The organism is Kitasatospora sp. NPDC056800 (assembly GCF_042789775.1).
GTDB lineage: Bacteria > Actinomycetota > Actinomycetes > Streptomycetales > Streptomycetaceae > Kitasatospora.
Genome location: NZ_JBHUAL010000017.1, coordinates 1 through 55,846, shown reverse-complemented (window position 1 = coordinate 55,846; position 55,846 = coordinate 1). Strand labels below are relative to the sequence as shown.

The following is a 55,846-nucleotide window of genomic DNA, read 5'->3' as shown; positions in this document are numbered from 1 at the left end:
GATCGATCTGCGGCCGGGCCTCGCGCTCTACCTGTTCGGCACGCCCGGGCAGGACCGGTTCTGGTTCGTCTGGGACGAGTTGGCCCGCGGCGCGCTCGGCGCCCTGGTGCTCGCGGACACCCGGCGGCTGGCCGACTGCTTCCCGTCGGTGGACTTCTTCGAGCAGCGCGGCATCCCGTTCCTGGTCGCGGTGAACTGCTTCGAGGGCACCGAGCGGTTCTCTCCGGACGAGGTCCGCGAGGCACTCGACCTCGACCCGGACATCCCGGTGGTGCTCTGCGACGCGCGGCTGCGGCAGGACGGCAAGGACCTGCTCGTCGCGCTGGTCGAGCACGCCGCCGCCGGCCGGCACCGCCGCGCCCCGGTCGGCGCCTGAGGGCGGCTCGGCCCCGGCCGGACCCGGCTCGGTCCGGTCGGAGCAGGTCCGGCTCCGGCCGGGGTCGGCCCGCGCTCCGGCTCGACAACGGGTGAAGGACGGCTGGGCGACCGCCGTACGACGGGCGTGCGAAGAGTCGGCAGGTCAGCGCGCCGACCTGCCCCTTCCGCCCGCCGTCTCATTCCACCGTCCGCATCGTGGACGATCACTGCGCCGAAGGTTGCCTAGACCGGCCCGGCCGTGGAAGGCTCTGTGGACGAAGGCCGCCCGGCCATGCCGTCGGGGGCGCCGGAAACGCCCCGTTCGTACGGGCGTTGCAACCGGCGGACGGCCTTCGACGAACCGGCGAGGCATCGTCGGCGGGCACCGTCAACGGTGCGCCGCCGTGTGGAGAACGAGGGGGAGGGCAGCAGGATGACCGTCGGCCGACGACGCATCACCACCGCCGTGCCCGGCTCCCCGCTGCCCGGTGCCCCCATGCCCGGCGTCGCCGTGACCGGTGCCGCCGATCCGGCGCTCACCGTCCGCCGCTACATCGACCACGCGCTGATCTGCAGCGCGTGTTGTCGCTGACCGGCCTGACCTTCCCGACCTTCCCGGTACGTCCCCGGCGCTGACGGCCCACCCGGCCCTCTCGGTCCACCGTCCGACGCACCGCCGAAACCCGTCGACCAGGCCGTAGCGGACCGCCCGTCCGGCGTGCCCGCGGCCGACCAACCGGACCCGCCCAGCGGAGAGACCACCAGTGAACATCGTCTGCCCCAGCACCACCCCCGGCATCGTCGGCCGTACCCGAACGGCCGGGTCGGCCCCCGCGATGCGCGCGGGTGGACGGACCGGACGGTGGAACCGGTGCGGGAGCCGCGCCGTGGACAGCCGGCGGGGTCGCCTCGACCTCGAGCCGTTCTGGCCGTCCCGGCAGCCGCACCTGTTCGATCAAACGTGTCCCGGCTCGCCCAGCGCGTCCCGGCCCTCCGCCCGCTGATCCGGTTCGTTCCGGTCCAGCCCAGGCAGTACGCCCGGTCGACGCGCAGACGACTCCACCCCGTCCGTCACGCGCGAAATGAGCGGCACACCATGTCTTCTTCCTCCACGGCCACCCTGCCCCTGCCCACCGCGACCCCGCACCTGCGCGCGGTCCGCTCCGTCCCGCCGGTCTCCTCCGTCCCCGCCACCGCGCCGGTCGGTCCCGGCGCGTCCGGGGCCGCGGGACCGTCCGTCCCCCCGGCGTCGCTGTCCGACCGATGGCCCGGGGTGGCGGCCCGTCCGCCCTATGCCGGACCGACCCACGCCGGAACGGCCCATGTCGGACCGACCCGTCCGGCGACCGTCCCGGCACCCGCAGCCGCGCAGCCGGGAGTGACCGTCCCGCAGGTGCCCCAGGCGCTGCTCGCCGCGCTGCCGGAGGGGGCGGCCGTCGTCGCCACCCTGCCGCAGGGCGCGCTGCCGCAGGGTCTGCTCGCCCAGTACGGAATCCAGTTCGGCGGCGTGAACGGCGGCGCGATGGTCGGGTACCTGGTGCTGGTGCCGACCGAGGGCCCGGCGGCGCAGGTCGTCGGCCTGCCGGGGGCTCCGGCCGGTGTCGGGGCCGCGGCCCAGCTCCCCGGGGCCCACCCGGCCCACGGGGCGCAGCCGACGACCGGCGGGCCCGCCGGCCAGACCGTGGCGGGGGTCCGTCCGGTCCGCCCGGCCGGGCGCGGCATCGCCGTCGACACCGAGCGGCGCAACGCCTACGTCGACGGGCGGCTGCTCGACCTCACCTACCTGGAGTTCGAGCTGCTGGCGCACCTCACCGAGCACCCGCAGCGGGTGCACACCCGGGACCACCTGGTCTCCGCGGTCTGGGGCTACGGCCATGTCGGGGACGGGCGGACGGTCGACGTGCACGTCGCCCGGCTGCGCCGCAAGCTCGGACCGGCCTACCGGGACACCATCGTGACGGTCCGCCGGGTCGGCTACAAGTACACCCCGGCCGCGGTCTGACGGCTGGTTCCGGCCTGACGGCGAATCTGACAGCCGATCTGACGGCCGGTCCGGCGTCCGATCTGGCAGCCGGTCGCCAACGGCCTCTTGCCGCCGGTCGGTTGACCATCGGCCGGTCGAAGCAGCGGACCGCTCGTCCTGGACACGGACGGGCGGCCCGCTGCTTCGTCGCGTTCCGGCGGCGCGGAAGGAGCGCCGGGAGCGTCAGCCGCGCTGGTCCGGCGGGAGCAGGAGGACGGCGAGGGCGTCGGCGCAGCCGCGGGCGTGGCCGAGGAACCAGTCCAGCCGGTCGTCGGTGAGGTGCGCGGGCGTCGAACGGACCGCCAGCGCGAACCGCGCCTGCCCGGCGCCGTCCAGGACGGGCACGGCCACCGTCCGCACCCCGGCGGTCGACTCGCCGTCGTTGAGCGCGTACCCGGCCGTCCGGACCTTCGCCAACTCCTCCTCCAGGAGCGCCGGTTCGGTGATCGTGCGGTCGGTGAAGGAGGCCAGCGGGCCGAGTGTCGAGGGCGTCGTCTCGCCCGGGCGGGGCCAGGCCAGCAGGACCTTGCCGAGCGCCGTGGAGTGCAGTGGGCGGCGCAGGCCCAGTCCGGTGTCCGGGCGGACCGATCCGCCGACCAGGATCACCGCGTGCGCGCCGCTGCGGATCGCCAGGTCGGCGGTGGCCTTGGTGCGCCGGGACAGCAGCTCCAGCTCGGGCCCGGCGAGGTGCAACCCGCGCTGGTGGAAGGTGAGCTGGCCGAGTTCGGCGACGGCCGGACCGAGCCGGTAGCGGGCGGTCTGCTCGTCCTGCTCCAGGAACCCGGCGCTGACCAGCGTGCGGGCCAGCCGGTGCGCGGTGGAGACCGACAGGCCCATCCGGCGGGCCAGGTCCGAGGCGCTCAGGTCGGGGCCGTTGTCATGGAAGCAGTGCAGCAGTCCGAGCGCGCGCTGGACGGCCTGCGCACCGGCCGGCGGACTCTGGACGGCGGTGGCGGCCCCGGGCATGGCACCTCGCGTTTCGGTTCGGAACTCCGGCCCGGCGGCCGGAGGCGGTCTCAGCGTAGGGCAGCCGGTGCTGCGGGAATGTGTCGACGACGTTGCAATGGAATGGCGTTGATGAACAACCGATCCCATCATGTGGCAAAGACTTGCCTCGGGCTCGTCCGCCGTGGAACGCTCCTGGCATCGCGCCGGACGGCCACTCGGTCCAGGCGGCGCCTGCCCCGACTCTGCGGAAGGAGAAGCACCGTGACGTCCCACCGGTGTCTCCCCTCCCGTGCGTGTTGTCGCTGACCGACGCCTCCTGCGCCACCTGCCTTCCTCCCTGCATCGTGGCGTACAACTTCCTTGCGCACCAGGCTTCCTGTGCCTTCGTGCGGTAATCGATCCCGAGCTCCTCCGGCTGTCGTCGGAGCCCCCGTAGAGGACCAACTCCGTTGTCCAGTCGCATCCAGAACGCCTCCCCGCTTCCCGACACCCTCTGGTTCACCCGCTGCCCGGTGCCCACCGCGACCGGGATCGCCGCCGACCAGGGGTGGCTCGCCCGGGAGTTCGCCGCCGACGGCATCGCCGTCCGCTCCTTGCAGGACGCTCCGCCGGAGGTGGCGGCGGACCACCACTACACCCACGCGCTGACCGGACTGTTCCGGGAGGGCGGCAACGTCCCCGCACTGTGGGCCCGTTCGCGCGGCGAGGCGACCAGGCTGATCGGCCTCACCTGGATCGAGGAGCGCCAGGTGGTGCTGGTGCGGGCCGGCAGCGGCGTGACCGAACCGGCGCAGCTGCGCGGACTGCGGCTGGCGGTGCCGCATCATGACATCGGCATCGACTTCTGGCGGGCGATGGCGCTGGCCGGCCTCCGCGGCGCCCTCGGGCTCGCGGGCCTCACCCTGGCGGACGCCGAGCTGGTGGACGTCCCCGGCGTCCCGGGTGGCGGGCAGTGGTCCGCGGAGCTGGCCGCCCTGCGGGACGGGGTGGTGGACGCGGTGTACGTGAAGGGGGCGCTCGCCGTCGAGGCGGCCCGCCGGATCGGTGCGGAGGTGGCCGTGGAGCTGGACGCGGCGCCGGACCGCCGGGCCCGGGTCAACAACGGCACCCCGCGGCCGATCACCGTCCACCAGCGGCTGCTGGACGAGCAGCCCGAGCTGGTCGCCCGGTTCCTCGCGGTGCTGCTGGAGGCCGCCGACTGGGCGGCGGAGCACCCGGAGGAGGTGGTCCGGATCCTGCGGGCCGAGACCGGTGCCGGGGCCGAGGGCGTCGCCGGGGCCTATGCGCCGGGCAGTCACCGCACCCTGCACCTGGACCTGTCGGCGGAGCGGCTGGAGCTGCTGGCGCTGCAGGAACGGTTCCTCAGGGAGCAGGGCTTCCTCGCCGCGCCGGTGGACGTCCGGGCGTGGGCCGACCCGGAGCCGCTCCGTGCGGCCCGCGAGCTGCTGCGTGTGCGGCGTGCGGGTGAGGGTGCGGGTGTCGCTGCCGGCACCGACACGAGCGGCGCCGCAGGTTCGGGTGCGGGCGCCGACAGCGCTCGGATCACAGACTTCAGGTAACAGCGTTCAGCTAACAGATTTCAAAAGTTGTCAGCTGTCGGCTGTCATCTGTCACTCACATGGAGACCCCCGTGAAGACCCCCCGCCTCGCCCTCGCCGCCACCGCGCTGCTCGCCTCCACCGCCCTGGCCGCCTGCGGCTCGTCCGCCGACGGGGCCAAGGCCTCCGCCGAAGGCGGGGCCGGTGGCAAGGCCGACGTGGTGCTCCGCCTGCCCGACCCCGGCAACAACGGCTTCCTCGCCCGCGGCAAGAAGGACGGTTCGCTGGACCGGGCCCTGGCGGCCGTCCACGCCAAGGTCGCCTGGACCGGCAGCGCCGGCCCCTTCGCCCCCGCCGCCCAGGCCCTCTCCGCCGACCAGCTGGACGTCGCCCAGGGCTCGATCACCTCGGCCGTCGCCGCGCTCGCCCAGAAGCCCGGCTTCAAGCTGTTCGCCCAGACCGCGCCCGACGGCGTCGGCGAGGGGATCCTGGTGAAGAACGACTCGCCCGTCAAGTCCGTCCAGGACCTGGTCGGCCGGAAGGTCGCCGTCTCCCAGGGCGGCACCAGCGAGTACCTGCTGCTCAAGGCGCTGGCGAAGAACGGGGTCCCGGCCGACAAGGTGGAGCGGGTCTACCTGCGCGCCGACCAGACCTCCGGGGTCTTCAACTCCGGCCAGGTGGACGCCTGGGCGACCTGGAACACCTTCTCGACGCCCGCCATCGCCAACGCCGGCGCGCACTTCCTGGTCAACGGCCAGGAGGTCGGCTCCGACAACTACGCCGTCTGGGCGGTGCGCAACGGCTTCGCCGACAAGCACCCCGAGGTGGTCAAGGCGTTCTACACCTACCTGCGCGAGAACGGCGAGAAGGAGAAGGCCGACCCGGCCGGCTACCTCAACGTGTTCACCGACGCAGGCCCGACCGCCGTCACCCCCGCCGAGAAGGACGTCGCGGTGAACGTCAGCAGGCAGGGGACCCCGGCCGACGCCATCTCCGACGCCGACACCGCCCGGTTCGGGACGGTCGCCCAGTTCTTCGCGGACCAGAAGGTCACCAAGCAGCTGGTGGACGTCAAGCCCTACCTGATCGACGTCAACAGGCTCGGGGACGGTGCCAAGTGACCACCGTGACCGAGAAGTTCACCCCCGAGGACACCCGGGCCGCCCTCGACGCCGGCCTGGTCGCCCCGCAGAGCCGGCGGCACCGGCCCCGCCCCCGCGCGCTGGCCGTGACCCTGCGCACCGTCGGTCCGCTCGCCCTGCTCGGTGGCTGGGCGCTCGCGTCCGCCACCGGCGCGCTGACCCAGGACGTGCTCGCCTCGCCCGCCCAGGTCGCCCAGGCCGTGGGGGAGTTGTGGGGCAACGGTCAGCTGACCGACGCCCTGTCCGTCTCCCTCACCCGGGCCGGGCTCGGCCTGTTCTTCGGCGCGACCACCGGCCTGGTGCTCGGCGTGGTCACCGGATTCACCCGGCTCGGCGAGGAGTTGCTCGACTCCGCGATCCAGATCCTGCGGACCGTCCCGTTCCTGGCCCTCGTCCCGCTGTTCATGGTGTGGTTCGGCATCACGGAGACCGCGAAGGTGGCCCTGATCGGGGTCGCCACCAGCTTCCCGATGTACGTGTCCGCCTCGGGCGGGGTCCGCAGCACCGACCGCAAGCTGGTCGAGGCGATGCGCAGCTTCGGCCTCGGCCGCTGGGCGATCGTGCGCACCGTCGTGCTGCCCGGTGCGCTGCCCTCGCTGCTGTCCGGACTGCGCCTGTCGATGACGCTCAGCGTGATCGCCCTGATCGCCGCCGAGGAGATCAACTCCACCGAGGGCATCGGGTACTTGATGGCCCAGGCGCAGAACTACTCGCGCACCGACGTCCTCGCCGTCTGCATCCTGATCTACGGGCTGCTCGGCCTCGCCGCCGACGGCATCGTCCGAGTCCTGGAGCGCGTGCTGATGCCGTGGCGCCAGGCCGTCCAGGGAGCGGCCCGATGACCGCCGACACGACCACCGCCGCCGCCCTCGCCCCCTCCTCGCCCCGTTCGCCCGCCCCTCCCTCGGCGACCGAGCGGACGGCCCCGGCCGTCCACCTGCGCGGCCTGCGCCGGGTGTTCGGCACCCGGGCGGTCCTCGACGGGGTCGACCTCTCCATCGCCCGCGGCGAGTTCGTCGCCCTGCTCGGCGCCAGCGGAACCGGCAAGACCACGCTGCTGCGCATCCTCGGGGCGCTCGACCAGGCCGACGAGGGCACCGTGCTCGTCCCGCCGGTCCGTACCGTGGTGTTCCAGGAGCCCCGGCTGGTGCCGTCCAAGCGGGTGCTGGCCAATGTCACGGTCGGCCTCCCGCGCGGCGCCGCGACCCGGGAGACCGGGCTGAAGGCACTCGCCGAGGTCGGCCTGGAGCGGCACGCCGAGGCCTGGCCGGCCACCCTCTCCGGCGGTGAGGCGCAGCGCGTCGCGCTCGCCCGGGCACTCGTCCGCGAGCCGCAACTCCTGCTGCTGGACGAACCGTTCGCCGCCCTGGACGCGCTCACCCGACTGCGCATGCAGGACCTCGTCGGCGACCTGGTGCGCCGCCACCGCCCGGCGGTCCTGCTGGTCACCCACGACGTGGACGAGGCCGTACGGCTCGCCGACCGGGTCGTGGTCCTGCGCGACGGCCTGCTCGCCCGGGACGAGGCCGTCACCGTCGAGAGCCCGCGCGATCCGGCCGACCCCGCCTTCGCCGACCTGCGGCGCCGTCTGCTCGCCGACCTCGGCGTCCACTGACGTCCGCGACCCCCCGCTTTCCCCGACCTTCCCCCGATCCCGCCTGCCTTCCCACAAGTCAGGCCCGCACCACCGGAGTTGACCAGATGACCGTCACCCTCGGCGTCCACGCCAGCAACCCCTCGCTCTACTACCTCGCCCGACTCCCGTACCTGGACGAGGAGCTGGCCCCGCTCGGCGAGACCGGCGCCTTCCACCACTACGCGGACGGCACCCGCACCGGCGCCCTGCTCGCCGAGGGCGTCATCGACTTCGGCGGCACCGGTTCCACTCCGCCGATCACCGCCCAGGCGGCCGGCCACGACCTGGTCTACGCGGCGGTCTCGGCGCCCCGCCCGGACCACGGCGCGCTGCTGGTGCTGGACTCCGGTCCGGTGCGGACGGTCGCGGACCTCAAGGGCGGCACCGTCGTCCTCTCCGTCGGTTCCTGGCAGACCCACCTGCTCGCCAAGGCCCTGCACGCCCAGGGGCTCTCGTACGGCGAGGACGTCACCCCGGCGCGCCCGGCGGCCGGTGAGGACCAGGCCCGGCGGCTGCGCGACGGCGAGATCGCCGGCTGGATCGCCCAGGGCGCCGAACTCGCCGCGGCCCGCCGCACCGGGGAGTTCCGTGAACTGGTCCGCACTGGTGACGTCATCACCGACCGCTCGGTGTTCTTCACCCGTCGGGACTTCGCGACCGGGCGCCCCGAGGTGGTCGCCGCGATCGCGACCGCGCTGCGCCGGGCGGACGCCTGGGTGGCCGCCAACCCGGCCGAGGCCGCCGCGATCGCCGCCGAGAACCTGGGCGGCACGGCTGCCGACTGGCAGTCCGCACTGGTCGCACTGCCCTGGCGACTGGAGCCCGCCACGGCCGGGTTCGTCGCCGAGCAGCAGGAGGCCGCGGACATCTTCCACGGTGTGGGCTTCATCGACCGGGCGCTGACCGTCGCCGACGCCCACCTCTCCGCGCTGGAGGCCCCGGTGGCCGCCGCGCTCGCGAAGGCGGTCTGACCCATGGCCTCCGAAGTCCTCTGGTACATCATCCCGCGCGAGGGCCACTACCCCTGGGAGCCGGCCGGGCGCCGCCCGGTGGACCTCCGCTACCTCCAGCAACTGGCTGGCAGCGTCGAGCGGTTGGGCTACACCGGCGCCCTGCTCGCGACCGACCTGTACGACGTCTGGACGCTCGGCAGCGCGCTCGCCGCCGCCACCACCCCGGCCTTCAAGCCGCTGCTGGCCGTCCACCCGGGGCTGGTCTCGCCCGCCCTGCTGGCCAAGATGGCGCTCAGCTTCGACCACCTGCACGGCGGCCGACTGCGCTTCAACGTGGTGAACGGCTCGACCGCGCAACTGCGCGAGTACGGCCTGGACGTCGAGCACGACGACCGCTACCGGCTCAGCGGCGAGTACTGGTCGATCGTCAAGCGCCTCACGGCGGGCGAAGTCTTCGACCACAAGGGCGAGTTCTACGAGCTGAAGAACGCGGGCGCGAGCCTGCGCGAGCTGGCCCCGGCGCAGCCCGGCGGCATTCCGCTCTGGTTCGGTGGCAGTTCGGCGGCCGGCATCGAGATGGCGGCCGAGCACGTGGACGTCTACCTGACCTGGGGCGAGCCGCCGCACCTGCTCAAGGAGAAGCTGGACCTGGTCCGCGAGCGCGCCGCCGCCCACGGCCGGACTCTGCGGATCGGACTGCGACTGCACCTGATCGTCCGCGACACCGAGGACGAGGCCTGGGCGGCCGCCGACCGGCTGCTGGACGTCACCAGCGAGGCCACCTACGCGCGCCAGCTGGGCGGGGCGAAGGGGGAGGACGGGGTCGGCTGGCAGCGGCAGTTCCGCCAGCACGGGGGCAAGGTGCCGGCCCGGGCCCGCGAGCTGGAGGCCTACCCCAACCTCTGGCCGGGGATGAGCCTGTTCCGCCCCGGCCCCGGCACCGCGGTGGTCGGCTCGACGGCCCAGGTGATCGAGCGCCTGCAGGAGTTCGAGGCGCTGGGTGTCGACACCTTCATCCTGTCGGGCAATCCGCTGCTGGAGGAGGCCCACCGGGTTGCAGAAACGGTTCTGCCGGCCCTGGGCATCAAGCGGCCGGCAGCGAACAGCTGACGGCTGACAAGTAACAGATATCAGCGAACAGATAACAGATGACAGCTGACAGATTTCGAAATCTGTCAGCTGTCATCCGTCGATCGTCAGCCGTCAGCCAACGCCTCCCGCTCCGCCGGAGGCGCCTCGGCTCAGCGGCTCAGCCGGTCGATCTCCGCCAGCTCCTCAGCCGTCAGCGGGCCGCCCGCCAGCGCGTCGAGGTTCTGGTCCAGCTGGGCCACGCTGCTCGCGCCGATGATCACCGAGACCACCCGCGGGTCCCGCAGCACCCAGCACAGCGCCAGCTGCGCCAGCGTCTGCCCGCGCCCCTCGGCGACCTTGGCCAGAGCCCGCAGCCGGTCCAGCTTCGGCCCGGTCAGCGCCTCCTCGGTGAGGAACTTCCCGACTGACATCCGCGAGCCCGCCGGCACCTCCCCGGTCAGGTAGCGGTCGGTCAGCAGCCCCTGGGCCAGCGGCGAGTACGCGATGAGGCTGGTCCGGGTGTCGCCCACCGCGTCCAGCACGCCGTGGTCCTCCACGTACCGGTTGAGGATCGAGTACGCCGACTGGTTCATCAGCACCGGCGTCCCCAGCTCGCGCAGGATCGCCACCGCCTCCCGGTGCTGCTCCGCCGGGTAGTTGGAGATCGCGGCGTACAGCGCCTTGCCCGAGCGCACCGCGCTGTCGAGCGCCCCCATCGTCTCCTCGATCGGGGTGTCCGGGTCGTACCGGTGCGAGTAGAAGACGTCGACGTAGTCCAGGCCCATCCGGTCCAGCGACTGGTCGAGGCTGGCCAGCAGGTACTTGCGGCTGCCGCCGTTGCCGTACGGGCCGGGCCACATGTCCCAGCCGGCCTTGGTGGCGATGAACAGCTCGTCCCGGTACGGCCGGAAGTCCTGGGCGAACAGGTAGCCGAAGTTGCGCTCGGCGCTGCCGTACGGCGGGCCGTAGTTGTTCGCCAGGTCGAAGTGGGTGACACCCCGGTCGAAGGCCCGGCGGAGCACCGCCCGCTGCACCTCCAGCGGCTGGGCGTCACCGAAGTTGTGCCAGAGCCCGAGCGATACGGTGGGCAGCTGGACGCCGCTGTGGCCGGCCTTCCGATAGGTCATCGAGTCATAGCGGTCATCCGCGGCGAGGTAGCTCATGCCGGACATCTTGCCAGTCGGCCGTGGCGGATCAAGCCCTTGCCCCGTCCCCGGCCGGTGCCTATGCTCGCGGAGGATCGTGCGCGTGCGAGGCGGGGGGGAGGCGAGATGGCAGTCCGGACCGTGACCGCCGCCGCAGCCCGCTGTTGTTGTCGCCGCCACCGCAGCACCGTCCGCTGACGCCACCCGCGTGCCCTGCCGCCCGAGCGGCGCGCCCGCCCGTCCCGTCAGCCGCTCCGCCGGTGCCCGCCCGTGGGAGTGCGGCGCCGGACCGCGTACCGGCTCCCCGTGCCCCGCGCGGCCCGTCGGCTCCCGGGGCTCCACCGGCCTCGTCACGCCCGGCCCGGTCTGCGCCGAACCCCTTCCCGAGGGCTCGTCCTCGAGCCCCTCCGATTCCGTCCCGAGCCCCTCCCGAGCGTTCAAGGAGACCGCCGTGCGGTTCACCGTCTCGTCCCTCGTCGCCAACGCCCCCGATCCGGTCACCGGCGTCCGGCGCACCCCGGAGCAGAAGCTCCACAACGTCATCGACCAGGCGGTCCTCGCCGAGCGGCTCGGCTACGACGGCTACGGGGTGGGGGAGCGGCACGGCGAGCCGTTCCTCTCCCCGGCCCCGCCCCTGCTGCTCAGCGCGATCGCCGCCCGCACCTCCACCATCCGGCTGTTCACCACGGTGACGGTGCTCAGCATCCTCGACCCGGTCCGGGTCGCCGAGGACTACGCGATGCTCGACCAACTCTCCGGCGGCCGACTTGAGTTGATCGTCGGCAAGGGCAACGACCCGCGCCACTTCGGGCTGTTCGGCCTTCCCGAGGAGCGCCAGTGGGAGGCGCTCGCCGAGAACTACGCTCTGCTGCGCAGGCTCTGGCGGGAGGAGAAGGTGACCTGGGAGGGCTCGACCCGCCCGCCGCTCCGGGACGCCACCGTCTGGCCGCGCCCGCTCCAGGACCCGATCCCGGTGTGGCACGGCAGCGCGACCAGCACGCGGTCCACCGACCTCGCGGCCCGCCACGGCGACCCGCTCTTCTCCGCCAACTCCTTCCACCCGCTGGAGAAGTACCGGGCGCTGGTCGACCACTACCGCGAGCGCTGGGAGTACTACGGGCACGACCCGGAGCGGGCCAGGGTGGGCGCGAGCTTCGGCGGACTGTACGTCGCCAAGCGCTCGCAGGACGCGGTCGAGGGCTTCCGCCCGTACTGGAATGCCCTGTTCGACTCGGCCGCCGGCCGGCACAACAACTCGCCGTTCACGTCGCTGGAGGACGCGCTGGAACGCGGTTCGGCCCTGGTCGGCAGTCCGCAGCAGGTGATCGAGAAGATCCACCGCTACCACGAGGCCTTCGGCAACGAGGTGGTCGGCATCGGGGTGGACGCGCTCACCGAGGGGGCGCAGCGCGAGCAACTGGAGCTGTTCGCGAGCGAGGTGGCCCCGGAGGTCCGCCGCGCGCTGCCGTAGTCGCCCGCGTCCGGCGCCCGCCCGCGCAGTGCGCCGTGCACCCCCTACGCGGCGTGACGCCGGCCACCGTCCGTGACGTGACGCGCGCCACCAGGCGCGCCGGAATGCCGCTCGGCGGTGCGGGGGATGACGAACGGTCGAGGGGCCGTGGCCGCCGGGGGGCGGCGCACGGCCCTCAACCGTTCCGCGAGGAGGATCCGGGCGCCCCGGGGCGCCCGGGCGGAGCCAGCCCTAGTCTTCTGTACCTACTGGTATGTACAGTGAGTCGCATGAGCACCCAGGACCGTCTTATCGAGAGCACCCAGGCCCTCCTCTGGGAGCGCGGCTACGTCGGCACCAGCCCCAAGGCCATCCAGCAGCGCTCCGGGGTCGGCCAGGGCAGCATGTACCACCACTTCACCGGCAAGCCCGACCTCGCGGCCGCCGCCCTGCGCCGCAGCGCCGAGCAGATGCGGGGCGTCGCCGAGGCCGACCTCGCCGCCCCCGGCACCGCCTACGACCGGATCGCCGCCTACCTGCACCGCGACCGCGACGTCCTGCGCGGCTGCCGGATCGGCCGGATGGCCCAGGACCCCGACGTGGTCGCCGACCCGCAGCTGCGCGCGCCCGTCGAGGAGACCTTCGACTGGCTGCGCGGCCGGATCGCCGAGCTGGTCGCCCAGGGCCAGGCGGACGGCGAGTTCGCCCCCGGCCTGGACCCGGCCGACACGGCCGCCGCTGTGGTCGCCGTCGTCCAGGGCGGCTACGTCCTGGCCCGCGCCGCCGACAGCGCCGAGCCGTTCGACCGGGCCGTCCGCGGCGCCCTCGGCCTGCTCGCGGCACACCGCACGGCCTGACCCGCACGGCCTGACCCGCACGACCCCGGGCGCGCCGCCGCACCCGTACGGCCGAACCCTCGCGGCCGACCCGTACGACCAGAGCCGACGCGCCTGCCGAGAACGAGGACGCCCGCCGTCAGACCGGCCAGAACCCGAGGAGCCCCGCCGTGCACGCCATGCAGTACGAGATCACCCTCCCCGCCGACTACGACATGGGCGTCATCCGCAAGCGCGTCGCCGACAAGGGCCACCTGCTCGACGCGCACCCGGGCCTCGGCCTCAAGGCCTACCTGGTCCGTGAGCGCGGTCGGCAGGGCTCGCCCGTCAACCAGTACGCGCCGTTCTACCTCTGGCGCACCGCCGAGGGCATGAACGGCTTCCTCTGGGGCCCGGGCTTCCGCGGCCTGAGCGCCGACTTCGGCCGCCCCGCCGTCCGGCACTGGCTCGGCGCGGGCCTGGCCCACGGCGCGTCGTCAGTGGCGGGGGAGAGGACCGAGCAGCCCAGCACCGCCACCCGGGCGACCGTACGGCTGCCGGAAGGCGCCGACCCGGCCGAGGCCGTCGAGCGGGCGCTCGCGGACCTGCCCGCGCACCCGGACCTGCACACCGCCGCCGTGGCCGTCGACCCGAGCCGCTGGGAGCTGCTCAGCTTCGCGCTCTGGCACGGCCCGGCCCCCGAGGACGCGCCCGGCGTCCGGTACCAGGTGCTGCACCTGTCCCGCCCCGAACTGGACCGGCTGCCCGCCGGCCGCCACTGGTGAAAGGACCCACCGCCCCGATGTCCCCCGCGACCGCCCCCGCCGGCCCCGACCTCACCCCGGCCCCGCTCGACCGCGCGGCCGGCCACGCCCTGCTCGCCGACCTGGCCGGTCCGGGCGCCGCCGCCACCCTCGGCGGCCTGGACGCCCTCGCCCCCGGCTTCCCCGACTGGATCGTCACCAGCCTCTTCGGCGGCACCTACCAGCGCCCCGGCCTCGCCCTGCGCGACCGCCAGATCGCCAACCTGGCAGCCCTCACCGCCCTCGGCGGCGTCGAGCCGCAGCTCGCCGACCACGTCCGCTACAGCCGGCGGATCGGCCTGACGGAGGCGGAGATCACCGAGGTCATGGTCCACCTCGCCCCGTACGTCGGCCTCCCCAAGGCGCTGGCCGGCCTGCGGGTCGCCACCGCGACCTTCGCCGAGAGCACCGAGAGCACCGAGAGCACCGAGAGCGCCGAGGCCACCAAGGCCGCCGAGAGCGCCGCCGGGACCGTCACCGAGGAGGCCGGGGCATGAGCCGCACCGTCCGCACCGTCCTCGGCGACCTGGACCCCGCCGTCCTCGGCGTCACCGACGCCCACGACCACCTCTTCATCCGCAGCCCGCTGCTCCCCGGCCAGGAGCTGGACGACCCGGCCGCCGCCGAGGACGTGCTGCGCGCCTTCGCCGCCGCCGGCGGCCGCACCCTCGTCCAGTGGACCCCGCTCGGCCTGGGCCGGGGCGCGGACTCGCTCGCCGCGCTCTCCCGTACGACCGGCGTGCGGATCGTCGCCGCCACCGGCGCGCACCAGGCGGTCCACTACGCGCCGGGCTCCTTCTCCGCCACCGGCGCCGGGGCGGAGGACCGCCCCGGCCCGTACGCCGACCTGGCGGAACGTTTCGTCGCCGAGCTCACCACCGGTCTGCCCGGCGCGCCCGAGGGGGTCCGGGCCGGGCTGATCAAGGTCGCGGCCGACGCGGGGCCCGACAGTCGCCACACCCGGTGGACGATGGCCGCCGCCGCCGAGGCCCACCACGCCACCGGCGCCCCGATCGCCGTCCACCTCGAAGCCGACGGCGCCCCGCCCGGGGTCGTGCACCGGCTGTGCCACCGGCACGGCGTCCGGCCCGACCGGGTCATCCTCGGCCACCTCACCCGGCTCCCCGACCGTGCGCTGCACCGCGACCTGGCCGCCGAGGGCGTGTACCTCGCGCTGGACAGCCCCTCCCGGGCCGGCCACGCCGGCGACCACCAGGCCTTCGAGGTCATCGCCGACCTGGTCGAGGCGGGCCACGCCGCCCAGCTGCTGCTCGGCGCCGACACCACGACCCGGAACGCCCGCGCGGCCGGCGGCCCGGTCCGGCTGCTCACCGAGCTCGCCCCGCGCCTCGCCCGCAGCCATGGCCCCGAACTGCCCGAGCTGCTCCTCACCGCCAACCCGGCCGCCGCCTTCGCCGCCGACTGGCGCACGCCGTAGGGCACCCGCCGGGCCCCACCGGCCCCGGGCCGCCGGGGCCGCGCAGGTACGGGAAACGGACTGACGGCCGCCGGTCGGGCCCTCTACGGTGCCGGACATGGTGACGCTGACGCTCCGAACCCTCACGACCGCCGACTGGCCGCTCTGGCGGGACCTCCGCCTCGCCGCCCTGACCGACGCACCGGAGGCCTTCAAGGCCGGCCTCGCCGACTGGCACCGGGGCGGTGAGGAGCGCTGGCGAGACCGGCTCGGCATCCCGGGCGCCCACCACGTCGCGGCCCTGCTGGACGAGGACCCGGTCGGGCTCGTCGGCGGCCTGCCCGGATCACCGGACGGGGTACGGGAGTTGCGCTCGCTCTGGGTCGCCCCGCGGGCGCGCGGCCGGGGCGTCGCCGACCGGCTCGTCGAGGAGGTCGAGCGCTGGGCCCGCACCACCGGCGGGACCACGCTGCGCCTCGCCGTGCTCCCCGGTAACGAAGCGGCGCTCGCCCTCTACCGCCGGCACGGCTTCGCCCCGCTCGCGGAGCCGGGCGACCTGCTCGCCGACGGGGTCACCCGGGAACTCTTGCTCGGGAAGCCCCTGCGGTGACCTGACCGACCGCCGCCGCACCCGGCTCCGGCTCCGACAGCGATAGCGACAGCGACGCGAAGGCGGGGCCTGCGCCGTACGGGGGACGGCACAGGCCCCGCCTTCGACCGGACCGAGGGGGCGATCAGCCGGTCACATGTGGGTGCCGCCGTCGATGCGCAGCTCGGTACCGGTGACGAAGGCGCCGTCGTCGGAGGCGAGCATGGCGATCACGCCGGCCACCGTCTCCGGGCCGGCGAAGCCCTGGCCGAGGGCGGGGGAGAGCTTGGCCAGCAGGCTGAAGTCGGCGTCGGCGGGCAGGCCCGGGTTGTGGGTCATGCCGCTGTCGATGCTGCCCGGCGCGACGCAGACCGCGCGCAGGCCCTGCTTCGAGTACTCCGAGGCGATGGCGTGGGTGAAGGACTGGATGCCGCCCTTGGTCGCGGCGTACGCGGCCATGTACGGGTGGGCGAAGCTCGCGGAGGTGGAGCTGAAGTTGACCACCACGCCCCGGCCGCCCGCGAGCAGCGCGGGGAGCGCCTCGCGGGTCATCAGGAAGGTGCCGGTCAGGTTCACCGCGAGGAGCTTGTTCCAGAACTCCAGGCTGGTCTCGTGGGTGTGCGAGGAGCGGAGGATGCCGGCCGCGTTGACCAGCACGTCCAGGCCGCCCAGGCCGGCGGTCGCCTCGGCGACGCCCGCGACGACGGCCGCCTCGTCCGAGATGTCCAGAACCTGAATGGTCAGGCGGTCCGCGGTGCCCTCGGCGGTGGCGCGGTCCAGGGTCTTCTTCAGGCCGTCCTCGTTGACGTCGACGGCGACGACCTTCCCGCCCTCGGCGAGGATCCGGTGCACGGTGGCCTGGCCGATGCCCGAGCCGCCGCCGGTGATCAGGACGTTCCGTCCGCTGAAGCGCTCCATGGTGGTACTCCGTTCGTTCGTGGTCTCTCGACCTCGGGAACCACGGTACGCCTGAGTGGCACGTTGTGCCAAAAAGGCTGGACGTGCCAGATCGTCGTGACGTGCCACCTTGGCATGCGTCCGCGTAGGCTGGCCCTGTGACCGGACGCCCGACCCTGACCCAGCGCCGCCGTGAGGCCACCCGACTGGAGATCGCCCGTACCGCCGCCGCGCTCTTCGCCGAGCGGGGAGCCGAGGCGGTCACCGCCGAGGAGATCGCCCTCGCCGCGGGCATCTCGCTGCGCACCTTCTACCGGTACTTCTCCGTCAAGGAGGACGCCGTCGCCCCGCTGCTCGCGTCGGGCGGGCAGGAGTGGGTGGAACTGTTCGCGGCGAGCCCGGCCGACCTGCCGCTGCGCGAGGCGCTGGAGCGCGCGGCGGTCGCGTCGCTGACCCCGGCCGACGAGGCGCGGGCGGAGATGATGCGGTGGGCCCGCGGCCTGCTGCGCGACCCGAAGCTGAACGCCACCTGGCAGCGGGTCCACGCCGACTCGGAGGCGCGGCTGCGGGTCGCCCTCACCGAGCGCTGCCCGGACGGCACCGATCCGCTGGAGATCCGGCTGGCCGCCGCCGCCGCGACCGCGGCGATCCGGGTGGCCCTGGAGCAGTGGGCCTCCTCCGAGGCGCCCCTCGCCGGTCCGGGCTCCCCGCAGGACCTCGGCGCGCGCTGCATGCGCGAGCTCACGGCGGGGCTGCGGCTCTGGGAGCGGGTGGGCTGAGCCCGGGCGCAGCCCACCCCGCCCGCTCCGGCTGGCGGAGGACAGCCGACCGCTGACAGATGTCAGATGACAACTTTCGAAATCTGTTATCTGAACGTTGTCATCTGTCAGCCCGGCTCCCCGTCACCTCCCAGCCGCGGTCAGCTTCCTCCCAGCTGGCGTTAGGGTTGGTCCTTGCGCCCCGGCGGGGGAACCGGGGTGACCTCCTCGGATGTCCCCAGCGGAGGGGACTGGAGTTCGAGGCGTGGGAGCAAGCGGGACATGGGTCTGACGAGCCACAAGGTGCTGGCGCTGACCGCACTGATCGCGGTCGTGATGATGGTCGGCACGGTCTGGCTGTGGCCCAGACTCGCGAAGAAGACCTGGCAGTCGGTGCTCGGCCGGATCGGCGCACTGCTCGCCACCCAGCTCGCGGTGCTCGCCGCACTCGGCCTGGTCGCGAACAACTACTTCGCCTTCTACAGCAGTTGGGACGACCTGCTGGGCACCGGCGACACCGGCCCGGTGGTCATCCACAACAAGGCGGACGCCTCCGGCCGGCTGATGGTGGAGACGATGGGCCAGGCCGCGGTCAAGGGCGGCGGCGCGATGGGCCGCGAGCCCGCCCAGTCCGGCGAGATCCGCAAGGTCCGGATAGACGGCGCGGCCAGCCGGCTGTCCACCGAGGGCTACGTCTACCTGCCCCCGCAGTACTTCCAGCCGGAGTACGCCCAGAAGCAGTTCCCGGCCGTGATCGTCAGCACCGGATTCCCAGGAATCGCCGAGAACCTGATCACCCGCTTCAACTACCCGGGCGCCGCGCTCAAGCTGCTGCAGGAGGGACGGATGCAGCCGACCGTCATGGTCCTGGTGCGCCCCTCGCCCGCGCTGCCCCAGGACACCGAGTGCGAGGACGTCCCGAACGGCCCGCAGTCCGACACCTACTTCACCAAGGACGTGCCCTCGGCGATCCAGGCCAGCTACCGGGTCTCCACCGACCCGCAGGCCTGGGCCTTCATGGGCAACTCGACCGGCGGCTACTGCGCGCTCAAGCTGGCCATGCGCCACCCGGACGTCTTCCCGACCGCCGTCGCCCTCTCCGCCTACTACGACGCCGCCGACGACCCGACCACGGGCGACCTCTTCGGCGGCAGCAAGCAGCGCCGCGACGAAGCCAACCTGCTGTGGCGGCTGAAGAACCTGCCGCAGCCGAAGGTGTCCGTGCTGCTGGCCGGCACCAAGAAGGGCGACGGCGACTACCGGCAGCAGACCGAGGCCTTCGTCGACGGGGTGCAGAGCCCGATGAAGGTCTCGTACAGCATGCTGGAGAACGGCGGCCACAACTTCGAGACCTGGAGCGCCCTGCTGCCCTCCTCGCTGGAGTGGCTGTCCCAGCACCTCAAGGTGCCGAACCAGTCCGCATGAGCCTGACCGGCCGGGCCTGACCGACCGAGCCTGAACGACCGAGCCTGAACGACCGAACCCCCGGAGCCATGGCGCCGGGGGTTCGGTCATTCAGGAGCCGCGCGGCGGTTCCGCCGCTCAGGCCACCCGCTCCAGCGTCCCGGTGTGCAGCTGGCCGACCCGGCCGCCCTCGCCCTCGAAGGTCCAGAAGGCCCGCACGGTCAGCCTGCCGAGGTCCATCACGTGGCTGACGGTGATCCCGCTCTGCTCGGTCCAGCTGACGAAGTAGATCGAGGGCGCGACCTCGGCGACGTGCAGGCGCACGTCCTCCCACTGGCCCGCGGACTCGCCGAGGCCCTCCCAGCGCAGCCGCGTGCCGTCGGCCGAGTAGGTGTTGCGGAAGGCCGCGCCGTTGTCGACCCGGAAGAGGTAGGTGCGGCCGGCGAAGGCGGGCAGGGGCGCGGTCATGGTGGGGCGGGTCCTCGTCTCTGTCAGGTCGTGGCGAGCACCCGGTCGGGCTCGCCGCTCTTGTGCACGGCGGATGATGTCAGGCTTCCAATTTATCCGACCGGGCGCACTCGGTCAGGCAAAGGCCACGGTACGGTCCGCCACCACGCGGCGGCCCGGGTGTGCGACCGGCACATGGGCAGGGCCGCGCGCCGGCCCTAGCGTCCGGCCATGAGACGTACCCCCACACGCCCCGGCCCCGCGAGACGCGTCCCCACCGCCCTCGCCGCCGTGCTCCTGACCCTCGCCGCCGCCCTGCTCGGCACCCCCACCGCCGCGCAGGCGGGTACGGCCCGGGCCGCGGCCGCCGTCCCCCTCACCCTGGAAGCGACCTTCCCCGCCCCCGGCAACGGCTGGGCCAAGGTCGAGCGCTACCTCGACTCCACCCCCGGCTTCGGCGCCGAGCAGTTCCCCGCCGACGGGCGCGGCGACCAGGACGGCGCCCGCCGGACGTACTTCGGCACCGGTCGGCCCTCCTCCGCCCGGTTCCTGCTCTACTCCGCCGCGGGCTGGGACACCGGCGCCCAGGCCACCCCCGTCCTGCTGGTCCACGGCGCCAACGACAACGCCGACCGGGCCTGGGCGAACCCTGGGGAGAGCGGCGCCTGCGGTGCCGCGAACTGCCCGTCCACCGGGCTCGCCCAGTACCTGGCCGGCACCGGCCACCGGGTCTTCGCGATCGGCTTCGCCCACAAGCACGGCGACAACCTGCTCCAGGCGCAGGCGGTCGGCGACGCGGTCGCGCTGATCCGGGCCCGGCTCGGGGTCCCCCAGGTCGACGTGGTGGCCTGGAGCAAGGGCGAGGTCGCCGCCCGGGCGTACATGTCCTCGGTGAAGCCCTCCTGGGGGAGGGCGTACGCGGGCGACGTGCGCCGGCTGGTCACGCTGGGCGGGCCGCACGGCGGGCTCGACTACGTGTACGCGCACGGCTGGGACTTCGACCTGGTGACCTGGCCCGCCTGCGGCGGCACCGCCAACGCGCCGTCCCCGCACCTCTCCATGACCTGCTACGGCACGTACACCGCGCAGCCCTGCCTCGGGGTGCTGCCGAGCGGCGGCTACGACTGCTACCCGGGCCAGCGCCAGCTGCTCGCCCGCTGGGACGGCGCCTACGGGGTGGACAGCAGTGCGCAGGACTGGTGGACCACCTACTACGGCGGCCAGGGCTTCTACACCTCCGGCCAGGGCATCCAGGCGGCGATCGACGCGGGCTCGCTGATCGCCCCGCTCCGGCAGGCCGGCATCCCGGCCGCGGTGCGCACCTACCTGCTGGCGGGCGGGTCCGCCGACATCCCGGGCGTGCTCAACGAGGGCCGCGGGCCGAGCGACGGGCTGGTCTTCACCGCGAGCGCGCTGGACACCACCGGCATCGCGACGGTCGGCGGCACCCGGCTGCTCGGCGGCCTGAACCACCTGGAGCTCGCCTGGGCGCCGGACGCGGCGAGCCAGGTCAACGCCTGGCTGAGCTGAGCCTCAAGCCGGTCAACTCGACTGCCGTACGGGGCCGTTGGTCGGCACCTCGGCGGGGGCGGCGCCCCGCCCGCCGCCGGCAGGACGGTCCCGTCGGCAGGGCCGACCCCGCCGACGGGACCGCGCGGCCCACACGGCTCAGGAACCGGCGGCCGTCCCGGCCACCGTGATGTCGAACGGCTGCCGGTTGTTGCCCTCGTACCGGTCGTCCGCGCTGCGCACCGCGACCGAGCCGCCGCTCAGCCTGCCCTCCGGCAGGTCCGGGGCGAGCCGGACCGGGATGAGGGCGGTCGCGCTGCGCCCCTCCCGCAGCCCGGGCGCGAACACGCACCGCACGACGCGGCCGCGGCTCACCACCTGGCAGGTGGACGGGAAGAACGGGCCCTCCGGGCTGACGCCCTCCGGCAGGGTGATCGCGACCGTGAACGGGGAGGCGGTGGTCTCCGGGCCCCCGTTGCCGACGAAGGCGTGGATGGTGGTGGTGCCGCCGGGCGCGGCCGCGTCCGGGTCGATCCGGACCACCTCCAGATCGGAGTCGGACGGTCGCGCGGCGGCCTCGGCCGTCCCGGACCCGGCCCCGGACCCGGCTCCGGGCTTGGCCGGGGCCGGCAGGGTCGAGGCAGTGGGCGTCGCCGGTGCGGGCAGGGTGGACGGCGAGGGCGCACCGGCCGCGACGACCTCCACGGCGGGCCGGGGCTCGGGCCGCCGCAGCGCCCAGACCGGGTCGGTGGCCAGTACCGTCACCGCGCACCCCGCCGCCACGGCCGCGACCAGCCCGGCCCCGCCGAACCCCCGACCCCTCGCGGCGCGCCGTACGGCACCGGCCCGTACGCCATCGCTCCGGACCTCACCTCCCCGGACCCTGCCGCCCCGCGCGCCCTCCCATGCGTCCCGGTACTGCTGCTCCATCCCCGCTCACCCTGCCCTCGCGTCCCGGCCGCCCGCGCCGTTGCGGGCCGCGTCGGCACCAGGGTGGCGGAGCCACTGCCGGAGCCGGGCGGCAACCCGCCCGTCGTCCGCCCGAACGGATGACGCGGCACGCCGTGCCAACCGGGTCGGCGGGCAAGGGAGGTTGACGTTCCGTCAGGGAGCGAGGACCTGCCCCAGCCGGCTCGCGATCTGGTGCATCACCGGCACCAGCGAGGCGGCTCCGGCCTGCTCCTCCAGGGCCCGGATGCGGGCCTCCGGGCCGGAGACCGAGAGCGCGGTGGGCGTCGGCGCGCCCGGGACGGCGAGCGCGATGCAGCGGACGCCGATCTCCTGCTCCTGGTCGTCGACCACGTAGCCGCGCTCGCGCGCCTCGGCGAGCTGGCGCATCAGCTCCTGCGGGTCGGTGACCGTGTACTCGGTGTGCGCGGGCAGCGGGTTGGGGCCGAGCACGGCGCGGGCCTCGTCCTCCGGCAGCTGGGCGAGCAGCGCCTTGCCGACGCCGGTGCAGTGCGGCTGCACCCGTCGGCCGACCTCGGTGAACATCCGCATCGAGCGGCGCGACTGCACCTGGCCGACGTACACCACCTCGCCGCCCTCCAGCACCGCCAGGTTGGCGGTCTCGCCGGTGGCCTCCATGAGCTCGGCCAGGTACGGGCGGGCCCAGCTGCCGAGCAGCCGGCCGGCCGTCTCGCCGAGCCGAATCAGCCGGGGGCCGAGGGTGTAGCGGCGCGCGGTGTCCTGGCGGACATAGCCCTGCTGCACGAGGGTACGAACCAACCGGTGGATGGTCGGCATCGGGAGGCCGGACGTGGTGGAGAGCTCGCTGAGGGTGGCCACGCCGCCGGAGTCGGCCAGCGCCTCCAGGAGTTGGAAGGCGCGTTCGACGGACTGCACGCCGCCGCCCGCGCGGTCGGCGCCTGTCGTCGATGCTGGGTCGGGGGTCGCAACCACCGGCGTTTCCTTCACTGTCGGGGAGGAGTAGAGTCCCGGCGATCTCTTCAACAAACCGTTGAAATTCTGTATCGCGGAAACTAGTCTCCACCTTACAGAATCGAACTCGCCGACAGGCGGGTACCGATCGAGGAAGTTCCCTGAGGAAGTTCCCACCGGAGCTCCCTCCGCCAGGCTCAACCGTCTTAGGAGTGTCCTGCTCATGGCTGCAGATCAGGGGCCCGTCGGCGCCTCGCCCGCCGCTCCGGTCGTCACTGTCGCCGGTCCTCGCGTCCCCCGGGCGGAGGAGGTGCTCACTCCGGAGGCGCTCGCCTTCGTCGCCGGGCTCCATCGGGCCTTCGAGGGGCGCCGACAGGAGCTGCTGGCCGGGCGGAAGGCCCGCCGCGCCGAGATCGCCGCCACCGGCACGCTGGACTTCCGCCCCGACACCGCCGACATCCGGGCCGGGGACTGGAAGGTCGCCGAGGCGCCCCGCGCCCTCCGGGACCGCCGGGTCGAGATCACCGGGCCGACCGACCGCAAGATGGTCGTCAACGCGCTCAACTCCGGGGCGCGGATCTGGCTCGCGGACTTCGAGGACGCCTCCGCCCCGACCTGGGAGAACGTGGTCGGCGGCCAGGTCAACCTGACCGACGCCTTCGAGGGCCGGATCGACTTCACCGGCGCGGCCGGCAAGGCGTACACCCTCAAGCCCGCCGCCGAACTCGCCACCGTCGTGGTCCGCCCCCGCGGCTGGCACCTGGACGAGAACCACCTGCTGGTCGACGGCACCCCGGTGGCCGGCGCGTTCGTCGACTTCGGCCTCTACTTCTTCCACAACGCCGCCCGGCTGCTGGCCAAGGGCGCCGAGGACCCCAACTCCGGCCCGTACTTCTACCTGCCGAAGACCGAGAGCCACCTCGAGGCCCGGCTGTGGAACGACGTGTTCACCCACGCCCAGGCCGAACTCGGCATCCCGCACGGCACGATCCGGGCGACCGTGCTGATCGAGACCATCACCGCCGCGTTCGAGATGGACGAGATCCTCTACGAGCTGCGCGACCACGCGGCCGGCCTCAACGCCGGGCGCTGGGACTACCTGTTCTCGATCGTCAAGAACTTCCGCGACGCGGGCGAGCACTACATCCTGCCGGACCGCAACACCGTCACCATGGCCTCGCCGTTCATGGCCGCCTACACCCGGCTGCTGGTGCGGACCTGCCACCGGCGCGGCGCCCACGCGATCGGCGGCATGGCCGCGTTCATCCCGAGCCGCCGCGACCCGGAGGTCAACGCGGCCGCGCTGGAGAAGGTCAAGGCGGACAAGGACCGCGAGGCCGGGAACGGCTTCGACGGCTCCTGGGTCGCCCACCCCGACCTGGTGCCGGTCGCCCGGGCCTCCTTCGACGCGGTGCTCGGCGAGCGGCCCCACCAGAAGGACAACCCCGGCCCGGCCGAGCCGGTGACCGCCGCCCAGCTCCTCGACATCGCCGGAGCCGGCGGCACCTGCACCCGCGCGGGGCTGCACAACGCCGTCCAGGTCGGCATCCGCTACATCGAGGCCTGGCTGCGCGGGCTCGGGGCCGTCGGCATCTTCAACATGATGGAGGACGCCGCCACCGCCGAGATCTCCCGCTCGCAGATCTGGCAGTGGATCCACAACGGGGTCGTGCTGTCCGACACCGGCGAGAAGGCCACCGCCGAGCTGGTCCGCTCCCTGGTCGCCGCGGAGCTGGCCGAACTCCTCGCCGAGCTGGGCGAGGAGGCCTACGGCGCCGGCCGCTGGCCGGAGGCCGCCCGGCTCTTCGAACAGGTCGCCCTGGCCGAGGAGTTCGTGGACTTCCTGACCCTCCCCGCGCTCCCGCTGCTGGGCTGATCCCGACCTGCCCGCCGGAGCCTGCCCGGCTGCGGTGCGCCGGCGGTCCACCACTCCGTTCCGTACGGCGACGAATCCCACCCGTCCTCTCGTCGCCGTACGGAACGGTCTTGTCCACGTAAGGAGTTCACCCATGGCGCGCATGTTCTTCAACGGCCAGGCAATGGTCGGCGGTCCCTTCCACGCGAAGGTCGCCGACTCGCTGATCGGGCCGGCCAGGACCGCCCCCGGTTACCGCTTCTTCTCCATCGACCACAGCGGCGGCACGGACGTCTGCCCGGGACTGCTGGCCGACCCGGAGGCGGACACCGCCATCGAGGGCGAGCTGTACGACATCCCCCTGGAGCGGCTGCGGGACGTCATCCTGCCGGGGGAGCCGCGGGAGCTGGAACTGGGCGTCATCGAGCTGGAGGACGGCTCCGCGTGCCTGTCCATGCTGCTCTCCCGGGGCGAGCTGGAGCGCGGCGTCCATCGGGAGATCACCCACCACGGCGGCTGGCGTGCCTACCTGGCGTCGATCGGGCGTACGGCCTGACGGTTGCCGCCGGGTGCGCCGGCAGCCCCGGACCCTCGCCGTGGGTCCGGGGCTGCGGTCCGCGCACCGATGACGGCGAACAGACGACAGAGAACAGCTGACAGATAACAGATAACAGGTGACGAAAGTTGTCAGCTGTCATCCGTCCGCCGTTGTCGTCCGTCCGTCGCCCCGAGGTGCGCGGAGCCCGGGGGCGCACCGTCCCTGGGCGCCCCCGGAGTACGGGGTGGGCGTCGGACCGGCCCCAGGCCGAACCGGCCCAGACCGGACCGGCCCTAGACCGGACGCGCCGCCAGCTCGCGGGCGGCGCGGGCGCAGTCGCGGGCGATCCGGTCCTCGTTGACGGTGGTCAGCTGCCCCTTCTCGACCACCGCGTTGCCGTTGACGAACAGCACCGACAGCGGCGGCAGCGCGCCGAAGGTGAGCGCGGCGACCGGGTCGGCGATGGACGAGTGCATGACCCCGTCGATCTTCCACAGCGCCAGGTCGGCGAGCTTGCCGACCTCGATCGAGCCGATCTCGTCCTGCCGGCCGAGCACCCGGGCGCCGCCCATGGTGCCCAGGCGCAGCGCCTGCCGCCCGGTCAGCGCGGCGGGGGAGCCGTGCAGCCGGTTGATCAGCAGGGCGTTGCGCAACTCCGTACCCAGCTCGCCGGACTCGTTGGAGGCGGTGCCGTCCACCCCGAGCCCGACCGGGACGCCGGCCCGGAGCATGTCGGGCACCCGCGCGATCCCGGCCGCCAGGCGGGCGTTGGAGGACGGGCAGTGGGCGACGCCGGTGCCGGTCTCGGCGAACTTGGCGATGTCGGAGTCGTTCATGTGCACGCAGTGCGCCATCCAGACGTCCTCGCCGAGCCAGCCCACCGACTCGAAGTAGTCGGTCGGCCCCATGCCGAACAGCTCCTTGCAGAACGCCTCCTCCTCGGCCGTCTCCGAGCCGTGGGTGTGCAGCCGGACGCCCTTGCGGCGGGCGAGTTCGGCGGACTGCCGGAGCAGGTCGGTGGAGACGGAGAAGGGGGAGCAGGGTGCGAGGGCGATGTGCAGCATCGAGCCGAAGGAGGGGTCGTGGTAGCGGTCCACGGCGGTCTCGGAGGCGGCCAGGATGTCGTCCAGCTCCTCGACCGCGTGGTCCGGCGGCAGCCCGCCGTCCTTCTTCGAGCGGTCCATCGAGCCGCGCAGCGCGGTGAAGCGCAGGCCGAGCTCCTGGACGGCCTCGATGGAGGCGCCGAGGATGTCGCCGCCGTCCTTCGGGAAGACGTAGTGGTGGTCCGAGGCGGTGGTGCAGCCGGACTTGAGCAGCGCGGCGGCGGAGCCCTGGCTCGCGGCGTGCACGAGCCGCTCGTCGATCCGCGCCCAGGTCGGGTAGAGGGCGACCAGCCAGTCGAACAGGATGTCGTCCTGGGCCAGGCCGCGGGTGATCCACTGGTAGAAGTGGTGGTGGGTGTTGACCAGGCCGGGGGTGGCCAGGTGGCCCTCGCCGTTGATCCGGCGCACCACGTTGTCCAGCCACGCGGGGGCGGGGCCGTCGCCCACCGCCTCGATGGTGTTGCCGAGGAGGACCACGTGGCCGCGGGCGTACTCGGTGTCGTTCGCGTCCACGGTGGCGATCGCGACGTTCTCGATCACGGTCCGCTGGTCGGTGGGCGGGGGCTGGACTGCCATGGCGTGACTCCTAGGGGGGAGGGCCGGGAGGGGTGCGCACCGTGGTGCGCGCCCCTCCCGGGGCCGGTCAGGACGGCGTCGCCGTCGGAACCGTGGGACCTGTCGGCATCGACGGCACCGCGGGAGCCGTCGGAGCCGCCGGTACCGTCGCGTCGGAGCCCTGGCCGGGCCTGGAGCGACGGGCGGCCCCGACGTGGTGGAAGAGCAGGTTGAGCAGGACGGCCACCACGCAGCCGGCCGATATCCCCGAGTGCAGCAGGGTCCGGGCGGCCTCCGGGAAGGAGTCGTAGAACGTCGGCGCGGCGATCGGGACGATGCCGACCCCGAGCGAGACGGACACCAGGATGGTGTTCGAGCCGGACTCCATGCCGGCCTCCGCGAGGGTGCGGATGCCGCTGGCCGCGACCGTGCCGAAGAGCACGATCCCGGCGCCGCCGAGGACGGGCTGCGGCACCAGGGAGACGACCGAGCCCAGCACGGGGAACAGCCCCAGCAGGACCAGGATGCCTCCGCCGGCCGCGACCACGAAGCGGCTGCGGATCTTCGTCAGCGCCACCAGCCCGATGTTCTGGGCGAAGGCGCTGGCGGCGAAGCCGTTGAAGACGGGGCTGAGCGCGGTGGCCAGGCCGTCGGCCCGCAGGCCGGCGGCGAGGGTGGGTTCGTCCGCCTCGCGGTCGACGATCCTGCCGAGGGCGAGCATGTCGGCGGTGGACTCGGTCATCGCGACCACCATGACGATGCACATCGAGACGATCGCGGCGGCGTCGAACACGGGCGCGCCGAAGTGGAACGGGGAGGGGAGCGAGAAGACCTTCGCGTCCTTGACCGCGCCGAAGTCGGCGAGGCCCAGCGGGAAGGCGATCAGGGTGCCGAACGCCAGGCCGATGAGCAGGGACAGCTGCTGCCAGAACCCGCGCAGCAGCCGGTTGCAGAGCACCACCGCGACGAGGGTGATCGCGGCGAGGCCGACGGCCCGCATGGAGCCGTACCCGGGGGCGCCCGGCGAACCGCCGCGCGCCCAGTTGACCGCCACCGGGAGCAGGGACACCCCGATGAGGGTGATCACGGTGCCCTGGACGACCGGGGGGAAGAACCGGATGAGCTTGCAGAAGTACGGTGCCGCGAGGAAGCACAGGAGCCCCGCGACGATCACCGCTCCGAAGATCACCGGGAGGGCCTCCTTCGGTCCTCCCGTCTTCTCGATGGAGCCCTTGGCGATGGCGATCATGGGCGCGACCCCCGCGAAGGAGACGCCGTTCACGAACGGCAGCCGCGCGCCGATCTTCCAGATGCCGAGGGTCTGGAGGAGGGTGGCCAGTCCGGCGGTGAACAGGCTGGCCGAGATGAGCAGGGCGAGTTCGGCGGGGGAGAGCCCGACGCCGGCGCCGACGATGAGCGGGGGTGCGACGACCCCCGCGTACATCGCGGCGACGTGCTGGAGTCCGGTGGAGAACAGCTTCACCGGGGGCAGCAACTCGTCCACGGGATGGGTTCCGGGCCGGGGCGGCTTGCCGGTGCGGTTCGCCGGCGTGCCGTCCGTGCCGTCCGGGTCCTGCGTTCTCTCCGGGGTGGAACCGCCGTCTGTACTGGTGGTGTTGCTGGGTGCCATGTCGAGCCCCTCTTGTGCCCGTGGCTCCCGGCGCGCCCGTGGCGCTGGAGTGCGGCTGGTGCTGGTGCTGGTACGACCGGGGGCGGGACGGCGGTGCAAGGATCCCTCGGCCGGGCTCTCCAGTGCCCCGGGCCGGCCGCCGCGAGGCAGACACGAACTCCGGTGGGTGGGGGTGGAGGTGGAGAAGAACTAACTGGTGCGGGTGGTGCCTGGTGATGGGGCCGGTGGGGCGGCCCGCCCGGCCGTCCGGTCCGTGGGGACCGGGGGATGCGGCGATTCCGGGCGGCGTCCACCTGGTGGTGCGGGTGCTGAGGGTGCCGAGGGCGGGGGAGGTCAGGCGACCGGGATGACCGGGACGACGCCCTCGCGGTGCACGGTGCCCTCGATCAGGCCGTACATGCGGTCCGCGGCGAAGTAGACCTCGTTCTCGTTCTTGAGGCCGAACGGCTCCAGGTCGACCAGGAAGTGGTGCTTGTTCGGCAGTTCGAGGCGGACCTCGTCCACCTCGGCGCGGTTGTTGAGGACCCGGGTGCCCATCGCGTGCAGGGTCTGCTGCAGCGAGTAGGAGTAGGTCTCGGCGAACGCCTCCAGCAGGTGCCGCTTCACGTGGGTGTAGGAGCGGTTCCAGTTGGGCTGGGCCTCGCCGTCCCGGCCGCTGTAGCCGAACTTCCAGCGGGCGGTGACCTGGGTGGCGAGGATGCGGTCGTACGCTTCCTGGAGGGTGGTGTAGCCGTCCTTGATGTAGCCCCAGAACTCCGAGTTGGTGGAGTTCATGACGACCAGGTCCTTCAGGCCGGATATGACCTGGACGGACTCCCCGTCGTAGACGATCTCGCTGGTGCGGACCTCCTGGCCGTTGCGGACGAAGGAGTGGCCGACCTCCTCCGAGCCGATGAAGCGGGCCGAGCTGTCCGGCGTCCGGATCCGGTCCCAGGAGTACTCCTCGATCCGGATCCGGGCGCTGTGCACGACGCCGCGTTCGGTGTCGTCGACGAAGTGGCGGGCCAGGAGGATGCCGAACGCCTCGGCCGACTCGATGCCGTGCTCCTTGGCGAAGGCGTAGACGGTGTTCTTGGTGGTGTCGGTGGGAAGGCAGTTGGCGTTGGACCCGGTGAGGTGGACGTCCTCGAACTCGCCGCGGAGCGAGACCGAGACGTTCAGGTCCTTGATCTCGTGCCGGGTGGAGTCGCGGTGGATCCGGACGATGCGGTTCTCCGCCTTGCCGTACTGGTTCTGACCGAGCACGTGGGCCATGACGTGGCTCCTAAGCTTTCCAGGTCGGTCCACTAGCTTCCGCGGTAGACCGAGTATCCGAACGGGTTGAGCAGCAACGGCACGTGGTAGTGGTGCTGTTCGGGCGCGACCGTGAAGACGATCGAGACCTCGGGGAAGAACGGCGGCTCGGCGTACGTGGACGCGGAGTACGCGCCGGTGTCGAAGAGCAGCCGGACGACCGAGCCCGCCTCCACGGCCGGCAGGTCCTTGACCCGGCCGTCGGAGTCCGTGGCGGAGGTGCCGAGCACCTGCCAGCCACCCTCGGTGTGCAGTGCGAGCTCGACCGGGACGCCTTCGGCCGGTCGGCCGAGGCTGGTGTCGAGCACGTGGGTGGAGATGCCAGTCATGGGTGAAGTGACCTTACTGATGGCAGAGGTGATGGTGCGTCAGCATCAGTGGATGCCGGAGGTTTCTGGCAAGGAGAATGGGAGAGAGCGCGATATGACGGAGCGTCAGGAAGCGTCGAGCAGACGGTCGAGCCGGATGTCGTTGATCTTGCGCAGCTCCCCGCGGACGATCTCCGCCTCGGTGGCGGCGTCGTTGGGGTGGCGTTCGCGCAGGGCGGCGAGCATGCCGACCGCGGTGCGGCCGGTCGCGCAGATCAGGAACACGTGGCCGAACTTGGCCTCGTAGGCGGCGTTGGCCTCGTGCAGCGCGTCGAGGACCGCCTGGTCCACGCCCTGGATTCCGGCCTGTTCGCGCTCGGAGACTGCGTCGCCGACTGTCGGCCTGCCGATCCGGGCGTGGCCGGCCATCGCGTCGCGCAGGTCCTCGGTCGTCAGTGACGCCATGGCCGCCGCGTTGGCGGCGAGCAGGGTGTCGCGGTCGGACCAGGGCCGGGCCGCGGCGACCGCGGCGGCCCAGCGGGGGCTGGAGCAGACCTCCAGCAGGATCCCTTCCAGTGCCGCGGCATCGGTCGCGGCCAGGACGTCAAGGGTGTGGGGGTGGTTGGTCACGGGTGGACCTCCTGAAGAGTGGTGCCACCCGGAAAAGCTAGATCGGCCCCACCCGGCCGTCAACACTTTGTTGAACGGTTGGTGGTTACGTTTTGAACCGGGCCCCGATGCCGGGCCCTTTCGTGTGCGATTCGCCAAGTGTGCCCCGCCGCAGGCCGATCCGGTCCTGTCGTGTCGGCGGGGTCACCCGTTCGGAAGCCCCCGGGGCGGGGGCGCGCACACGCCCCGGAGGGCGTCGAGCCGGAGTGTCAGGACGACTTCGCGCCGTCCTGGCGGTTCAGGTAGTTGTACACGGTGAAGCGGCTGACGCCCAGGGCGGAGGCGACGGTCTCCACGCCGTGGCGGACGGTGAAGGCGCCGCGCTCCTCCAGCAGGGCGACGACCCGCTGCTTCTCCAGGCGGTCGAGCTCGGCCAGCGGGCGGCCGTCGAACTGCCGGGTCATCTCGGCGAGCAGCCGGTCCAACGCGCTGCTCAGGTGCGGCAGTCGGACGGCCAGGGCCGGGGTGCCCTCCCACTCCAGGACCACGTCGTCGGGCTTCGCCTCGTCCAGCGGGACGTGCGTCGCGCCGACCGCGGCCAGCAGCGGCTTCACCGCCGCGGCGAGCGGGTGTTCCACGTTCTCGGTCACGGCGTACCGTCCTCCTCGCCCAGCACGCTGACCTGGACCGAGATCCGGGTCGCCCCGGCGTCCAGGGTCTCCTTGAGCAGCTTGGTCACCGCGGCGAGGACCTGCTCGGCCCCGCCTTCGGCACCGGTGCCGAAGGGGCCGACCGAGACGTCCAGGCCGGCGTCGTCGACCACCCGGCGAGCCGCCGCGGCGTGCTCCGGGAACGTGTCCAGTTCGAACGGTTCTGTCGTGAACTCCACCATCAATCGCACGGGGTCACTGTAGCGAGCGGGGGTGCGGGCGGGCAGGGGTCGGGGGATCGAACGGTCCGGCCCCCGCGGACGGCGCGCCGCCGGTGTGGCCTCGGTGTGCCCTCGGGGCTGCCCCGGCGTGCCCTCTGGGCGCCCGGCAGGGACCCTCGGGGCTGCTTCAACAAAATGTAGCGACTCCCTTGACACCCGCTCGGCGGGCCGGAGATGCTTCCACCACACAGAATCCCTCTTCCGGATCGTGGAAGTTGCGGATGAAGGAAGAGAGATGAGAGGTGAGCGACGTGACGGCGGCTGCCAAGCACGGCTTCACGGTCAACCTGTCGATCCTGTTCGGCGAACTGCCGCTCCTGGAGCGCCCCGCCGCGGCCGCCGCGGCCGGCTTCACCGCCGCCGAACTGTGGTGGCCCTTCGGTGCGGAGCACGACCCCTCGCAGGCCGAACTGGACGCGCTGCGCAAGGCGTTCACCGACGCCGGCGTGCGGCTCACCGGCCTCAACCTCCTGGATGACCTGGGCAAGGGCGCCCGCGGAACCGTCTCGGTGCCCGCCGAGCGGGACCGCTTCCGCGCCAACCTCCCGGTCGCCGCCGAACTCGCCGCCTCGCTCGGCGCCACCGCGCTCAACGCGCTGTACGGCAACCGGGTCGAGGGCGTCGACCCGGCCGAGCAGGACGCGCTCGCACTGGAGAACCTGGTGCTCGCCGCGCGGGCCGCGCACGGGATCGGCGCCGTCCTGCTGATCGAGGCCCTGAACAGGGCCGAGTCGCCGGACTACCCGCTGGTCTCGGCCGCCGCCGCGGTCGAGGTGGTCGACCGGGTCAACGCCGCCACCGGCCTGGGGAACGCCAGGTTCCTCTGCGACCTGTACCACCTGGCCAGGAACGGCGAGGACCTGGCGGCGGTCATCGACACCCACGCCGACCGCATCGGCCACGTGCAGATCGCCGACACCCCGGGCCGCAACGAGCCCGGCACCGGCGAGCTGGACTTCGAGGACCTGTTCGCCCGGCTCACGGCCGCGGGCTACGCGGGCTCCATCGGTCTGGAGTACCGCCCCTCCGGCGGCGTCAGCGCCGACAGCTTCGGGTGGCTGCCGCGCGAGCTGCGCGCCGCCCAGTAGCGGAGCCGCCCGGCGGCGCGCCGCCGGGCAGTGCCCGGTTCGAGCGGGGGGCAGCGCACCGCCGAACCACCCGACCTCCCACCCGCACACGTAAGGAACTCGACGCGATGAGCCGCAAGATCGCCTTCATCGGCCTCGGCATCATGGGCAGCCCGATGGCCGCCAACCTGGTCAAGGCCGGCCACCACGTCACCGGCTTCAACCTCACCCGGCCGCCGATCGACGCCCTGGTCGCGCTCGGCGGCCACGGCGCCGGCAGCATCGCGGAGGCGGTCAGGGACGCCGAGGTGGTCATCACCATGGTCCCGGCCGACCCGCAGGTCGAGCAGGTCGTCCTGGGGGAGGGCGGCGTGCTGGAGAACGCCAGGCCCGGCACCCTGGTGATCGACATGTCCTCGATCACCCCGCAGACCTCGATCAGGGTCGAGGCCGCCGCCAGGGAGAAGGGTGTCCGCACCCTGGACGCCCCGGTCTCCGGCGGCGAGGCCGGCGCCGTCGAGGCCGTCCTGTCGATCATGGTCGGCGGTGCGGCCGAGGACTTCGCCGAGGCCAGGCCGCTGTTCGACGCGCTGGGCACCACGGTCGTCCACGTCGGCCCGGCCGGCGCCGGCCAGACCGTCAAGGCCGCCAACCAGCTGATCGTCGCGGTCAACATCCAGGTGCTCGCCGAGGCCGTGGTGTTCCTGGAGAACGCCGGCGTCGACCTCGCGGCCGCGCTGGACGTGCTCGGCGGCGGCCTGGCCGGCTCCACCGTGCTCAACCGCAAGCGGGCGAACATGCTGAACCGCGAGTTCGCCCCCGGCTTCCGGATCGACCTGCACCACAAGGACATGGGCATCGTCACCGACGCCGCCCGCGCCGTGGGCGCCGCGCTGCCGGTCGGCGCCGTGGTGGCCCAGCTGGTCGCCTCCGCCCGGGCCAACGGCGACGGCTCGCTCGACCACTCGGCGCTGCTGCGCGGCGTCGAGCGGCTCTCCGGGCGCGAGGTCGCGTAACCGCCGGGGGCTCCCGCGCGGAGCCCCCGGCCCCGAACTCCTCCTGGTGGCGTGTACCTATCCGGTCGTGCCCGCGCCGCCAGGAGGCCGGACCCGACCGGCGTGCGGGCCGGGGCTCATCCGCCCGCCCGTCGGTCGATCCAGGCCGGTGACGCGTACGTCCCCCTGGGGGCACTTCGGTCGTGCCTGGTACGCGTCGCCAGGCTCCCTCCCCGCCGCGGGGAGCTCCTCGTACGTCGGAAGCGGGACGAGGGGGACGGCGGGGAGGGGGCGCATCCTCCTGGAGCGGGCCGCTCCGGACACCACGGCCTCCCCGACCGCCTCGGCCGCCCCGGCCGAGGCGCTGGCCACCCGGAGCACCCGGGCCCATGCTGGACGCACGTCAGCCGGACGCACGTCCCGGAACCACCGCCAGACCCGTACGGAAGCGAGGAGCGCGCCATGCCCCCCACCCCCCACCAGGGCCATGTGGTCGTCGCCCCCGACAAGTTCAAGGGCAGCCTGGAGGGTGCCGAGGCGGCGGCCCGGATCGCGGCCGGCATCCGGCGCGCCGCGCCCGGTACCGAGGTGCGCGAACTGCCCGTCGCCGACGGCGGCGAGGGCACCCTGGCCGCCGCGCTCGCGGCCGGCTTCAGCCGGGTCCCGGCCAAGGTGGCCGGCCCGACCGGCCTGCCGGTGGACGCCGCGCTGGCCGTCCGGGACGACACCGCCGTGGTCGAGCTGGCGCAGGCCTCCGGCCTCGCCCGGCTGCCCGGCGGCCGCACCGCCCCGCTCGCGGCCGGGTCCTACGGAGTCGGCCAGTTGATCGCCAAGGCGGTCTCGCTCGGCGCCAAGCGGATCGTGCTGGGCCTCGGCGGCAGCGCCTGTACGGACGGCGGTGCCGGCATGGTGCAGGCGCTCGGGGCACGGCTGCGCGATGCCGGCGGGGCCGAACTGCCGCCCGGCGGTGCCGCGTTGCGCCGGCTCGCGGAGATCGACCCCGGCCCGCTGGCCGAGGTGCTGGGCGGGGTCGAGGTCGTGGTGGCCTGTGACGTGGACAACCCGCTGCTCGGGCCGCGCGGCGCCGCCGCCGTCTACGGCCCACAGAAGGGCGCCGACGGCGGGGACCTGGTGGTGCTGGAGGCGGGGCTGACCCGGTTCGCCGACCTGGTCGCCGAGGCCACCGGGCGGGACGTCCGGGAGGCGCCCGGTGCCGGCGCCGCGGGCGGGGTGGGCTTCGCCGCCCTGGCCCTGCTCGGCGCGACCATGCGCCCCGGCATCGAGCTGCTGCTCGACCTGCTGGGCTTCGACGGGGCCGTGCGCGGGGCACGCCTCGTCGTGACCGGGGAGGGGTGTCTGGACGCCCAGACGCTCCACGGCAAGGCCCCGGCCGGAGTCGCCGCGGCGGCCGCCCGGGCGGGGGTCCGGGTGGCCGCGGTGGCGGGCCGGCTGGAGCTCTCCGAGCCCGAGTGGCGGGCCGCCGGCTTCACCGCCGCGATCGCCCTGACCGACCTGGCCGAGCGGCCGGGGGAGAGCATGACCAGGGCCGCCGAGCTGGCCGAACTTGCGGGGGAGCGGCTGGCCGAGGAGCTCCTGTCGCACTGAACCCCGGTGCGTGCGCGACCTTCCCGCGCGGTGATCCCTCGGACGTTCCTCCATTGACGTTTTGTTGAAGGCGGGCCTAGGCTCCCGGCAATCCCTCGCCTCCCCCGTGTTCCGACACCCTCGACTCCCAGGTTCCGGAGGTCCCCCATGCCTTTCAGCCAGCCGACGGTGATCCGCTCCCGGCGGGCGGTCCTGCCCGACGGCGAGCGCCCCGCGGACGTGCTGATCCAGGACGGGAGGATCGCCCGTACGGCCCCGCACGGCTCGCTCGCGGCCCGCGAGGTCGAGCTCGTCGACCTCGGCGACACCGCCCTGCTGCCCGGCCTGGTCGACACCCACGTGCACGTCAACGAGCCCGGCCGCACCGAGTGGGAGGGCTTCGCCACCGCCACCCGGGCCGCCGCGGCCGGCGGCGTCACCACCATCGTCGACATGCCGCTCAACTCGATCCCGCCCACCACCACGGTGGCGGGGCTGGCGCTCAAGCGGAAGGCCGCCGACGGCCAGGCCTGGGTGGACCTCGGCTTCTGGGGCGGCGCCGTCCCCGGCAACCTGGCCGACCTCGAACCGCTGCACCAGGCAGGGGTGTTCGGCTTCAAGAGCTTCCTCGCCCCCTCCGGGGTGGACGAGTTCCCGCACGTCGAGGCCGCCGACCTGGAGGCGGCGCTGGCCGAGCAGGCCAGGATCGGGGCGCTGGCGATCATCCACGCCGAGGACCCGGCCGTGCTCGCCGCCGCCCCGCAGCAACCCGGCGTCCACTACCGGGACTTCCTGGCCTCCCGGCCCGCCGACGCGGAGACCGCGGCCGTCGCCCGGCTGCTCGACACGGCCCGGCGCACCGGTGCCCGGGTGCACGTCCTGCACGTCTCCTCGGCCGCGGTGCTGCCGCTGCTGCGGCAGGCCCGCGAGGACGGCGTACGGGTGACCGCCGAGACCTGTCCGCACTACCTGACCCTCGCGGCCGAGCAGGTGCCGGACGGCGACACCGCCTTCAAGTGCTGTCCGCCGATCCGCGACGAGTCCAACCGGGACGCGCTCTGGGAGGCCCTGGGCCGCGGCGAGTTCATCGCCGTCGTCTCCGACCACTCGCCGTCCACCCCCGACCTCAAGCTGCTGCCCGAGTACGGCGGCAGCGGCGACTTCGCGGCCGCCTGGGGCGGGATCGCCTCGCTCCAGCTGGGCCTGCCGGCCGTCTGGACCGAGGCCCGCCGCCGCGGCCACACCCTGGCCGACGTGGTGCGCTGGATGTCCGCCGGACCGGCCGAACTGGTCGGCCTGAGCGGCACCAAGGGCGCCATCGCCGCCGGCCACGACGCGGACCTGGTCGCCTTCGACCCGGACGGCGGGTTCGCCGTCCGCGCGAGCGGGCTGCACCACCGCAACCCGGTGACCCCGTACGCGGGCCGGACCCTCACCGGCGCGGTGCGCGCCACCTGGCTGCGCGGCCGCGAGGTGGACCCGGCGGCCCGCCCCTTCGGCCGGCAGCTCGCCCGGCCGCAGGCCGACCCCACCCGCTTCACCACCGCCACCCCCATCCCGTCCGAACGCGCCTAAAGGAGAGTCAGTGACCACTGCCGACACCCCGAGTGCTCCCTTCACCGAGCTGGTCGACCTGGCCTCCCGACTGCTCGGGGCGGGCGTCGTCGCCACCAACGAGGACACCTTCGCGGACGCCGAGAACCTGCTGGTCGCCAAGCCGGCCGAGTTCCGCCCGCACACCTTCGGCCACAAGGGCCAGATCATGGACGGCTGGGAGTCCAAGCGCCGCCGCGGCGTCTCCGCCGACCAGCCGCACCCCACCGACGAGGACCACGACTGGGCGATCGTCCGGCTCGGCGCCGCCGGGGTGGTCCGCGGCGTGATCGTGGACACCGCCCACTTCACGGGCAACTACCCGGAGACCGCCTCGGTCGAGGCCGCGTCCGTCCCCGGCCACCCCTCGCCCGAGGAGCTCCAGGACGCCGAGTGGACCACGATCGTGCCGCGCACCGCGCTCGACGGCGACACCGCCCACGAGTTCGCCGTCGCGGACGGCACCCGCTACACCCACGTACGGCTGAACATCTTCCCGGACGGCGGGGTCGCCCGGCTGCGGGTGCACGGCGAGGTGCTGCCCGATCCGCGCGAACTGGACGGCCTCACCTTCGACCTGGCCGCCCAGGAGTACGGCGGCGTGGCCGAGGCGGCCTCCGACCGCTACTTCTCCTCCCCGCACAACCTGAACGCTCCCGGCCGCGCCTCCGTCATGGGCGACGGCTGGGAGACCCGGCGTCGGCGCGACAAGGCCAACGACTGGGTGCAGATCGCCCTGGCCGGGGGCGGTGAGGTCCTGGCCGCCGAAGTGGACACCTCCTACTTCGTCGCCAATGCCCCCGGCTGGGCCGACCTGATCGGCTTCGACGCCTCGACCGGGGCCGACCCGGCCGACGGCGAGTGGTTCGAACTCCTGCCCCGCACGCGGCTCCAGCCCGACACCCGGCACCGCTTCCGGCTCGCCGCCGGCCGCCCGGTGACCCACGTGCGCATCAACGTCCACCCGGACGGCGGCCTCGCCCGCCTCCGGCTCACCGGCCGCCTCACCGGGGCCGGCCGCGCGGCCCTCGCGCTGCGCTGGTTCAACGCCCTCCCGGCCGCCGAGGCCGTCGAGGCCCTCACCGGGGCCGGTCTCACCGCCGACGAGGCCGCCGCGCTGACCGCCGCCCGCCCGGTGGCCGACCCGGCCGCGGCCGCGACCGTCGTCCGGAGCCTGCTCGGAAACTGACGACCCGTCGGATCCGCTCGTCGGGAACCCCAGGGAACCTTTTCCGGCGAACGGATCTGACGATCCGTCACCTCACTCTCCACGCACCGCGCTTATCGACACCTGAAGGACCCTCCATGCCCAAGATCCTGACCACGGAGTCCGGCGCCCCGGTCGCCGACAACCAGAACTCGGCCTCGGCCGGCGAGTACGGTCCGCTGCTGATCCAGGACCAGCACCTGCTGGAGAAGCTGGCCCGGTTCAACCGCGAGCGCATCCCGGAGCGGGTGGTGCACGCCCGCGGCTCCGGCGCGTACGGCTACTTCGAGGTCACCGACGAGGTCGCGCGGTACACCCGGGCGGGCTTCCTCTCCGAGGTCGGCAAGCGCACCGAGGTCTTCCTGCGCTTCTCCACCGTGGCCGGCAACCTGGGCGCCAGCGACGCGGTGCGCGACCCGCGCGGCTTCGCGCTCAAGTTCTATACCGAGGAGGGCAATTACGACCTCGTCGGCAACAACACCCCGGTGTTCTTCATCAAGGACCCGATCAAGTTCCCCGACTTCATCCACTCGCAGAAGCGCGACCCGTACACCGGCGTGCAGGAGGCGGACAACGTCTGGGACTTCTGGGCCCACTCGCCGGCCTCGACCCACCAGATCACCTGGCTGTTCGGCGACCGGGGCATCCCGGCCTCCTACCGCCACATGAACGGCTACGGCTCGCACACCTACCAGTGGGTCAACGCCGACGGCGACGCCTACTGGGTGAAGTACCACTTCAAGACCAACCAGGGCATCCGCTGCCTGGACGGCGACCAGGCCGCCGAGGTGGTCGGCGGCGACGCCGACTCGCACCAGCGCGACCTCCACCAGGCCATCGAGCGCGGGGTGTTCCCGTCCTGGACCCTCTACGTCCAGCTGATGCCGGTCGCCGAGGCCGCGGACTACCGCTTCAACCCCTTCGACCTCACCAAGGTGTGGCCGCACGCCGACTACCCGCTGGTCAAGGTCGGCCGCCTGGTGCTCAACCGGAACCCGGAGAACGTCTTCGCCGAGGTCGAGCAGGCCGCGTTCTCGCCGAACAACTTCGTGCCCGGCATCGGCCCGTCCCCGGACAAGATGCTCCAGGGCCGCCTGTTCGCCTACGCGGACGCCCAGCGCTACCGCCTCGGCGTCAACCACACCCAGCTGCCGGTGAACGCCCCGCGCGCCACCGAGGCCGCCAACTACGGCCGGGACGGCCAGATGGCCGCCAACAGCGCCGGCCGCGGCAGGAACTACGAGCCCAACTCGTACGACGGTCCGGTCCAGACCGGCGACGCGACGGCCGCGCCGGTCAAGGTGAGCGGCCACACCGGCACCTACACCACCCCGGCGCACACCAAGGACGACGACTTCTTCCAGGCCGGCGAGCTGTACCGGCTGATGTCGGAGGGCGAGAAGACCCGCCTGGTCGGCAACATCGCGGGCTTCCTGGCGCAGGTCTCGCGCGACGACGTGGTGGAGCGGAACCTCGCCCATTTCCACGCCGCCGACGAGGAGTACGGCGCCCGACTGGCCGCCGCCGTCGCCAAGTTGCGCGCGGGCGACGAGGGCTGACCCGCCCGCACCGTCCGCACCACCCTCCGCACCGCCACCCTCGCGGCCGCCGGGCCCGTACCCGGCGGCCGCGGAACGGGCCCCTCCTCCCGGGCAGTGGGGGAGGGGCCCGTCGCGTCCGCCCAGGTCGGCCGGTGGGCCTGCACGGATTGTCCACGGATATGTACGGACGGCAGTCGTCGGAGCCGCCGGGTCGATAGGCTGGTGTGCGCCCGCGGTCGCTCCGTGGGGGGACATCGGAAGGGGACGACATGTCGACACCAGCCCCGGGTCGTCACGCCGCGCTTGACCAGGGTCCGACGGGCCCGTTCACCTCCCTGCAGCACGCCCTCAGACTGCTGGAGGCGGTCGACCGCCACTCCGACGGAGCCACCCTGGTGGCCCTCGCCCGGGAGACCTCGCTCGGGCTGCCGACCGTGCGCCGGCTCGCCGAGATCCTGGAGGTCGAGGGCTACCTCCAGTGCCAGGACGGCGGTTGGCTGCTGGGCGGCACCTTCGCCCTGCTCGGCCAGCACAACCGGGAGCAGCTGGTGAAGGCCCGGCTCAACCGCAAGCTCGCCGAACTCCGGGACGAGTTGGGCGCCGCCGTGTACTTCACCCGGTACCACGACGGGGAGTTGTCGGTGGAGGCGGTCTCGGCCGCCGACTACGCCCCGGCCGTGCAGGAGTGGGTGGACTTCCGGGCCACCGCGCACGCCAGTGCGATCGGCAAGTGCCTGCTCGGCCAACTGGACGCGGACGCCCGGCGCGACCACCTCTCCCGGCACCCGGTCGCCCGCCTCACCTCCCGCACCGTCGTCGACGCCGACCAGCTGATGCACCGGCTGGAGCGGCAGCCGGCCACGGTGCCGGTGCTGGACATCCAGGAGTACGCGCTGGGCACGGTGTGCGCGGCCGTGCCGATCACGGCGGGCAGCACGGTCGGCTGCCTGGCCACCTCGATGCCGGCGGACAACATCCACAAGCTGAAGGCCGCCGCCGAGCTGCTGGCGGCCCGGGCGGCGCCGCTGATGCTGGCGATGGCGGTCTGACGGCGGGGCGGCCGTCGCGCGCGTGACGTCGGGGAGGCCCTGCCGGGAGACCGGCGGGGCCTCCCGCGTTTCCCGCCTTTCCCCACGGTGTCCGATGGCGTCCGGCCGCGCGCGTCGCCCGACGGTGCGCGTCACTTATTAGACTCGATGTCGATAAGGGGTGCCGAACCCCTTGTCCCGATGGCTACCCGCGAGTACGTTTCCCTGGAGCCGAGCCGCCGCCCCCAGGTCAGGAGGGCCTGCCATGCCCCGTTCCACCCCCGTCCCCGCCCTCGCCGCGCCCGCCGCACGCGTGCACGAGAGCCTCGTGCTGGAGCCCCGGGACGTCCGCTTCGACTGGTCCCGGCTGCCGCTGCACTGGATCCCGGACGAGCCGATGGCCACCCACGTCATCAACGTGCTCCACCTGCTGCTGCCCGAGGGCGAGCGGTGGTTCGTCAAGGTGTTCAAGGAGGCGCTGCCGCTCATCCGGGACGAGCAACTGCGCGAGGAGGTCCTCGGGTTCATCGGCCAGGAGGCCATCCACGCCGAGGCGCACCAGGAGGTCCTGGACCACCTGCTCGGCCAGGGGCTCGACCCGCGGCCGTACGTCCGGCAGATCTCCTGGCTGTTCCAGCGCGTCCTCGGCGACAAGCCGGGGCTGTCGCCGGCCCGGCAGCGCGAGAACGTCATCGAGCGGGTCGCCTTCATCGCGGCGATCGAGCACTTCACCGCCTTCCTCGGCAACTGGGCGCTCAACTCCCCGGGCCTGGACCGCGCCAAGGCGGACCCGACGATGCTGGACCTGCTGCGCTGGCACGGCGCGGAGGAGGTCGAGCACCGCAGCGTCGCCTACGACCTGATGGTCCACCTGGACCCGGGCTACCTCCGCCGGGTGCGCGGAATGGCCGTCTCCGGGCCGCTGCTGGTCCACCTCTGGGTGCGCGGCGCCCGGTTCCTGCTCGCCGCCGACCCCACCCTGGCGGGGCGGCTCAAGCCCACCTGGCGGGAGGCCGGCCGGATCGCCAAGCGCGGACTGCTGCCGGACCCGGTCAAGTCGGTCCGCTCCGGGCTGCGCTACCTGCGGCCGGGCTACCACCCGACCCAGGAGGGCTCGTCCAGCCAGGCGCTGGGCTACCTCGCCGCCTCCCCGGCCGCCCGCGCGGCCGCCGGGCGCGGCTGACGCGGGCGACAGCCCCCTCTCCCCCCTCACCCCAAGGACCCCGCCGGATGGACCCGCTCGCCCCGCCCCCCGACCTCTACGGCCGCCCCCGCGCCGACGGCTTCATGCGCCGGCTCACCGCCTTCGGCGACCGCTACTCCCCGGCCCTCGGCAGCCCCCTGCTGCGCCGCAACCCCCGGCGCCCGCTCAGCCGCCCCACCCCGCCGCTCCAGCTGGTCGTCGCCGAACGCCGCCGACCGGCCGCCGACGTCGTCGAGTTGCGGCTCGCCGACCCCTCCGGCGGCCCGCTGCCCGGCTGGCAGCCCGGCGCCCACCTGCGCCTCGTCCTGCCCTCCGGCCGCGAGCGCCACTACTCCCTCAGCGGCGACCCGGCCGACCGCGCCGCCTACCGCATCGCCGTCCGGCGGCTGCCCGAGGGCGGCGGCGGGTCCGTCGAGGTCCACGACGCCCTGCACCCCGGCACCCGGCTCACCGCCCGCCGCCCGCGCAACGGCTTCGCCTTCTGCGCCGAGCCCGCCGTCCTCCTGCTGGCCGGCGGCATCGGCGTCACCCCGCTGCTCCCGATGGCCCGCGAGGCGCAGCGGCACGGCCTGGACTGGCGCCTGGTGCACGTCGGCCGCAGCGCCGACACCCTCCCGTACACGGACGAGCTGCGCGCCCTCGACCCGCACCGGGTGGTGCTGCGCACCGACGACGAGCACGGCGGCGTCCCCACCGGCGCCGAACTGCTCGCCCACGCCCCGCGCGGCGCCGCCGTCTACTGCTGCGGCCCGGCCCCGATGCTCTCCGCCGTGCAGCGCGCCCTGGACGGTTCCCCGGCCGCCTCCCTGCACTTCGAGCGCTTCGGCGCCGCCCCGGTCACCGACGGCGAGCCGTTCGCCGTCCGGCTCGGCACCGACGGCCCGACCCTCGACGTCCCCGCCGACCGCTCCGCCCTGGACGTGCTGCGCGAGGCCCGTCCGGACCTCCCGTACTCCTGCCACCAGGGCTTCTGCGGCACCTGCGAGGTCCGCCTGCTGGCCGGCTCGCCCGACCACCGGGACCGCAGGCTCACCCCCGAGCAGCGCGCCGCCGGCGCCCTGCTGCCCTGCGTCTCCCGGGCCGCCGAGGGTGAGACCCTCGTGCTCGACCTCTAGAAGGAGCTCCGCCATGGCGAAAGCGACCCCTGCCTTCCGCTACACCGAGCGCGACCTCGCCCGCTTCCGCGAGACCCAGCAACTCGCCTACCACTGCGCCGAACAGGTCGCCGCGTGGATCGAACCCGGCGTCACCGAGCGGCAGACCACCGCCGAGCTGCGCCGCCGCCTGGTCGCCGCCGGGGTGCAGGACTTCTTCCACGTCCCCTTCGCCTGGTTCGGCGACCGGACGGCGTTCCGGCACTTCCACACCCCGCTCCAGTTCTTCGCCGGCAACCGCCGGCTGGAGGAGGGCATGCCGTACGTGCTGGACTGCGCGCCCGTGGTGGACGGCTACACCGCCGACATCGGCTACGGCGGCAAGGTCGGCGAGAACCGGGTCTGGGACCGGCTGGCCGCCGACCTGAAGGTCTACCGCGAGCTGATCCTCGCCGAGGTGCGGGCCCGCAGGCCGCTCGCCGAGGTGTACGCCGCGGTGGACGCCCAGATCGCCGCGCACGGCTACGACAACCGCCACCAGGTCTACCCGGGCCGGGTGATCGGCCACCAGGTCACCCGCAACACCGCGCGCGGCCCGGCCGGGGTGAACGTCTTCGGCTTCGGCGTGCGCACCCTCCAGACCCTCGGCCGCGAGCTCGTCACCGAGCGGCTGCACGGCCGCTCGCCGCTCTGGGCCGACGGGCGGTCGTCCCGGCACGCGCCCACCCCGGGGCTGTGGGCGGTCGAGCCGCACATCGGCTTCCGGGGCGTGGGCATCAAGTTCGAGGAACTGCTGGTGGTCACCGAGGACGACGCCTACTGGCTCGACGACGACCTGCCGCACGTCCGCCGCTGGACCGCCGCCGCCACCGAGCCGACCGCCACCGAGCCGACCGCCGCCGAGCCGACCACCCTGGAGGCCACCCGATGACGTTCCCGACGAAGCCCCAGGCGCGGGCGAAGCCCCCGGTCCGCCGCCGGACCGTCCACTCCGGCGGCCTCCCGCTCGCCGTCTTCGAGCAGGGCGACCCGGCCGCCCCCACCGTCCTCCTCGTGCACGGCTACCCCGACACCCACACCGTCTGGGACGACATCGCCGCCGACCTCGCCCGCGACCACCACGTGGTCCGCTACGACGTGCGCGGCGCCGGGGAGTCGGCCGCCCCCGCCGACCGGTCCGGCTACCGCCTGGAGCACCTCGCCGAGGACCTGTTCGCCGTCGCCGACGCCGTCAGTCCCGACCGCCCGGTGCACCTGCTCGCCCACGACTGGGGCTCGATCCAGTCCTGGGAGGCCGTCACCGCACCCGGCGCCGAGCGCCGGATCGCCTCGTACACCACCCTGTCCGGCCCCAGCCTGGACCACATGGGCCACTGGCTGCGCCACCGGCTGCGCCGCCCCACCCCCCGCCACCTGGGGCAACTGCTCCACCAGGGCCTGCACTCCTGGTACATCACCGCCTTCCACCTGCCCTACCTCGCCCCCGGCGTCTGGCGCCTCGGCCTGGCCCGGGCCTGGCCGAGGGTGCTGCGCGACCTGGAGCACGTCACCCCGCGCGCCGACCACCCGCAGCCCACCCTGCGGCGCGACGCGGTCCGCGGCATCGAGCTGTACCGGGCCAACTTCCGCCCCACCCTGGGCAGTCCGCGCGAGCGGCCGACCGAGGTGCCGGTCCAGCTGATCACCCTCACCCGGGACCGGTACGTCGGCACCTACCTCTCCGAGGGGCTGGAGCGCTGGGCGCCGAACCTGACCCGCAGGACGCTGCACGCCGGCCACTGGTCGGCGCTGCTGGAGAAGGGAGCCACCGTGGCCGGACTGGTCCGCGAGTTCACCACCCGCACCGACGAGGGCCGGGCCCGCCCCGAGGAGGGCGACGGCCGGCTGGTCGTGGTCACCGGCGGCGGCAGCGGCATCGGCCGGGCGACCGCGCTTGCCTTCGCCGAGGACGGCGCCCGGGTGGTGGTCTGCGACCTCGACCTCGCGGCCGCCGAGCGCACCGCCGAACTGGCCTCGCTGATCGGCCCGCAGGCGCACGCCTACCGGGTGGACGTCTCCGACGGCGCCGCGGTGGACGCCTTCGCGCAGACCGTCGCGGCCGAGCACGGGGTGCCCGACGTCATGGTCAACAACGCGGGCATCGGCCACTCCGGGACGTTCCTGCAGACCACCGAGAAGGAGTGGCAGCGGGTCCTGGACGTCAACCTCTGGGGCGTGATCCACGGCTGCCGCGCCTTTGGCACCCTGATGGCCGACCGCGGCCAGGGCGGCCACATCGTCAACGTCTCCTCCGCCGCCGCCTACCTGCCGTCCAAGGCGCTCACCGCCTACGCCACCAGCAAGGCCGCGGTGTTCATGCTCTCCGACTGCCTGCGCGCCGAGTTCGTCGGCCACGGCATCGGCGTCTCCACCATCTGCCCCGGCATCGTCAACACCAACATCACCCGCACCTCCACCTTCTCCGCCACCACCTCCACCGAGCAGGCCGCCAAGCAGGCCCGCGCCGCGAAGCTCTACGCCCGCCGCGGCTTCCCCCCGGAGAAGGTCGCCACCGCCATCGTGACCGCCGTCCGCACCGGCAGGCCCGTCGTCCCCGTCACCCCCGAGGCCAAGGCCGCCCGCTTCCTCTCCCGCCTCAGCCCCGGCCTCCTCCGCCTCGCCGCCCGCCTCAACATCACCTGACCGGATGAACAACGGCCGATCGGGCCCCGTGGGGCCTGCGATATCGGATACGGTCGCACCCGATATCGCAGACCCCGCTTCGCTCGGGAGGTTGGTCATGGCCCGTACCGTGATGGACATCAACGACGACCTGCTGGCCGAGGCTGCGGAGATCTTCGGTACGACGACCAAGACCGCCACCGTCAACGCCGCTCTCGAGGATGCGGTGAAGCGTCGCAAGCGCCAGGTCTTCACGACCTGGCTCGAGGACGGTGGGCTGCCCGATCTCACCGGGCCGGTGGAAAAGGGTGAGTGAGCGCTCCACCGAGTGGGTCGTCCCGCCGGGGTCGGCGGACTGAGCGACGGCCGCTTGCCGAGGTCCCTCCGGGGCTGTGAGAGCATCGAGGCCCATGGAGATGACAACGGCCCTGTGGTCCTTCGCCCTCGTCGTGGGGCTGCTCACGCTCACGCCCGGGCTCGACACGGCGCTGGTCCTGCGGACCTCCGCGTTGGGGCGGCGGCGGCAGGCGTGGGGGGTCGTGCTGGGGATCCAGACCGGGACGCTGATCTGGGGGACGCTGACCTCGGCCGGGGTGACGGCGCTGCTCACCGCCTCGCAGGTGGCGTACGAGGTCCTGCGGTGGGCGGGCGCGGCGTACCTGGTGTGGATGGGCATCGGGATGCTGCGCAACCGGGGCGGTGAGGCGGCGGCCGAGGAGGAGCCGGAGGACGGCGGGTTCGCGCACGGCTGGCGGCGGGGCACGCTGACCAATCTGCTGAACCCCAAGGTCGGGGTCTTCTACGTGGCCGTGCTGCCGCAGTTCATCCCGGTCGGCGTCCCGCACTTCGCCGCCGGTGTGGCGCTGACCTGCGTGCACGTCGTGGAGGGCCTGCTCTGGTCGACCGTCCTGGTGGGTTTCGCCCGGGTGCTGCGCGGCTGGCTGCGCCGGCCGGCCGCCCGGCGGCTGATGGACCGGGTGACCGGCGCCGTGGTGGTGGGCTTCGGCGTGAAGCTGGCGCTGACCGACTAGAGCGGGACCTCCGGCGGCTCAGTGGCCGAGACGCTTCAGTCCTTCCATGAGTTCGTCCGCGTTCATGCAGATGTGCAGGTCGACGGTGGCGTTCAGCTGGGTCCAGAACGGCTCGGCGATGGACGGCAGCGAGGCCTCGTCCGGGACGTCGACGACCATGACCATGCCGCGGCTCCCGTTGCGGTTGAGGAAGTAGGCCGCCTCCGGCTTCAGTTGGGCCAGTATGCGCTGGACCCCTTCGGCCATCGTTCCGTCGCTGATCAGCTTGTTCGAGGCCGCGGTGTCGATTTCGACCTCCAGCAGGGCGCGCATGATGCCCGCTCCTTCCCCGGGCTCGGGGCGAGTCCGCAACTCCAGCCTCCCGCCGCGCCGGTGGCCACGCAACGTGAGCGGTGCCGGAGCCGCTCCCGGCTCAGGCCGCGTGGGTGCGGGGTGCCGGGCCGCCGGCCGGGCCGCCGGCCTCGTCACCCTCCGTCCCCGTGCGCGACAGGTCGTGGTGGATCGGCCCGTCCGAGGCGCTCAGTGGCAGGCAGCTGCCGCCGCGCCGGTGGGCGACGATCTCGGCGGCGACCGAGACCGCCGTCTCCTCCGGGGTGCGGGAGCCGAGGTCCAGGCCGATCGGGGAGCGCAGCCGGGCCAGTTCGGCCTCGGTGAGCCCCGCCTCGCGGAGCCGGGCGGCGCGGTCCCGGTGGGTGCGGCGCGATCCCATCGCGCCGACGTAGCCGACCGGCAGCCGCAGGGCGCGTTCCAGCAGCGGGATGTCGAACTTGGCGTCGTGGGTGAGCACGCAGAGCACGGTGCGTCCGTCGATCCGGCCGAGTTGGGAGTCCAGGTAGCGGTGCGGCCAGTCGACCACCACCTCGTCGGCCTCCGGGAAGCGGCGGGCGGTGGCGAAGACCGGCCGGGCGTCGCAGACGGTCACGTGGTAGCCGAGGAACTTGCCGATCCGCACCACCGCGGCCGCGAAGTCGATCGCCCCGAACACCAGCATCCGCGGCGCGGGCACGTACGACTCGACGAAGCAGGTGACGGTGCCCCGGCCGTGTTCGTCGCAGGGGCGGCCGTCCAGGCCGAGCACCAGCCGGCCGGTGCGTCCGGCCTCCAGCATCGCCCGGGCCCGTACGACGATCGCCCGCTCCAGGGCGCCGACCGTCGAGGGGGTGGGTGAGAGCGCGCCGGCCACGCCGTCCGCGGTGACCGCCAGGGTGGCCCCGACCAGCCCGCCCGGTCCGCCCGCCCCGCCCGGTCCGCCCGGTCCGGCGATCACCCGGACCAGGGCCACCGGTGTGCCGGCCGCGATGTGCGCGATCCCGGTGTCCAGCCCGGCGTCGGCCCCCGGCACCACCGGCTGGACGAACACGTCCAGGACGCCGCCGCAGGTCAGACCCACCGCGAAGGCGTCCTCGTCGCTGTACCCGAAGCGTTCCAGTACCGGCTCGCCGCTCGCCAGGGCAGCCCGGCACAGCTCGTACACCGCGCCCTCGACACACCCGCCGGAGACGCTGCCGACCGCCTCGCCGTCCGCGTCCACGGCCAGCGCCGCCCCGGGGTCGCGCGGAGCGCTGCCGGAGACGCCGACCACGGTGGCCACGGCGAAGGAGCGCCCGGACGCGTGCCAGGCCCGCAGCTGCTCGGCGATGTCCTGCATGGGGGAGGCTCCTTACACGGTTTCGACAGTAGCGGGAGACGCCGCCGTACGGGAAACGATCCCGTACGGCGGCGGTGGTGCCCAAGGCGGTCCTGCCCCGAGGCCCTGCCCGAGGCGGGTGCGAACAGCGCGAAGGTGTGCCTAGTGCACGCCCAGCCAGGACTTGACCGGGGTGATCGCGAAGTACACCACGAACACCGCGGTGAGGATCCACATCAGCACCCCGGGCTCGCGCCAGCGCCCCAGCCCGGCCTTGATGACGGTGTACGAGATGACGCCGGCCGCGACGCCCGCGGTGATGCTGTACGTGAACGGCATCAGCACGCAGGTGAGGAAGGCCGGGACGGCCACCTCGCGGTCGGACCAGTCGATGTGCCGGGCCTGGCTCATCATCATCGAGCCGATCACGACCAGGGCGGCCGAGGCCACCTCGACCGGGACGATCCCGGCGATCGGCGAGAAGAACAGCATCAGCGCGAACAGGGCGCCGGTGACGGTGGAGGCGAGTCCGGTGCGGGCGCCGTCGCCGACGCCGGTGGCGGACTCGACGAAGACGGTCTGCCCGGAGGCGCCCGCCAGGCCGCCGACCGCGCCGCCCGCGCCGTCGATGAACAGCGCCTTGGACAGTCCGGGCATCCGGCCGTGCCGGTCGGCCAGTCCGGCCTCGGTGCCGACGCCGATGATGGTGGCCATCGCGTCGAAGAAGCCGGCCAGCACCAGGGTGAACACGGCGACCGAGGCGCTGATCGCGCCCATGCCGTGGCCGCCGAACGCGCCGAACAGGTCGACGTGGCCGAACAGGCCGAAGTCCGGCGCGGAGACGGGGCTGCCGGGCCAGACCGGCACCGAGTTCCGCCAGGCCCCGGCGGGCACGTGGGCGGCCCGGTTGACGATCACCGCGAGCACGGTGCCGCCGGCGATGCCGAGCAGGATCGCGCCGCGGACGCCGCGCGCCATCAGTACGAAGATCGCCAGCAGGGTGACGCAGAAGACCAGCACCGGCCAGCCGGACAGCTCGCCGGTCGGGCCGAGCGAGAGCGGGGTGGGGCCGCCGGTGTGCATGAACCCGGCCTTGTAGAGGCCGATCACCGTGACGAACAGGCCGATGCCGATGGTGATGGCGTGCTTGAGCGGCAGCGGGATGCCGTTCATGATCCGCTCGCGCAGCCCGGAGACGACCAGCAGCACGATCAGCAGGCCGTAGATCACGCACAGGCCCATGGCCTGCGCCCAGGTGGTGTGCGGGACGACCAGCGCGGAGACCGCGCCGGAGACGGAGAGCCCGGCGGCGAGGGCGAGCGGCACGTTGCCGACCAGGCCCATCAGGACGGTGGTGACGGCGGCGGCCAGCGCGGTGGCGGTGGTCAGCGCGGCGGGGTCCAGTTTGGCGCCGGTCGCGTCCGCGCCGCTCAGGATGAGCGGGTTGAGCAGGATGATGTACGCCATCGCCATGAAGGTGGTGACCCCACCGCGCAGTTCGTTGGCGAGGGTCGATCCCCGGGCCGAGATCTTGAAGTAGGCGTCCAGTGCGCCGGTGGGGCGTGGGGCGTCCTGGGACGACGGACGGGTGCCGTCCTCGGCGGGTCTGTCTTCGGTGGTGCCGGGCTCCGTGGGGATTTTGGTCATGTCCATCCCAAGTGTCAAAGGGGGTTGGGGTGGGCGAGCCGACCTGACCGCCGGTCAACGAAGCGGCGTAGGGGGACGTATCGACTCACGGGGGCACTCCTGAGCAGCGGGGGAGTGCCCGCGGTGCATCAGGGGGTGGTGTGCACCGCTGCGGGCCCCGGCGTGGGCAGGGCAGCGGGTGTACGGGGACGCCTCCGGGGTGGCGGGGACGCCCTAGGGTCCCCGGGGCGGCGGGGAAGACGGTCGCCGCCCCGGGGAGGACGAACTCGGGCCGTCAGAGCGGCCGTTCGGTGGTCAGGTGCTCCGGCCGGACCGGGATCCGGTTGAGCGCCAGCCCGGTGGCGTTGCGGATGGCGGCCACGATGGACGGCGTCGCCGAGACGGTCGGCGCCTCGCCGACCCCGCGCAGCCCGTACGGGGCGTTGGGGTCGGGCAGTTCGAGCACCTCCACCGGGATCGGCGGGGTGTCCAGGATGGTGGGGATCAGGTAGTCGGTGAAGGAGGCGTTGCGCACCTTGCCCTCCCGCACGATGATCTCCTCCATCACCGCGAGGCCCAGCGCCTGGGTGCAGCCGCCCTGGATCTGGCCGACCACGGAGAGCGGGTTGAGCGCCTTGCCGACGTCCTGGACGGCGGTGAGCTCGACCACCTTGACCAGGCCCAGCTCCACGTCCACGTCCACCACCGCGCGGTTGGCGCAGAAGGTGTACTGGACGTGGCCGAAGCCCTGGCCGGTCTCCTTGTCGAAGGCCTGGGTGGGCCGGTGGTGGTGCTCGCGCGTCTGCTCGACGGCCTCGTCGCCGAGCAGGTCGACGATGGAGACCAGCGCGCCGGCGCTCTTCGACACCACCTTGCCGTCGGCCAGCACCAGGTCGTCGTGGGTCCAGCCGTAGCGCCGGCGCCCCTTGTCGAACAGCTCCCGGCGGACCGCCTCGGCGGCCAGCTTCACCGCCCCGCCGGTCATGTACGTCTGGCGCGAGGCGGAGGTCGAACCGGCCGACCCCACCTCGGTGTTGGCCGGGTGGATGGTGACCTGCTCGACGCCCAGCTCGGTGCGGGCGATCTGGGCGTGCACGGTGACGCCGCCCTGGCCGACCTCGGCCGCCGCGGTGTGCACCATGGCGACCGGCTCGCCGCCGATCACCTCCAGCCGCACCCGGGCGGTGGAGTAGTCGTCGAAGCCCTCGGAGAAGCCGACGTTCTTGATGCCGACCGAGTAGCCGACGCCGCGGACGATCCCCTCGCCGTGCGAGGTGTTGGACAGCGCGCCGGGCAGCCGGCGGACGTCGAGGTGCTCGGTGTCCAGCGGCGGCGGCAGCGGCATCTCCTTGGCCCGCCGCAGCAGTTCGGCCACCGGCGCGGGGGAGTCGATCTGCTGGCCGGTGGGCATGAAGTCGCCCTCGGACATCGCGTTGAGCTGCCGCAGCTCCACCGGGTCCATGCCCAGGGCGGCGGCCAGCTTGTCCATCTGCGACTCGTAGCCGAACGCCGCCTGCACCGCGCCGAAGCCGCGCATCGCCCCGCAGGACGGGTTGTTGCTGTACAGCGCGATGGCGTGCATCCGCACGTTGGGGATCACGTACGGGCCGTGCCCGAGCGAGGCCGCGTTGCCGACCACGGCGGGGGAGGCGGAGGCGTACGCGCCGCCGTCCAGCACGATCCGGCAGTCGGCGTAGACCAGCCGGCCGTCCCGGGTGGCGCCGTGCTCGTAGTGCATCCGCGCCGGGTGGCGGTGGACGTGGCCGAAGAAGGACTCGTCCCGGGAGTAGACGATCTTGACCGGCTTGCCGGTGTGCTGGGCCAGCAGGCAGGCGTGGATCTGCATCGACAGGTCCTCGCGGCCGCCGAACGCGCCGCCCACGCCGGCCAGGGTCAGCCGGACCTTCTCCTCCGGCAGGTCCAGCACCGGCGCCATCTGCTGGCGGTCGACGTGCAGCCACTGGGTGGCGATGTAGAGGTCGATGCCGCCGTCCTCGGCGGGCACCGCGAGGCCGGACTCCGGGCCGAGGAAGGCCTGGTCCTGCATGCCGACCTCGTAGTCGCCGCTGACGACCACGTCCGCCAGCGCCCGCACCTCGTCGGTCACGCCGCGGCCGGAGACCAGCCGCTGCTCGTGGCAGATGTTGCCGTACGCGTGGGACTTGTACTCGTGCGGCTCGTGCACGTACCCGTACGTCTCCGGGTCGAGGCACTGCTCCTCGGTGACGATCGGAGTGAGCACCTCGTACTCGACCGCGATCTTCTTCACCGCCCGGCGGGCCGTCTCCGGGTGGTCGGCGGCGACCAGCGCGATCGCCTCGCCGTGGTAGCGGATCCGGTCGATGGCCAGGACCGGCTGGTCCTGGATCTCCAGGCCGTAGTACTTCGAGCCGGGGATGTCCTCGTGCGTCAGCACCGCGTACACCCCGGGCACCTTGAGCGCCTCGGAGACGTCCACCGACAGGATGTTCGCCCGGGGGTGCGGCGAGCGCAGCGCCGTGCCCCAGAGCATGTCCTCGTGCCACAGGTCGGAGGAGTAGGCGAACTCGCCCCGGACCTTCAGGTTGCCGTCCGGGCGCAGCGGCGAGCCGCCGATGCCGTCCTTGGCCGCCTGGTTGATGTTCTGCAGGTTCTTCTGCCCCTGGATGGTCCGCGCGCTCACGCCGCGCCCTCCGTCCCCGCGCACGTGCGGGCCGAGGCCAGCCGCACCGCGTCCATGATCTTCTCGTAGCCGGTGCAGCGGCACAGGTTGCCGGACAGCGCCTCGCGGATGTCGTCGTCGCTCGGCTGCGGGTCCTCGGCCAGCAGCGCGTCGGTCTGCACCAGCAGGCCGGGGGTGCAGAAGCCGCACTGGACGGCACCGGCGTCGACGAACGCCTGCTGGACCAGGCCCAGTTCGCCGTCCTCCGTGCCCAGGCCCTCGACCGTGCGCACCTCGCGGTCCTGCACCTGGCCGGCCGCGACCAGGCAGGAGCAGACCGGGAGGCCGTCCAGGTAGACGGTGCAGGAGCCGCACTCGCCCTGCTCGCAGGCGTTCTTCGAGCCGGGCAGGCCGACCCGCTCGCGCAGCACGTACAGCAGGCTCTCGCCCTCCCACACGTCGTCGGCTTCGACGGGCCTGCCGTTGGCGGTGAAAGTGACCTTCATGCCGCGCTCCTGATCTGCTTGCCGTAGTCGTTCCAGGTCCAGGTGAGGGTGCGGCGGGCCATCACGGCGAGCGCGTGCCGGCGGTAGTCGGCGGTGCCGCGGACGTCGTCGATCGGCGAGGCCGCGGCCTTCACCAGCTCGCCGAAGCGCTGGACCACCTCGGCTCCCAGCAGCTCCCCGGACTCCCACAGCCCGCGCTCGGCGAGCACGCCCTGGAGGTACTCCTCGGCCTCGACGGCGCGGCGCGGTGTGGGGGCGGCCGAACCGATGCCGGTGCCGACGGTCCCGTTCCGCGGGTGCAGGGCGAAGCCGAACGCGCAGACCGCGATCACCATGGCGTTGCGGGTGCCGATCTTCGAGAACTGCTGCGGCCCGTCCGCCACCGGGATGAGCACGGCCCGGATCAGCTCGTCGGCCTCCAGCAGGTTGCGCTTCACCCCGACGTAGAAGTCGTCGATCGGGATCAGCCGGGTGCCGCGCACCGAGGCCGCCTCGACGAACACGTCCCGCCCGGCCGCGAGCAGCGCCGGGTGCGAGTCGCCGGCCGGGGAGGCCGCGCCGAGGTTGCCGCCGACGCTGCCGCGGTTGCGGATCTGCGGCGAGCCGACGGTGTGGGCCGCCAGGGCCAGCCCGGGCAGCGGACCGGACAGCTCCGCGATGATCCGGGCGTACGGGACCGCGGCGCCGAGCCTCACCACCTCGCCGTCGTTCGACCATTCGGCGAGTTCGGTGATGCGGTTCAGGTCGAGAATCGCGGATGGCCGGTGCACGTCGAAGTTCAGCTCGACCATGACGTCCGTGCCGCCCGAAACGGGCAGCGCGGTCGGGTACTCGGCCTTCGCCGCGAGTGCCTCGTCCCAGGTGGCGGGCCGAAGGAACTCCATGCGGGTGTCTCCTCAAGTCGTCGCCCGCCGGGTGCCCGGCGGCGTGTCGCCCAGTGAACCGCCGCGACGCGGCCCGCTGGCAGTCACCGATGGCATGAAGCCCCGGCTGTGAGCCCGCCCGGCATCCTGTACGTTCCTCTAAGGAGGAGAACCTCGCAGCCCAGGTGTCCGCCGGGTGCTACCTACGACCGTAATCCGGCCGTGACGCGCGGGCTACGGACCCGGGCGGACGCCCGGCCGGACAGGCCCTATCGTTACCCCTTCACCCTCCCCCCAAGCCCCCGTTAAGGAGTCCGCGGATGCGCGTCCGTGACCTGCTCGCCCCCGGCGCCCCGCGACTGCGCCTGCTCGCGGCCGAGGAAGAGCTGGACCGGCAGGTCAGCGGCGTGATGACGACGGACCTCCAGGACCCGGGCCGCTACCTGCACGGCGGCGAACTGGTGCTCACCGGCATGCTCTGGCGCACCGTCCCGGCCGACTCCGAGCGCTTCGTCCGCACCCTCGCGGCCGGCGGCGCGGTGGCCCTGGCGGCCGGCGAGGCCGAGGTCGGCCCGGTGCCCGAGGACCTGGTCGAGGCCTGCCGCCGGCACCGGATGCCGCTGCTCGCCGTCCCCGACGACATCGCCTTCGGCACCGTCACCGAGTTCATCGGCCGCCAGGTCTCCGCCGACCGCGCCGCCGACCTCGCCGCCCTGGTCGACCGGCACCGCCTGCTGGTCTCGGCGGCCGGCGGCGGCGGACTGGACGCGGTGCTCGACCTGCTCGGCGGCGACCTCGACCTGGACTGCTGGGTGCTCACCCCGACCGGTGCGGTGATCGCCGGCCCCGCCGACCGGCTCTCCGCCCAGGACCGCGACCAGCTGGTCCGCGCCCACCTCGCCGCCCAGCGCCAGCGCCGCCGCCCCCCGCACCGGGCCCGGCTGGCCGCCGGCTCCTTCTCGCTGCTGCCCGCCCCGGCCTCCGCCGAGCACGACGAGCCGCCGGCCGGCGGCGGCCTGCTGGCCGACTGGGTGCTCGCGGTGGCCGGCGACGTCACCGAGTGGACCACCAAGCGCCAGCAGCTCGCCGAGAACCTGGCCCGGCTGGTCGCCGCCGAGCGCCACCGCCGCGACGAGGGCCGCCGGCTGCGCCGCCGCCTCGCCGACGAACTGCTCGCCCTGCTGCGCCGCGACGCCGACCCGGCCGAGGTCGGCCGCGCCCTGTACGCCTCCTCGGCGATGGCCGCCCGCTACGAGGGCCCCGGGGCCAAGTCCCAGGCGGAGGACGGCTCCTGGCTGGTGCTCAGCGCCGAGGGCACCGGCCTGCCGGAGGGCGCCGTACGGGCGGTGCTGGAGGAGGCGCTCGGCGGTGCCTCCGACCGCGCCCTGGTCGCCGGGACGGGCACCGGCGCCGTGGTGGTGCTGCCCGTCCTGGACGCCCCGGTGCCCGCCGACGCCCTGCGCGAACTGCTCGCCCCGCTGGAGGCCGGGCTCGGCTCGGAGGGCCGGATCACCCTCGGCGTCTCCGCCCCCGCGGCCGGGGCCGGCGGCCTGCGCGGCGCCCTGGAGGAGGCCCGGCACGCCCGCCGGATCGCCGCCTCCCGGGTCGGCCGGGTCTGCGTCGCGGGCCCCGAGGAGCTCGCCTCGCACGTCCTGCTGCTGGCCGCCGTCCCGGACGAGGTGCGCCGCGCCTTCCGCAGCCGGCTGCTGGACACGGTGATCGCGTACGACATCGAGCACCAGGCGGACCTGGTCCGCACCCTGGAGGCCTTCCTGCGCTCGGACGGCTCCTGGACCCGCTGCGCCGCCCAGCTGCACGTCCACGTGAACACCCTGCGGTACCGGATCGGCCGGATCGAGGAGCTGACCGGGCGTGACCTCTCCCGGCTGGAGGACCGGGTGGACTTCTACCTGGCGCTGGAGCTGGCCTGACGCCGCGTCCGGACAAGCGGAAGGGCCCGCCGCGACCTCGGT

General features: G+C 73.7%; 53 protein-coding genes (1 of these 53 cut by a window edge). 34 read left to right on the top strand and 19 right to left on the bottom strand.

What is annotated here, in order from left to right; all coding sequences use genetic code 11:
• The 3 genes from ACFRQN_RS06250 to ACFRQN_RS06240 all read left to right on the top strand — a co-directional run.
• On the top strand, positions 1-376 hold the 3' portion of the coding sequence (locus ACFRQN_RS06250; protein ID WP_079272453.1) for an ATP/GTP-binding protein. Its footprint begins 299 nt before the window's first position; the window shows 376 of its 675 coding nt (coding positions 300-675); its start codon lies off the left edge, out of view; it ends in the stop codon at positions 374-376.
• A 387-nt stretch (positions 377-763) separates the two neighbouring features.
• A complete protein-coding gene (locus ACFRQN_RS06245) occupies positions 764-949 on the top strand; it encodes a hypothetical protein (protein ID WP_049652176.1) in 186 nt (61 codons plus the stop codon).
• A 786-nt stretch (positions 950-1,735) separates the two neighbouring features.
• Positions 1,736-2,359, top strand: a complete 624-nt coding sequence (locus tag ACFRQN_RS06240) for a winged helix-turn-helix domain-containing protein (RefSeq protein ID WP_380738641.1) — start codon at positions 1,736-1,738, stop codon at positions 2,357-2,359.
• A gap of 204 nt (positions 2,360-2,563) precedes the next feature.
• Here the strand turns inward: ACFRQN_RS06240 and ACFRQN_RS06235 are convergent, their stop codons facing one another.
• A complete protein-coding gene (locus ACFRQN_RS06235) occupies positions 2,564-3,346 on the bottom strand; it encodes an IclR family transcriptional regulator (protein WP_049652177.1) in 783 nt (260 codons plus the stop codon).
• Between the two features lie 431 nt (positions 3,347-3,777).
• On the opposite strand from ACFRQN_RS06235, the gene ACFRQN_RS06230 reads away from it, so the two are divergent.
• The 6 genes from ACFRQN_RS06230 to ACFRQN_RS06205 all read left to right on the top strand — a co-directional run bounded on the left by ACFRQN_RS06230 (position 3,778) and on the right by ACFRQN_RS06205 (position 9,707).
• Positions 3,778-4,887 carry an ABC transporter substrate-binding protein gene (locus tag ACFRQN_RS06230; protein ID WP_380738621.1) on the top strand — a complete coding sequence of 370 codons (1,110 nt, stop codon included), beginning with the start codon at positions 3,778-3,780 and terminating at the stop codon, positions 4,885-4,887.
• Between the two features lie 59 nt (positions 4,888-4,946).
• Positions 4,947-5,987, top strand: a complete 1,041-nt coding sequence (locus ACFRQN_RS06225) for an NrtA/SsuA/CpmA family ABC transporter substrate-binding protein (protein WP_380738619.1) — start codon at positions 4,947-4,949, stop codon at positions 5,985-5,987.
• Entirely contained in the window at positions 5,984-6,850 is an 867-nt protein-coding gene (locus ACFRQN_RS06220; protein ID WP_259316971.1) for an ABC transporter permease, read from the top strand. Before ACFRQN_RS06225 ends, ACFRQN_RS06220 begins: the two co-directional genes overlap by 4 nt.
• Positions 6,847-7,623: an ABC transporter ATP-binding protein gene (locus ACFRQN_RS06215; protein ID WP_375873428.1), complete on the top strand. Its 777-nt coding sequence runs from the start codon at positions 6,847-6,849 to the stop codon at positions 7,621-7,623. Before ACFRQN_RS06220 ends, ACFRQN_RS06215 begins: the two co-directional genes overlap by 4 nt.
• Before the next feature lie 86 nt (positions 7,624-7,709).
• Positions 7,710-8,615 (top strand): ABC transporter substrate-binding protein, encoded by a 906-nt coding sequence (locus ACFRQN_RS06210; protein ID WP_380738616.1) that lies wholly within the window; start codon positions 7,710-7,712, stop codon positions 8,613-8,615.
• 3 nt (positions 8,616-8,618) lie between these two features.
• On the top strand, positions 8,619-9,707 hold the full coding sequence (locus ACFRQN_RS06205; RefSeq protein WP_380738614.1) for an LLM class flavin-dependent oxidoreductase: 1,089 nt from the start codon (positions 8,619-8,621) through the stop codon (positions 9,705-9,707).
• A gap of 131 nt (positions 9,708-9,838) precedes the next feature.
• Here ACFRQN_RS06205 and ACFRQN_RS06200 read toward each other — a convergent pair whose 3' ends face one another.
• A complete protein-coding gene (locus tag ACFRQN_RS06200; protein ID WP_380738612.1) occupies positions 9,839-10,831 on the bottom strand; it encodes an aldo/keto reductase in 993 nt (330 codons plus the stop codon).
• Positions 10,832-11,264: 433 nt separating this feature from the next.
• Here ACFRQN_RS06200 and ACFRQN_RS06195 point away from each other — a divergent pair, with 433 nt between their 5' ends.
• The 6 genes from ACFRQN_RS06195 to ACFRQN_RS06170 all read left to right on the top strand — a co-directional run bounded on the left by ACFRQN_RS06195 (position 11,265) and on the right by ACFRQN_RS06170 (position 15,908).
• A complete protein-coding gene (locus ACFRQN_RS06195; RefSeq protein WP_375873431.1) occupies positions 11,265-12,284 on the top strand; it encodes an LLM class flavin-dependent oxidoreductase in 1,020 nt (339 codons plus the stop codon).
• A gap of 269 nt (positions 12,285-12,553) precedes the next feature.
• On the top strand, positions 12,554-13,120 hold the full coding sequence (locus tag ACFRQN_RS06190; RefSeq protein ID WP_117492659.1) for a TetR/AcrR family transcriptional regulator: 567 nt from the start codon (positions 12,554-12,556) through the stop codon (positions 13,118-13,120).
• A 149-nt stretch (positions 13,121-13,269) separates the two neighbouring features.
• Complete coding sequence (locus ACFRQN_RS06185; protein WP_380738609.1) at positions 13,270-13,863, top strand: DUF4865 family protein; 594 nt, start codon at positions 13,270-13,272, stop codon at positions 13,861-13,863.
• Between the two features lie 17 nt (positions 13,864-13,880).
• Positions 13,881-14,378, top strand: coding sequence for a carboxymuconolactone decarboxylase family protein (locus ACFRQN_RS06180; RefSeq protein WP_380738607.1), 498 nt, complete (start codon positions 13,881-13,883; stop codon positions 14,376-14,378).
• The gene (locus ACFRQN_RS06175; protein ID WP_380738605.1) at positions 14,375-15,319 is read left to right on the top strand and encodes a phosphotriesterase; all 945 of its coding nucleotides are present in this window, start codon (positions 14,375-14,377) and stop codon (positions 15,317-15,319) included. The genes ACFRQN_RS06180 and ACFRQN_RS06175 overlap by 4 nt, the downstream gene beginning before the upstream one ends.
• 97 nt (positions 15,320-15,416) lie before the next feature.
• Entirely contained in the window at positions 15,417-15,908 is a 492-nt protein-coding gene (locus ACFRQN_RS06170) for a GNAT family N-acetyltransferase (RefSeq protein ID WP_380738603.1), read from the top strand.
• A gap of 132 nt (positions 15,909-16,040) precedes the next feature.
• Here ACFRQN_RS06170 and ACFRQN_RS06165 read toward each other — a convergent pair whose 3' ends face one another.
• The gene (locus ACFRQN_RS06165) at positions 16,041-16,805 is read right to left on the bottom strand and encodes an SDR family NAD(P)-dependent oxidoreductase (RefSeq protein ID WP_117492648.1); all 765 of its coding nucleotides are present in this window, start codon (positions 16,803-16,805) and stop codon (positions 16,041-16,043) included.
• 137 nt (positions 16,806-16,942) lie between these two features.
• Here ACFRQN_RS06165 and ACFRQN_RS06160 point away from each other — a divergent pair, with 137 nt between their 5' ends.
• Both ACFRQN_RS06160 and ACFRQN_RS06155 read left to right on the top strand, forming a co-directional pair.
• A complete protein-coding gene (locus ACFRQN_RS06160) occupies positions 16,943-17,563 on the top strand; it encodes a TetR family transcriptional regulator (RefSeq protein ID WP_380738600.1) in 621 nt (206 codons plus the stop codon).
• 261 nt (positions 17,564-17,824) lie between these two features.
• Positions 17,825-18,967, top strand: a complete 1,143-nt coding sequence (locus ACFRQN_RS06155; protein WP_049658183.1) for an esterase family protein — start codon at positions 17,825-17,827, stop codon at positions 18,965-18,967.
• A 117-nt stretch (positions 18,968-19,084) separates the two neighbouring features.
• On the opposite strand, the gene ACFRQN_RS06150 is transcribed toward ACFRQN_RS06155, so the two are convergent.
• On the bottom strand, positions 19,085-19,414 hold the full coding sequence (locus tag ACFRQN_RS06150) for a MoaF N-terminal domain-containing protein (protein WP_049658181.1): 330 nt from the start codon (positions 19,412-19,414) through the stop codon (positions 19,085-19,087).
• Between the two features lie 210 nt (positions 19,415-19,624).
• Here ACFRQN_RS06150 and ACFRQN_RS06145 point away from each other — a divergent pair, with 210 nt between their 5' ends.
• Positions 19,625-20,923, top strand: coding sequence for an esterase/lipase family protein (locus ACFRQN_RS06145; RefSeq protein ID WP_380738598.1), 1,299 nt, complete (start codon positions 19,625-19,627; stop codon positions 20,921-20,923).
• 138 nt (positions 20,924-21,061) lie between these two features.
• On the opposite strand, the gene ACFRQN_RS06140 is transcribed toward ACFRQN_RS06145, so the two are convergent.
• Together ACFRQN_RS06140 and ACFRQN_RS06135 are read right to left on the bottom strand one after the other, a co-directional pair.
• Positions 21,062-21,667, bottom strand: a complete 606-nt coding sequence (locus ACFRQN_RS06140) for a hypothetical protein (protein ID WP_380738596.1) — start codon at positions 21,665-21,667, stop codon at positions 21,062-21,064.
• Between the two features lie 339 nt (positions 21,668-22,006).
• On the bottom strand, positions 22,007-22,804 hold the full coding sequence (locus ACFRQN_RS06135; protein WP_380738594.1) for an IclR family transcriptional regulator: 798 nt from the start codon (positions 22,802-22,804) through the stop codon (positions 22,007-22,009).
• A 202-nt stretch (positions 22,805-23,006) separates the two neighbouring features.
• Between ACFRQN_RS06135 and aceB the strand changes: the two genes are divergently transcribed.
• Together aceB and ACFRQN_RS06125 are read left to right on the top strand one after the other, a co-directional pair.
• Positions 23,007-24,659: a malate synthase A gene (gene aceB, locus ACFRQN_RS06130; RefSeq protein WP_380738592.1), complete on the top strand. Its 1,653-nt coding sequence runs from the start codon at positions 23,007-23,009 to the stop codon at positions 24,657-24,659.
• Between the two features lie 133 nt (positions 24,660-24,792).
• On the top strand, positions 24,793-25,194 hold the full coding sequence (locus tag ACFRQN_RS06125) for a gamma-glutamylcyclotransferase (protein ID WP_074004300.1): 402 nt from the start codon (positions 24,793-24,795) through the stop codon (positions 25,192-25,194).
• A 275-nt stretch (positions 25,195-25,469) separates the two neighbouring features.
• On the opposite strand, the gene ACFRQN_RS06120 is transcribed toward ACFRQN_RS06125, so the two are convergent.
• The 7 genes from ACFRQN_RS06120 to ACFRQN_RS06090 form a co-directional block, all read right to left on the bottom strand.
• Positions 25,470-26,855 carry an 8-oxoguanine deaminase gene (locus tag ACFRQN_RS06120; protein WP_380738590.1) on the bottom strand — a complete coding sequence of 462 codons (1,386 nt, stop codon included), beginning with the start codon at positions 26,853-26,855 and terminating at the stop codon, positions 25,470-25,472.
• Between the two features lie 67 nt (positions 26,856-26,922).
• Positions 26,923-28,464, bottom strand: a complete 1,542-nt coding sequence (locus ACFRQN_RS06115) for a nucleobase:cation symporter-2 family protein (protein ID WP_380738588.1) — start codon at positions 28,462-28,464, stop codon at positions 26,923-26,925.
• Between the two features lie 333 nt (positions 28,465-28,797).
• Positions 28,798-29,718 (bottom strand): factor-independent urate hydroxylase, encoded by a 921-nt coding sequence (pucL, locus tag ACFRQN_RS06110; RefSeq protein ID WP_074004302.1) that lies wholly within the window; start codon positions 29,716-29,718, stop codon positions 28,798-28,800.
• Between the two features lie 32 nt (positions 29,719-29,750).
• Positions 29,751-30,086, bottom strand: coding sequence for a hydroxyisourate hydrolase (gene uraH, locus ACFRQN_RS06105; protein ID WP_380738586.1), 336 nt, complete (start codon positions 30,084-30,086; stop codon positions 29,751-29,753).
• 105 nt (positions 30,087-30,191) lie between these two features.
• Positions 30,192-30,695 (bottom strand): 2-oxo-4-hydroxy-4-carboxy-5-ureidoimidazoline decarboxylase, encoded by a 504-nt coding sequence (uraD, locus tag ACFRQN_RS06100; RefSeq protein ID WP_380738584.1) that lies wholly within the window; start codon positions 30,693-30,695, stop codon positions 30,192-30,194.
• Positions 30,696-30,943: 248 nt separating this feature from the next.
• Positions 30,944-31,324 (bottom strand): helix-turn-helix domain-containing protein, encoded by a 381-nt coding sequence (locus ACFRQN_RS06095; RefSeq protein WP_049653753.1) that lies wholly within the window; start codon positions 31,322-31,324, stop codon positions 30,944-30,946.
• Complete coding sequence (locus ACFRQN_RS06090) at positions 31,321-31,575, bottom strand: thiamine-binding protein (RefSeq protein ID WP_063780213.1); 255 nt, start codon at positions 31,573-31,575, stop codon at positions 31,321-31,323. The genes ACFRQN_RS06095 and ACFRQN_RS06090 overlap by 4 nt, the downstream gene beginning before the upstream one ends.
• 272 nt (positions 31,576-31,847) lie before the next feature.
• Here ACFRQN_RS06090 and ACFRQN_RS06085 point away from each other — a divergent pair, with 272 nt between their 5' ends.
• From ACFRQN_RS06085 to ACFRQN_RS06025, 13 genes are all read left to right on the top strand, one after another.
• On the top strand, positions 31,848-32,693 hold the full coding sequence (locus tag ACFRQN_RS06085) for a TIM barrel protein (RefSeq protein WP_074004304.1): 846 nt from the start codon (positions 31,848-31,850) through the stop codon (positions 32,691-32,693).
• Positions 32,694-32,800: 107 nt separating this feature from the next.
• Entirely contained in the window at positions 32,801-33,688 is an 888-nt protein-coding gene (locus ACFRQN_RS06080) for a 2-hydroxy-3-oxopropionate reductase (protein ID WP_375873446.1), read from the top strand.
• Between the two features lie 441 nt (positions 33,689-34,129).
• A complete protein-coding gene (locus ACFRQN_RS06075) occupies positions 34,130-35,272 on the top strand; it encodes a glycerate kinase (protein WP_380738581.1) in 1,143 nt (380 codons plus the stop codon).
• 147 nt (positions 35,273-35,419) lie between these two features.
• On the top strand, positions 35,420-36,826 hold the full coding sequence (gene allB / locus ACFRQN_RS06070) for an allantoinase AllB (RefSeq protein WP_380738579.1): 1,407 nt from the start codon (positions 35,420-35,422) through the stop codon (positions 36,824-36,826).
• Between the two features lie 10 nt (positions 36,827-36,836).
• Positions 36,837-38,033 carry an allantoicase gene (alc, locus tag ACFRQN_RS06065; protein ID WP_380738577.1) on the top strand — a complete coding sequence of 399 codons (1,197 nt, stop codon included), beginning with the start codon at positions 36,837-36,839 and terminating at the stop codon, positions 38,031-38,033.
• Between the two features lie 116 nt (positions 38,034-38,149).
• Complete coding sequence (locus tag ACFRQN_RS06060) at positions 38,150-39,610, top strand: catalase (protein WP_380738575.1); 1,461 nt, start codon at positions 38,150-38,152, stop codon at positions 39,608-39,610.
• Positions 39,611-39,861: 251 nt separating this feature from the next.
• Complete coding sequence (locus ACFRQN_RS06055) at positions 39,862-40,641, top strand: IclR family transcriptional regulator (RefSeq protein WP_074004310.1); 780 nt, start codon at positions 39,862-39,864, stop codon at positions 40,639-40,641.
• A gap of 244 nt (positions 40,642-40,885) precedes the next feature.
• Positions 40,886-41,803: a metal-dependent hydrolase gene (locus ACFRQN_RS06050; RefSeq protein WP_049657802.1), complete on the top strand. Its 918-nt coding sequence runs from the start codon at positions 40,886-40,888 to the stop codon at positions 41,801-41,803.
• Positions 41,804-41,850: 47 nt separating this feature from the next.
• The gene (locus ACFRQN_RS06045; protein WP_380738573.1) at positions 41,851-42,939 is read left to right on the top strand and encodes a PDR/VanB family oxidoreductase; all 1,089 of its coding nucleotides are present in this window, start codon (positions 41,851-41,853) and stop codon (positions 42,937-42,939) included.
• Between the two features lie 13 nt (positions 42,940-42,952).
• Complete coding sequence (locus ACFRQN_RS06040) at positions 42,953-43,849, top strand: M24 family metallopeptidase (RefSeq protein WP_380738571.1); 897 nt, start codon at positions 42,953-42,955, stop codon at positions 43,847-43,849.
• Entirely contained in the window at positions 43,846-45,600 is a 1,755-nt protein-coding gene (locus ACFRQN_RS06035) for an SDR family oxidoreductase (RefSeq protein ID WP_380738569.1), read from the top strand. Before ACFRQN_RS06040 ends, ACFRQN_RS06035 begins: the two co-directional genes overlap by 4 nt.
• A gap of 97 nt (positions 45,601-45,697) precedes the next feature.
• Positions 45,698-45,895, top strand: a complete 198-nt coding sequence (locus tag ACFRQN_RS06030) for a type II toxin-antitoxin system VapB family antitoxin (protein WP_049654040.1) — start codon at positions 45,698-45,700, stop codon at positions 45,893-45,895.
• 94 nt (positions 45,896-45,989) lie between these two features.
• Entirely contained in the window at positions 45,990-46,610 is a 621-nt protein-coding gene (locus ACFRQN_RS06025; RefSeq protein ID WP_117492615.1) for a LysE family translocator, read from the top strand.
• 18 nt (positions 46,611-46,628) lie between these two features.
• Here the strand turns inward: ACFRQN_RS06025 and ACFRQN_RS06020 are convergent, their stop codons facing one another.
• The 6 genes from ACFRQN_RS06020 to ACFRQN_RS05995 form a co-directional block, all read right to left on the bottom strand.
• Positions 46,629-46,922, bottom strand: coding sequence for a hypothetical protein (locus tag ACFRQN_RS06020; protein ID WP_380738567.1), 294 nt, complete (start codon positions 46,920-46,922; stop codon positions 46,629-46,631).
• A gap of 100 nt (positions 46,923-47,022) precedes the next feature.
• On the bottom strand, positions 47,023-48,258 hold the full coding sequence (locus ACFRQN_RS06015; RefSeq protein WP_380738565.1) for an XdhC family protein: 1,236 nt from the start codon (positions 48,256-48,258) through the stop codon (positions 47,023-47,025).
• A gap of 141 nt (positions 48,259-48,399) precedes the next feature.
• Positions 48,400-49,884 (bottom strand): NCS2 family permease, encoded by a 1,485-nt coding sequence (locus ACFRQN_RS06010; RefSeq protein WP_380738563.1) that lies wholly within the window; start codon positions 49,882-49,884, stop codon positions 48,400-48,402.
• A 274-nt stretch (positions 49,885-50,158) separates the two neighbouring features.
• Complete coding sequence (gene pucD, locus ACFRQN_RS06005) at positions 50,159-52,525, bottom strand: xanthine dehydrogenase subunit D (RefSeq protein WP_198959433.1); 2,367 nt, start codon at positions 52,523-52,525, stop codon at positions 50,159-50,161.
• Positions 52,522-53,010, bottom strand: coding sequence for a (2Fe-2S)-binding protein (locus tag ACFRQN_RS06000; RefSeq protein ID WP_049654030.1), 489 nt, complete (start codon positions 53,008-53,010; stop codon positions 52,522-52,524). The genes pucD and ACFRQN_RS06000 overlap by 4 nt, the downstream gene beginning before the upstream one ends.
• Positions 53,007-53,894: a xanthine dehydrogenase family protein subunit M gene (locus tag ACFRQN_RS05995; RefSeq protein ID WP_049654028.1), complete on the bottom strand. Its 888-nt coding sequence runs from the start codon at positions 53,892-53,894 to the stop codon at positions 53,007-53,009. The genes ACFRQN_RS06000 and ACFRQN_RS05995 overlap by 4 nt, the downstream gene beginning before the upstream one ends.
• Before the next feature lie 299 nt (positions 53,895-54,193).
• Between ACFRQN_RS05995 and ACFRQN_RS05990 the strand changes: the two genes are divergently transcribed.
• Entirely contained in the window at positions 54,194-55,804 is a 1,611-nt protein-coding gene (locus tag ACFRQN_RS05990) for a PucR family transcriptional regulator ligand-binding domain-containing protein (protein ID WP_074004317.1), read from the top strand.
• The last annotated feature ends 42 nt before the right edge of the window (positions 55,805-55,846 follow it).

Excerpts from the sequence above, each read along its gene's own strand:
- ACFRQN_RS06235 (WP_049652177.1), bottom strand. The coding sequence starts at position 3,346 with ATGCCCGGGGCCGCCACCGCCGTCCAGAGTCCGCCGGCCGGTGCGCAG.
- ACFRQN_RS06225 (WP_380738619.1), top strand. The coding sequence starts at position 4,947 with ATGGAGACCCCCGTGAAGACCCCCCGCCTCGCCCTCGCCGCCACCGCG.
- ACFRQN_RS06215 (WP_375873428.1), top strand. The coding sequence starts at position 6,847 with ATGACCGCCGACACGACCACCGCCGCCGCCCTCGCCCCCTCCTCGCCC.
- ACFRQN_RS06210 (WP_380738616.1), top strand. The coding sequence starts at position 7,710 with ATGACCGTCACCCTCGGCGTCCACGCCAGCAACCCCTCGCTCTACTAC.
- ACFRQN_RS06205 (WP_380738614.1), top strand. The coding sequence starts at position 8,619 with ATGGCCTCCGAAGTCCTCTGGTACATCATCCCGCGCGAGGGCCACTAC.
- ACFRQN_RS06200 (WP_380738612.1), bottom strand. The coding sequence starts at position 10,831 with ATGAGCTACCTCGCCGCGGATGACCGCTATGACTCGATGACCTATCGG.
- ACFRQN_RS06190 (WP_117492659.1), top strand. The coding sequence starts at position 12,554 with ATGAGCACCCAGGACCGTCTTATCGAGAGCACCCAGGCCCTCCTCTGG.
- ACFRQN_RS06180 (WP_380738607.1), top strand. The coding sequence starts at position 13,881 with ATGTCCCCCGCGACCGCCCCCGCCGGCCCCGACCTCACCCCGGCCCCG.
- ACFRQN_RS06175 (WP_380738605.1), top strand. The coding sequence starts at position 14,375 with ATGAGCCGCACCGTCCGCACCGTCCTCGGCGACCTGGACCCCGCCGTC.
- ACFRQN_RS06170 (WP_380738603.1), top strand. The coding sequence starts at position 15,417 with ATGGTGACGCTGACGCTCCGAACCCTCACGACCGCCGACTGGCCGCTC.
- ACFRQN_RS06165 (WP_117492648.1), bottom strand. The coding sequence starts at position 16,805 with ATGGAGCGCTTCAGCGGACGGAACGTCCTGATCACCGGCGGCGGCTCG.
- ACFRQN_RS06155 (WP_049658183.1), top strand. The coding sequence starts at position 17,825 with ATGGGTCTGACGAGCCACAAGGTGCTGGCGCTGACCGCACTGATCGCG.
- ACFRQN_RS06150 (WP_049658181.1), bottom strand. The coding sequence starts at position 19,414 with ATGACCGCGCCCCTGCCCGCCTTCGCCGGCCGCACCTACCTCTTCCGG.
- ACFRQN_RS06145 (WP_380738598.1), top strand. The coding sequence starts at position 19,625 with ATGAGACGTACCCCCACACGCCCCGGCCCCGCGAGACGCGTCCCCACC.
- aceB (WP_380738592.1), top strand. The coding sequence starts at position 23,007 with ATGGCTGCAGATCAGGGGCCCGTCGGCGCCTCGCCCGCCGCTCCGGTC.
- ACFRQN_RS06125 (WP_074004300.1), top strand. The coding sequence starts at position 24,793 with ATGGCGCGCATGTTCTTCAACGGCCAGGCAATGGTCGGCGGTCCCTTC.
- ACFRQN_RS06120 (WP_380738590.1), bottom strand. The coding sequence starts at position 26,855 with ATGGCAGTCCAGCCCCCGCCCACCGACCAGCGGACCGTGATCGAGAAC.
- ACFRQN_RS06115 (WP_380738588.1), bottom strand. The coding sequence starts at position 28,464 with ATGGCACCCAGCAACACCACCAGTACAGACGGCGGTTCCACCCCGGAG.
- pucL (WP_074004302.1), bottom strand. The coding sequence starts at position 29,718 with ATGGCCCACGTGCTCGGTCAGAACCAGTACGGCAAGGCGGAGAACCGC.
- uraH (WP_380738586.1), bottom strand. The coding sequence starts at position 30,086 with ATGACTGGCATCTCCACCCACGTGCTCGACACCAGCCTCGGCCGACCG.
- ACFRQN_RS06080 (WP_375873446.1), top strand. The coding sequence starts at position 32,801 with ATGAGCCGCAAGATCGCCTTCATCGGCCTCGGCATCATGGGCAGCCCG.
- ACFRQN_RS06075 (WP_380738581.1), top strand. The coding sequence starts at position 34,130 with ATGCCCCCCACCCCCCACCAGGGCCATGTGGTCGTCGCCCCCGACAAG.
- allB (WP_380738579.1), top strand. The coding sequence starts at position 35,420 with ATGCCTTTCAGCCAGCCGACGGTGATCCGCTCCCGGCGGGCGGTCCTG.
- ACFRQN_RS06060 (WP_380738575.1), top strand. The coding sequence starts at position 38,150 with ATGCCCAAGATCCTGACCACGGAGTCCGGCGCCCCGGTCGCCGACAAC.
- ACFRQN_RS06055 (WP_074004310.1), top strand. The coding sequence starts at position 39,862 with ATGTCGACACCAGCCCCGGGTCGTCACGCCGCGCTTGACCAGGGTCCG.
- ACFRQN_RS06050 (WP_049657802.1), top strand. The coding sequence starts at position 40,886 with ATGCCCCGTTCCACCCCCGTCCCCGCCCTCGCCGCGCCCGCCGCACGC.
- ACFRQN_RS06045 (WP_380738573.1), top strand. The coding sequence starts at position 41,851 with ATGGACCCGCTCGCCCCGCCCCCCGACCTCTACGGCCGCCCCCGCGCC.
- ACFRQN_RS06040 (WP_380738571.1), top strand. The coding sequence starts at position 42,953 with ATGGCGAAAGCGACCCCTGCCTTCCGCTACACCGAGCGCGACCTCGCC.
- ACFRQN_RS06035 (WP_380738569.1), top strand. The coding sequence starts at position 43,846 with ATGACGTTCCCGACGAAGCCCCAGGCGCGGGCGAAGCCCCCGGTCCGC.
- ACFRQN_RS06030 (WP_049654040.1), top strand. The coding sequence starts at position 45,698 with ATGGCCCGTACCGTGATGGACATCAACGACGACCTGCTGGCCGAGGCT.
- ACFRQN_RS06025 (WP_117492615.1), top strand. The coding sequence starts at position 45,990 with ATGGAGATGACAACGGCCCTGTGGTCCTTCGCCCTCGTCGTGGGGCTG.
- ACFRQN_RS06020 (WP_380738567.1), bottom strand. The coding sequence starts at position 46,922 with ATGCGCGCCCTGCTGGAGGTCGAAATCGACACCGCGGCCTCGAACAAG.
- ACFRQN_RS06015 (WP_380738565.1), bottom strand. The coding sequence starts at position 48,258 with ATGCAGGACATCGCCGAGCAGCTGCGGGCCTGGCACGCGTCCGGGCGC.
- ACFRQN_RS06010 (WP_380738563.1), bottom strand. The coding sequence starts at position 49,884 with ATGACCAAAATCCCCACGGAGCCCGGCACCACCGAAGACAGACCCGCC.
- ACFRQN_RS06000 (WP_049654030.1), bottom strand. The coding sequence starts at position 53,010 with ATGAAGGTCACTTTCACCGCCAACGGCAGGCCCGTCGAAGCCGACGAC.
- ACFRQN_RS05995 (WP_049654028.1), bottom strand. The coding sequence starts at position 53,894 with ATGGAGTTCCTTCGGCCCGCCACCTGGGACGAGGCACTCGCGGCGAAG.
- ACFRQN_RS05990 (WP_074004317.1), top strand. The coding sequence starts at position 54,194 with ATGCGCGTCCGTGACCTGCTCGCCCCCGGCGCCCCGCGACTGCGCCTG.